This window comes from Ruegeria sp. BI7 (genome assembly GCF_056537925.1).
In genome coordinates, this window is sequence record NZ_JBQFSK010000004.1 from 224162 (window position 1) to 276766 (window position 52605).

At 57.3% G+C, this 52605-nt stretch carries 51 protein-coding genes and 1 tRNA gene (1 of these 52 running past the window's edge); 20 read left to right on the top strand and 32 right to left on the bottom strand.

The genetic code is table 11. From position 1 onward, the window contains the following. From pheT to ACR0JB_RS12575, 8 genes are all read right to left on the bottom strand, one after another. Nucleotides 1-685, bottom strand: the beginning of a protein-coding gene (gene pheT, locus ACR0JB_RS12540; protein ID WP_480789958.1) for a phenylalanine--tRNA ligase subunit beta. 1712 nt of this gene lie to the left of the window's left edge; the window shows 685 of its 2397 coding nt (coding positions 1-685); the start codon lies at nt 683-685; the stop codon falls past the left edge of the window. 88 nt (nt 686-773) lie between these two features. After that, nucleotides 774-1181, bottom strand: a complete 408-nt coding sequence (locus tag ACR0JB_RS12545) for a cupin domain-containing protein (RefSeq protein ID WP_480789959.1) — start codon at nt 1179-1181, stop codon at nt 774-776. A gap of 69 nt (nt 1182-1250) precedes the next feature. Then, on the bottom strand, nt 1251-2045 hold the full coding sequence (locus tag ACR0JB_RS12550) for a CE1 family esterase (RefSeq protein WP_480789960.1): 795 nt from the start codon (nt 2043-2045) through the stop codon (nt 1251-1253). A gap of 778 nt (nt 2046-2823) precedes the next feature. Continuing rightward, a complete protein-coding gene (gene pheS / locus ACR0JB_RS12555; protein ID WP_058281830.1) occupies nt 2824-3897 on the bottom strand; it encodes a phenylalanine--tRNA ligase subunit alpha in 1074 nt (357 codons plus the stop codon). An 82-nt stretch (nt 3898-3979) separates the two neighbouring features. Continuing rightward, nucleotides 3980-5350, bottom strand: a complete 1371-nt coding sequence (locus ACR0JB_RS12560; RefSeq protein WP_480789961.1) for a glutamate--cysteine ligase — start codon at nt 5348-5350, stop codon at nt 3980-3982. A 64-nt stretch (nt 5351-5414) separates the two neighbouring features. After that, nucleotides 5415-5942: a hypothetical protein gene (locus tag ACR0JB_RS12565; RefSeq protein WP_170397070.1), complete on the bottom strand. Its 528-nt coding sequence runs from the start codon at nt 5940-5942 to the stop codon at nt 5415-5417. Continuing rightward, nucleotides 5939-6514, bottom strand: a complete 576-nt coding sequence (locus ACR0JB_RS12570; protein ID WP_170397068.1) for a hypothetical protein — start codon at nt 6512-6514, stop codon at nt 5939-5941. Before ACR0JB_RS12570 ends, ACR0JB_RS12565 begins: the two co-directional genes overlap by 4 nt. A gap of 230 nt (nt 6515-6744) precedes the next feature. Continuing rightward, complete coding sequence (locus ACR0JB_RS12575) at nt 6745-7470, bottom strand: 16S rRNA (uracil(1498)-N(3))-methyltransferase (protein WP_170506940.1); 726 nt, start codon at nt 7468-7470, stop codon at nt 6745-6747. Between the two features lie 12 nt (nt 7471-7482). Here ACR0JB_RS12575 and ubiA point away from each other — a divergent pair, with 12 nt between their 5' ends. The 4 genes from ubiA (at nt 7483) to ACR0JB_RS12595 (ending at nt 11441) form a co-directional block, all read left to right on the top strand. After that, a complete protein-coding gene (gene ubiA, locus ACR0JB_RS12580) occupies nt 7483-8445 on the top strand; it encodes a 4-hydroxybenzoate octaprenyltransferase (RefSeq protein ID WP_170506942.1) in 963 nt (320 codons plus the stop codon). A 64-nt stretch (nt 8446-8509) separates the two neighbouring features. Next, nucleotides 8510-10426 carry an OmpA family protein gene (locus tag ACR0JB_RS12585; protein ID WP_170506945.1) on the top strand — a complete coding sequence of 639 codons (1917 nt, stop codon included), beginning with the start codon at nt 8510-8512 and terminating at the stop codon, nt 10424-10426. A 1-nt stretch (nt 10427) separates the two neighbouring features. After that, nucleotides 10428-10748: a hypothetical protein gene (locus ACR0JB_RS12590; RefSeq protein ID WP_170361262.1), complete on the top strand. Its 321-nt coding sequence runs from the start codon at nt 10428-10430 to the stop codon at nt 10746-10748. A gap of 162 nt (nt 10749-10910) precedes the next feature. Further along, on the top strand, nt 10911-11441 hold the full coding sequence (locus ACR0JB_RS12595; RefSeq protein WP_170397060.1) for a hypothetical protein: 531 nt from the start codon (nt 10911-10913) through the stop codon (nt 11439-11441). A 50-nt stretch (nt 11442-11491) separates the two neighbouring features. Here ACR0JB_RS12595 and ACR0JB_RS12600 read toward each other — a convergent pair whose 3' ends face one another. From ACR0JB_RS12600 to pgsA, 3 genes are read right to left on the bottom strand one after another with little or no spacing between them, the layout of a single operon-like run. Further along, complete coding sequence (locus tag ACR0JB_RS12600; protein WP_170397058.1) at nt 11492-11935, bottom strand: molybdenum cofactor biosynthesis protein MoaE; 444 nt, start codon at nt 11933-11935, stop codon at nt 11492-11494. Nucleotide 11936: 1 nt separating this feature from the next. Then, nucleotides 11937-12182: a molybdopterin converting factor subunit 1 gene (gene moaD / locus ACR0JB_RS12605; RefSeq protein WP_170397056.1), complete on the bottom strand. Its 246-nt coding sequence runs from the start codon at nt 12180-12182 to the stop codon at nt 11937-11939. A gap of 3 nt (nt 12183-12185) precedes the next feature. Next, nucleotides 12186-12854, bottom strand: coding sequence for a CDP-diacylglycerol--glycerol-3-phosphate 3-phosphatidyltransferase (pgsA, locus tag ACR0JB_RS12610; RefSeq protein WP_170350739.1), 669 nt, complete (start codon nt 12852-12854; stop codon nt 12186-12188). A gap of 181 nt (nt 12855-13035) precedes the next feature. On the opposite strand from pgsA, the gene ACR0JB_RS12615 reads away from it, so the two are divergent. After that, nucleotides 13036-13920, top strand: a complete 885-nt coding sequence (locus tag ACR0JB_RS12615; protein ID WP_480789962.1) for a DMT family transporter — start codon at nt 13036-13038, stop codon at nt 13918-13920. Here the strand turns inward: ACR0JB_RS12615 and uvrC are convergent. From uvrC to ACR0JB_RS12645, 6 genes are all read right to left on the bottom strand, one after another. Further along, nucleotides 13917-15791, bottom strand: coding sequence for an excinuclease ABC subunit UvrC (gene uvrC / locus ACR0JB_RS12620; protein ID WP_170397052.1), 1875 nt, complete (start codon nt 15789-15791; stop codon nt 13917-13919). The two genes, ACR0JB_RS12615 and uvrC, sit on opposite strands and share 4 nt — an antisense overlap. A gap of 290 nt (nt 15792-16081) precedes the next feature. Beyond that, the gene (locus tag ACR0JB_RS12625) at nt 16082-16861 is read right to left on the bottom strand and encodes an SDR family oxidoreductase (RefSeq protein ID WP_170397050.1); all 780 of its coding nucleotides are present in this window, start codon (nt 16859-16861) and stop codon (nt 16082-16084) included. 21 nt (nt 16862-16882) lie between these two features. Further along, nucleotides 16883-17845: a calcium/sodium antiporter gene (locus ACR0JB_RS12630; RefSeq protein ID WP_170397048.1), complete on the bottom strand. Its 963-nt coding sequence runs from the start codon at nt 17843-17845 to the stop codon at nt 16883-16885. A 168-nt stretch (nt 17846-18013) separates the two neighbouring features. Then, complete coding sequence (locus ACR0JB_RS12635) at nt 18014-18811, bottom strand: S49 family peptidase (RefSeq protein ID WP_170397046.1); 798 nt, start codon at nt 18809-18811, stop codon at nt 18014-18016. A gap of 114 nt (nt 18812-18925) precedes the next feature. Next, the gene (locus ACR0JB_RS12640) at nt 18926-19687 is read right to left on the bottom strand and encodes an ABC transporter permease (RefSeq protein WP_170377866.1); all 762 of its coding nucleotides are present in this window, start codon (nt 19685-19687) and stop codon (nt 18926-18928) included. Continuing rightward, the gene (locus tag ACR0JB_RS12645) at nt 19684-20613 is read right to left on the bottom strand and encodes an ABC transporter ATP-binding protein (protein ID WP_170350745.1); all 930 of its coding nucleotides are present in this window, start codon (nt 20611-20613) and stop codon (nt 19684-19686) included. Before ACR0JB_RS12645 ends, ACR0JB_RS12640 begins: the two co-directional genes overlap by 4 nt. A gap of 171 nt (nt 20614-20784) precedes the next feature. On the opposite strand from ACR0JB_RS12645, the gene ACR0JB_RS12650 reads away from it, so the two are divergent. Beyond that, nucleotides 20785-21894: a CaiB/BaiF CoA transferase family protein gene (locus ACR0JB_RS12650; protein WP_170397044.1), complete on the top strand. Its 1110-nt coding sequence runs from the start codon at nt 20785-20787 to the stop codon at nt 21892-21894. Between the two features lie 58 nt (nt 21895-21952). Here the strand turns inward: ACR0JB_RS12650 and hemE are convergent, their stop codons facing one another. Beyond that, nucleotides 21953-22987: a uroporphyrinogen decarboxylase gene (gene hemE, locus ACR0JB_RS12655; protein WP_170397041.1), complete on the bottom strand. Its 1035-nt coding sequence runs from the start codon at nt 22985-22987 to the stop codon at nt 21953-21955. Between the two features lie 107 nt (nt 22988-23094). Between hemE and hemC the strand changes: the two genes are divergently transcribed. Beyond that, nucleotides 23095-24054 carry a hydroxymethylbilane synthase gene (hemC, locus tag ACR0JB_RS12660; protein WP_170397039.1) on the top strand — a complete coding sequence of 320 codons (960 nt, stop codon included), beginning with the start codon at nt 23095-23097 and terminating at the stop codon, nt 24052-24054. Between the two features lie 222 nt (nt 24055-24276). Here the strand turns inward: hemC and ACR0JB_RS12665 are convergent, their stop codons facing one another. Genes ACR0JB_RS12665 through ACR0JB_RS12700 form a run of 8 tightly spaced genes read right to left on the bottom strand, consistent with a single transcriptional unit; the run spans nt 24277 to nt 33253 of the window. Continuing rightward, a complete protein-coding gene (locus ACR0JB_RS12665; protein WP_170506957.1) occupies nt 24277-25554 on the bottom strand; it encodes an aspartate aminotransferase family protein in 1278 nt (425 codons plus the stop codon). Nucleotide 25555: 1 nt separating this feature from the next. Further along, nucleotides 25556-26659, bottom strand: coding sequence for a mandelate racemase/muconate lactonizing enzyme family protein (locus ACR0JB_RS12670; protein ID WP_170506960.1), 1104 nt, complete (start codon nt 26657-26659; stop codon nt 25556-25558). Then, nucleotides 26656-27762, bottom strand: coding sequence for a mandelate racemase/muconate lactonizing enzyme family protein (locus ACR0JB_RS12675; RefSeq protein WP_170397033.1), 1107 nt, complete (start codon nt 27760-27762; stop codon nt 26656-26658). Before ACR0JB_RS12675 ends, ACR0JB_RS12670 begins: the two co-directional genes overlap by 4 nt. Then, nucleotides 27759-28043, bottom strand: a complete 285-nt coding sequence (locus tag ACR0JB_RS12680) for a cupin domain-containing protein (RefSeq protein ID WP_254437238.1) — start codon at nt 28041-28043, stop codon at nt 27759-27761. Before ACR0JB_RS12680 ends, ACR0JB_RS12675 begins: the two co-directional genes overlap by 4 nt. Continuing rightward, nucleotides 28040-29146, bottom strand: coding sequence for a mandelate racemase/muconate lactonizing enzyme family protein (locus ACR0JB_RS12685; RefSeq protein WP_170397031.1), 1107 nt, complete (start codon nt 29144-29146; stop codon nt 28040-28042). The genes ACR0JB_RS12680 and ACR0JB_RS12685 overlap by 4 nt, the downstream gene beginning before the upstream one ends. Then, nucleotides 29143-29715, bottom strand: a complete 573-nt coding sequence (locus tag ACR0JB_RS12690) for a dimethylsulfonioproprionate lyase family protein (RefSeq protein ID WP_174821468.1) — start codon at nt 29713-29715, stop codon at nt 29143-29145. The genes ACR0JB_RS12685 and ACR0JB_RS12690 overlap by 4 nt, the downstream gene beginning before the upstream one ends. 2 nt (nt 29716-29717) lie before the next feature. Then, on the bottom strand, nt 29718-30800 hold the full coding sequence (locus tag ACR0JB_RS12695; RefSeq protein WP_254437414.1) for an alcohol dehydrogenase family protein: 1083 nt from the start codon (nt 30798-30800) through the stop codon (nt 29718-29720). Then, on the bottom strand, nt 30797-33253 hold the full coding sequence (locus ACR0JB_RS12700) for an FAD-dependent oxidoreductase (protein ID WP_170397027.1): 2457 nt from the start codon (nt 33251-33253) through the stop codon (nt 30797-30799). The genes ACR0JB_RS12695 and ACR0JB_RS12700 overlap by 4 nt, the downstream gene beginning before the upstream one ends. 68 nt (nt 33254-33321) lie before the next feature. On the opposite strand from ACR0JB_RS12700, the gene ACR0JB_RS12705 reads away from it, so the two are divergent. The 8 genes from ACR0JB_RS12705 to ACR0JB_RS12740 all read left to right on the top strand — a co-directional run bounded on the left by ACR0JB_RS12705 (nt 33322) and on the right by ACR0JB_RS12740 (nt 42557). Further along, nucleotides 33322-34209 carry a MurR/RpiR family transcriptional regulator gene (locus tag ACR0JB_RS12705; RefSeq protein ID WP_170350755.1) on the top strand — a complete coding sequence of 296 codons (888 nt, stop codon included), beginning with the start codon at nt 33322-33324 and terminating at the stop codon, nt 34207-34209. Beyond that, nucleotides 34206-35294: an aromatic ring-hydroxylating oxygenase subunit alpha gene (locus ACR0JB_RS12710; protein ID WP_170350756.1), complete on the top strand. Its 1089-nt coding sequence runs from the start codon at nt 34206-34208 to the stop codon at nt 35292-35294. The genes ACR0JB_RS12705 and ACR0JB_RS12710 overlap by 4 nt, the downstream gene beginning before the upstream one ends. Before the next feature lie 19 nt (nt 35295-35313). After that, nucleotides 35314-36132 (top strand): aspartate racemase/maleate isomerase family protein, encoded by an 819-nt coding sequence (locus tag ACR0JB_RS12715; protein WP_170350757.1) that lies wholly within the window; start codon nt 35314-35316, stop codon nt 36130-36132. A gap of 20 nt (nt 36133-36152) precedes the next feature. After that, nucleotides 36153-36893 (top strand): sulfotransferase-like domain-containing protein, encoded by a 741-nt coding sequence (locus ACR0JB_RS12720; protein ID WP_480789963.1) that lies wholly within the window; start codon nt 36153-36155, stop codon nt 36891-36893. 17 nt (nt 36894-36910) lie between these two features. After that, nucleotides 36911-37294: a carboxymuconolactone decarboxylase family protein gene (locus tag ACR0JB_RS12725; protein WP_170350759.1), complete on the top strand. Its 384-nt coding sequence runs from the start codon at nt 36911-36913 to the stop codon at nt 37292-37294. Between the two features lie 424 nt (nt 37295-37718). Continuing rightward, nucleotides 37719-38189 carry an aminoacyl-tRNA deacylase gene (locus tag ACR0JB_RS12730; RefSeq protein ID WP_170361221.1) on the top strand — a complete coding sequence of 157 codons (471 nt, stop codon included), beginning with the start codon at nt 37719-37721 and terminating at the stop codon, nt 38187-38189. Nucleotides 38190-39424: 1235 nt separating this feature from the next. After that, complete coding sequence (locus ACR0JB_RS12735) at nt 39425-40564, top strand: arylsulfotransferase family protein (RefSeq protein WP_170397021.1); 1140 nt, start codon at nt 39425-39427, stop codon at nt 40562-40564. Nucleotides 40565-41153: 589 nt separating this feature from the next. Next, a complete protein-coding gene (locus ACR0JB_RS12740; protein ID WP_170397019.1) occupies nt 41154-42557 on the top strand; it encodes a mechanosensitive ion channel family protein in 1404 nt (467 codons plus the stop codon). Between the two features lie 98 nt (nt 42558-42655). Here ACR0JB_RS12740 and ACR0JB_RS12745 read toward each other — a convergent pair whose 3' ends face one another. Next, the gene (locus ACR0JB_RS12745) at nt 42656-43060 is read right to left on the bottom strand and encodes a calcium:cation antiporter (RefSeq protein WP_174821469.1); all 405 of its coding nucleotides are present in this window, start codon (nt 43058-43060) and stop codon (nt 42656-42658) included. A 182-nt stretch (nt 43061-43242) separates the two neighbouring features. Further along, nucleotides 43243-45147 carry a DUF3604 domain-containing protein gene (locus ACR0JB_RS12750; RefSeq protein ID WP_170397017.1) on the bottom strand — a complete coding sequence of 635 codons (1905 nt, stop codon included), beginning with the start codon at nt 45145-45147 and terminating at the stop codon, nt 43243-43245. 302 nt (nt 45148-45449) lie between these two features. On the opposite strand from ACR0JB_RS12750, the gene ACR0JB_RS12755 reads away from it, so the two are divergent. Next, nucleotides 45450-47030, top strand: coding sequence for a tannase/feruloyl esterase family alpha/beta hydrolase (locus ACR0JB_RS12755; RefSeq protein ID WP_170397016.1), 1581 nt, complete (start codon nt 45450-45452; stop codon nt 47028-47030). Between the two features lie 398 nt (nt 47031-47428). Here the strand turns inward: ACR0JB_RS12755 and ACR0JB_RS12760 are convergent, their stop codons facing one another. From ACR0JB_RS12760 to ACR0JB_RS12770, 3 genes are read right to left on the bottom strand one after another with little or no spacing between them, the layout of a single operon-like run. Beyond that, nucleotides 47429-47893, bottom strand: a complete 465-nt coding sequence (locus ACR0JB_RS12760) for a CoA-binding protein (protein ID WP_170350251.1) — start codon at nt 47891-47893, stop codon at nt 47429-47431. Between the two features lie 3 nt (nt 47894-47896). Further along, nucleotides 47897-48262 carry a 2Fe-2S iron-sulfur cluster-binding protein gene (locus ACR0JB_RS12765; RefSeq protein WP_170377340.1) on the bottom strand — a complete coding sequence of 122 codons (366 nt, stop codon included), beginning with the start codon at nt 48260-48262 and terminating at the stop codon, nt 47897-47899. Then, nucleotides 48259-49614, bottom strand: a complete 1356-nt coding sequence (locus ACR0JB_RS12770) for a selenium-binding family protein (RefSeq protein WP_170377337.1) — start codon at nt 49612-49614, stop codon at nt 48259-48261. Before ACR0JB_RS12770 ends, ACR0JB_RS12765 begins: the two co-directional genes overlap by 4 nt. Nucleotides 49615-49684: 70 nt before the next feature. Between ACR0JB_RS12770 and ACR0JB_RS12775 the strand changes: the two genes are divergently transcribed. The 4 genes from ACR0JB_RS12775 to ACR0JB_RS12790 all read left to right on the top strand — a co-directional run bounded on the left by ACR0JB_RS12775 (nt 49685) and on the right by ACR0JB_RS12790 (nt 52332). Next, nucleotides 49685-50446 (top strand): IclR family transcriptional regulator, encoded by a 762-nt coding sequence (locus ACR0JB_RS12775; protein ID WP_170397014.1) that lies wholly within the window; start codon nt 49685-49687, stop codon nt 50444-50446. 96 nt (nt 50447-50542) lie between these two features. Next, nucleotides 50543-50896 carry a putative quinol monooxygenase gene (locus ACR0JB_RS12780; RefSeq protein ID WP_010437910.1) on the top strand — a complete coding sequence of 118 codons (354 nt, stop codon included), beginning with the start codon at nt 50543-50545 and terminating at the stop codon, nt 50894-50896. A 589-nt stretch (nt 50897-51485) separates the two neighbouring features. After that, nucleotides 51486-51698: a helix-turn-helix domain-containing protein gene (locus ACR0JB_RS12785; RefSeq protein ID WP_170397012.1), complete on the top strand. Its 213-nt coding sequence runs from the start codon at nt 51486-51488 to the stop codon at nt 51696-51698. 271 nt (nt 51699-51969) lie between these two features. Beyond that, nucleotides 51970-52332, top strand: coding sequence for a hypothetical protein (locus ACR0JB_RS12790; RefSeq protein ID WP_170397010.1), 363 nt, complete (start codon nt 51970-51972; stop codon nt 52330-52332). A gap of 170 nt (nt 52333-52502) precedes the next feature. Here the strand turns inward: ACR0JB_RS12790 and ACR0JB_RS12795 are convergent. Next, nucleotides 52503-52579: transfer RNA gene (locus tag ACR0JB_RS12795), tRNA-Met, on the bottom strand. Nucleotides 52580-52605: the final 26 nt, after the last annotated feature.

The following is a 52605-nucleotide window of genomic DNA, read 5'->3' on the forward strand; positions in this document are numbered from 1 at the left end:
CCTTGATCAGACGTCCGGTGAAATGGGGCGCGCCGTCCAGCGTATCCTCATCAATCGTCACTTTGACTGGGCTTTCGAAATCACCCGGCACCGGAGTGTAGTCACGCTGTTTCAACTTACCAATGCCACGCGCGGCCAGATCGCGGGCAATCCCTTCGACGCCCAGCGCATCGGGGCGGTTCGGGGTGATCGCGATCTCGATCATCGGGTCGACCTTGGATGGCTCATTTTCGGCCAGCCAGTCGATGAATTTGTCACCTACCTTGCCCGAAGGCAGCTCGATGATGCCGTCATGCTCATCCGACAGCTCCAACTCGCGCTCGGATGCCATCATGCCATAGCTTTCGACGCCGCGGATCTTGCCGACACTGATGGTCAGGTCCAGACCGGGGATATACATGCCCGGTTTGCAAACCACGACGGTGATCCCTTCACGCGCGTTGGGGGCACCGCAGATGATCTGCAATTCACCCTCATCGGTGTCCACCTTACAGACGCGCAGCTTGTCAGCGTCGGGGTGTTTCTCGGCGTGTTTCACATACCCAAGGGTAAAGTCCTTCAGCCGGTCCGCCGGGTTCACGATCTCTTCGACCTCAAGGCCCAGATCAGTCAGCGCCTCAGCAATCTCATCCACCGAAGCGTTGGTGTCGAGGTGGTCTTTCAACCAGGAAAGAGTGAATTTCATCGGTCGGTTTCCGCCAGTAAATCTCGGGTCAGACCGCGTTTACCGGATAATGCGCAGAGGGGAAAGAGGGCGCGTAGAACCGCCGCGCCTACTCCGCGGTCACTGTGTTGGCAACGCTGTCCGATCCAGCAAACACCGCCAAAATCCGCGCGATCCCGTCGCCGGTATTCTCACCCGCATGGGGCGACCGGAACGCCTCAACCAGCGCATCACCTTCCTTATAGGTCCGGTTGCCCGCATCGCCGTAATCGACGGTGATCTCACCTTCGAGGATATAGGCCGCCAGCGGAGCGTCATGACGGTGCAGGCCGGTTTTCTGACCGGGCTGCATGGTGACGATGGCCATGGTGATCTGCGGGGTGCCGTCGGGATATTCCAGCGCCTCGCCGATGACCGAAGTTTCGGTCTGCAGCAGCACGTCAACCGGCGGATAGATGTCACGCGCAAAGGCGGTTGCGGCGGCAAGGATCAGGGCGAAGGGCAAAAGCAGTTTCATGCGGCAAGGAATCCCGTGTCAGATCGTTTCGCCTAACTGGAAGGGGGACGCACGGCGATGTCAAACGGTTCAGGGATAGCTTGGGGTGCGGCCCAACAATTCATCCAACTGCCGTCCGATCCAGCCGTGGGGGATGAAATGCCCGCCCGGATGCGTGTCCAACACCACCTGCCCCTGCGCGCAATCGGTCCACTCCATGCGGCTGAGCGTCAGGATCGGCACCACGCTCCAATCTCCACGCGGGGTCGCGTCGTGGCAGCCGTATTTCTGCCGCCACAGCGCCACCGGATAGGTGGTGTCGCCATCCGAGCCATAGGGGAAATCCATCACCGTATCGCTAAGGCCATGCACATGGCGCACCTCACGCGGGGCCTGCGGGCACTCCTCAGTCTGGCGGATGCTGCCCGCAACGGCCAGCAGCGCCGCCGTGTCATTCCCCGACTGGCAGACATAGCGCCACGCCATCGCGCCGCCAAAGGAATAGCCCGAGACATAGATGCGCTCCGGGTCAATCGGATACCGTCTGGCGACATCCTCTAACACCCGGTCAGCAAAAGGCACATCGCCGGTGTCCGACGTCCAAAAATCCCAGCTTTTGCCCAACCCGTTCGGGGCCACCAGCAACACACCGCGCAGCTTCGTAGCCCCTGCAATACGTTCATGGTTCACCACCACATTCCCCTGCCGCGCCCAGCCATGGAAATGCAGCAAAACGGGCAGAGGCGTTTCGCCATCCCACCCGTCCGGCTCCAGTACATGATACGAGCGGTCACCAACCTGACAGGCGGTATCGCCGTGGCAGGTATCGATAGCGATGGCTTGAGTGGCGATCAGCAGGAAGAGGCAGAGCAGTCGGCAAATCATCTGACGAACCCTAGCGAGCCTGCGCCCGCTGTCACGTCACAACCCCGTGGGCGCATGTAACAAGCCGCGCTATCGCCAGACCGCGGGATGGCGATCCACGGGGTGTGGTCGGCAATTTATGCTGACCAAGTCCGTGTAGCGTTCAAACGGAGTGCCTGCGGAGACAAATCGCCAGCCCGTGCGGGCGGTCTGGCGATGGCGCGGTGGCCTATCGGCCTTGTTCCGCGCTAAATTTTGGAAAATCGACAGCTCAAATTTCGATTTGTTCCGTAATGTACGATCCGCATGTCGGGCGCCGCTTAACTTGTCGAAAGGTCGCTAAGAATGCAGTCCCAATCTTGGTCCGAAATCGACAGCGGCGAGAACACCGTTGCACCAGTAAAGTTCATAGCAGCCGAAACAGAGTTGTAGCCATCGAAACTCATTCTATGAGCTAGGAACGACCACCTGTTTCGTGCGGTATCCTTATGCAGAGTCTTTGAAAGGTCTCCAAGAGGCTGAATACCGAATGGGATCGACCATGCCTCAGGCCAAACTTCTTGCTCTACCGAATACAATGCAGGTTCGGACGTGACGACAAAAGGCGTAGTGAAAGATTGCAAAGGATTGCAATACAGCAATCCTCGCGAGCCTAGCTCAAGATACTTTTTTGCCTTTGTCCTGCGCGCTTTCATTGACTGGTCAGATACCGTGGCCACGGCCCACTTCTTTGCCTCAATGCCCCTCCGGATGTTCTCCGCATTCCGGCACGCGAAAGTGAAAAGGTGGACCATCTTACTCAACGCGACAAACCACCATGCAGGTTCGGCATATCCAGCGCCGCAAACCCGTAGTGGCGCAGCCAGCGCAGGTCGGAATCAAAGAACGCCCGCAAATCCGGGATTCCGTATTTTAGCATCGCCAGACGGTCGATCCCGATCCCGAAGGCAAAGCCCTGATAGACCTCGGGGTCGATACCACCGGCGGCGATCACCTTGGGGTGGACCATGCCCGAACCAAGAATCTCCATCCAGTCGTCGCCCTCGCCGATCTTCAGCTGACCGTTATCCCAGGAACAGCGGATATCGACCTCGGCCGACGGCTCGGTGAATGGGAAGTGCGAGGCGCGGAAGCGCAGTTCGACATCGTCGACCTCAAAGAACGCCTTCACGAACTCTTCCAGAACCCATTTCAGGTTCGCCATCGAAATGTCCTTGTCGATGGCCAGCCCTTCGACCTGATGGAACATCGGCGTGTGGGTCTGATCATAGTCGGCGCGATAGACGCCGCCCGGACAGATGACGCGGATCGGCGCGCCCTGTTTCTCCATCGAACGGATCTGCACCGGAGATGTATGGGTGCGCAGCACGTGCGGCGGGCGGTTATCGCCCTCGGCGCGGTGCATATAGAACGTGTCCATCTCGGCCCGCGCGGGGTGGTGGCCGGGGATGTTCAGGGCGTCAAAGTTGTACCAGTCGTCTTCGATCCGCGGCCCTTCGGCCACCGAGAAGCCCAGTTCGGCAAAGATCGCGGTCAGTTCCTCGGTCGCCTGACTGATCGGGTGGATCGAACCCTGACGGCGCGCGCGGGTCGGCAGGGTGACGTCCAGCCATTCGGTGCGCAGACGCTCATCCAGTGCGGCATCAGCCAAAGCGGATTTCTTGGCGGACAGGGCCGAGTTGATCTCGTCCTTCAGAGCGTTCAGCGCGGGGCCTGCGACCTGCCGCTCCTCGGGCGTCATCTTGCCCAGCTCGCGCATCTTCAGCGCGACCTCGCCCTTTTTGCCCACGGCGGCGACGCGGATCGCCTCAAGCGCATTTTCGTCGCCTGCCTCAGCAATCTGCCCCAGATATTTTGACTTAAGATCGTCCATGACGCTTTCCGAACTGGCCCCTGAATTTGGTCCAGAACCTGCTATCGGCCAATCCCGGTGAATGCAAGCCGCACGGCGCGGATCAATAGCTGTATTCCGGGAACACCCGCGTCAGATCGCCATTCCAGTCGCCATTGTAGTGATCCAGCAACTCATCCGCCGGAACCTTGCCGGTTTCGATGCTGTCCTTCAGCGCGTTGAGGAAATGCGTCTCATCCGGGACCAGGCCACCTGCACCGGGGAAGGCACGGGATTTCAGACCGGCCTCGGAAATCGAGACCACCTCGCGCGCCAGATCGTGCATGTTGATGTTGCCGACTTGTGCCTGCAGCCCGTCTTTTGCGGCCTCGACACGCAGTGCCTCGCGAGTGTCCGCGTCCCAGCCTTTGACCAGATCCCAGGCTGCATCAAGCGCGCCCTGATCATAGGTCAGGCCAACCCAGAACGCAGGCAGCGCACACAGGCGTCGCCAGGGGCCCCCATCAGCGCCGCGCATCTCCATGAACTTCTTGATCCGCGCCTCGGGGAAGGCCGTGGTTAAGTGATCGGCCCAATCCGACAGGGTCGGCGTTTCACCCGGCAGCGCGGGCAGTTTGCCCTGCAGGAAGTCGCGGAAGGACTGTCCCAACGCGTCGATATACTGACCGTCGCGATAGACGAAATACATCGGCACATCCAATGCGTATTGGACCCAGCGTTCGAACCCGAACCCGTCCTCGAACACAAAGGGCAGCATCCCGGTACGCGCATCGTCGAGATGCTGCCAGATATAGCTGCGCCAGCTTTTTTGGCCGTTGGGTTTGCCATCGAAGAACGGAGAGTTGGCGAACAGCGCCGTTGCCACCGGCTGCAAGGCCAACGCAACGCGCAGTTTCTGCACCATGTCGGCCTCGGACCCAAAGTCGATATTGACCTGAACCGTGCAGGTCCGGCGCATCATCGACCGACCCATGGTGCCGACTTTCTCCATGTAGTCGTTCATCAGCTTGTAGCGGCCCTTGGGCATCAGGGGCATATCGTCGTGCGACCACGTTGGCGCGGCACCAAGACCGATGAAGCCGACGCCGATCTTGTCAGCAATATCCTTCACGTCGCGCAGATGCGCGTTCACTTCGTCACAGGTCTCATGGATGGTTTCCAAAGGCGCACCCGACAGTTCCAACTGTCCACCAGGTTCCAGCGAGACATTGGCGCCGTCTTTTTGCAGGCCGATCAGCTTGCCGTTTTCTTCCAGCGGCTCCCAATCGTGCAGGTCGCGTAGACCTTTCAGAACGGCCAGAATCGAGCGCTCGCCCTCATAGGGCAGCGGCTTCAGCGTGTCTTTGCAATAGCCGAACTTTTCATGCTCGGTCCCGATGCGCCAATCCTGTTTGGGCTTGCAGCCCGATTCCAGATATTCGGCCAGTTGCTCATGGCGTTCGATCGGTCCGCCGCCGGACTGGGGGATGGACATGAACCGTTCTCCGATCCTGATGTGTCTGTCGTTCGGTCTTTCGTGGTCGGAAACCGCGCCAGTGTCAATGCAGCCTGAGATGCGCCGGACGCGAGGGTGTACGTTCCCAGATCACCACCTGATGTGCCGTGCCACTGTTCAGTTCCGCCAGCATTTGTTCGGTTTTCAGCCCCGGCAGCGCCGAGAAGACATCGAACAGCGCCTCGGCCCCTTCGGCATTCACAGGAATGTGAAGCACCGGCTGACCCGGTTGTTCCAGCACCCAATGCGCAGGCGACGACGTCGGGTCCAGCGCCAGACGCTCAATTTCACGCGCAGCGACTATGCCGCCGTCCAACGGGCCCAGATAAGTGATCTGGCCTTCGTCAATGGTTACTACGCCCGGTCCACCGGCCCCGGTGCGGAAGCGGGCACGCTGAATGCCGATGACCGCAAGCGCGACTGAGACCAGAACCAGCACCCAGCCGAGCCATCCCAGCAACCCACCGGGGCCGCTGATCCAGCTGAGCCCCACCAGCAGGACAGCCCCCGCCACCAGCACTTCGCGCCAGCGCCATAGGGTCAGTTTGGCTTCGGGTCGGATGAAACTCAACGGTCTGCTCCTGTGTTTACGCCTTCGTATGGCGCTGATAGTGCTTCGAATTCCATACTCGTGAAATCGTAAAGCAATCGCCGATCTTCAAGGGTTCCGTTTCCGGAAATATGTGCCTGCCACAATGCCCCTGCCTCTGCCCATTGCACGCTGGATCCATGTCGATCCGCCCATTCCCATCCATATAGCGCCGTTTGCGACTGATCCGCTGTGGATTCCAAAGCAAACCGCGACGAAATAAGCGAGCGGTTCCCTGCTCCCAAAACAAAGGACTGATTCAGTTTCCAATTGGCGACCAGATCAAGCTGTAATTCGGCGTCATATCCGCTGCCACGCAGATGATTCCACCCGCGCTGTTCAAGCCGACGCCAAACAAGATTGCCCATGTAAAAGCCGTCTGTTGCGTGAGGAAAGGCATCCGTAGCCGCCGGGGAAAGGCCATCTGGCAAAACTTTGGGCGGCGCTGATCCATTCAGCCACAACTGCCCGTCATCCGTGAAAGCACCGCCACCATGCCAACTGTCTGATTGCGGCCAAAAGGCCAGGGCTTTGATCCAAGGTACCCGCGACACTGCTGTCCAGCAGCGCCCATTTCGGCAAGCAAAGTAAACCAGATGGCGGCCATCTGGTGATATATCGCACCTGAACTCATGGACACGGGCCTTCAGCCATTGACCAAGTTGAATCTGGTTGCTGCGTCGGTTCCACAAAAGGACGGCGACTTGATCGGATGGTCCACGTCGAAGCACAACCGCCCGGTTAGAACGCGTCGCCGTCAACACATGAAGACGTGGCGGGGGCCTCACGACCAATCGCCCAGCGCCTGTTGCCACATGGTCAGTGCAGCAACCGCCGCAGTATCGGCGCGCAGGATGCGTGGGCCCAGACTGACCACATGGGTAAAGGGCAAGCCCGTTAGCCGGGCGCGTTCTCGGTCTGAAAAACCACCCTCGGGGCCGATCAGTATGGCCCAAGGCTGTCCTTTTTTGTTTGCTGCCAATCGCAGCGCCGAGCCGACCTCGGCCTCGTTACAAAACATCAGCAGACGGCCATCGGGCCATGCATCCAGAACACGGTCAAGCCGTTGTAGATCAGCGACCTCGGGCACGAAGGTGCCTCCACATTGCTCGGCGGCCTCAACCGCGTGGGCTTGCAGGCGGTCCTGTCGGATACGTTCGGAATTGGTGAACTCGGTCTGCACGGGCAGGATCCGAGCCGCACCCATTTCCGCCGCCTTTTCAACGATGAAATCAGTGCGCGCCTTTTTGATCGGCGCGAACAGGAACCACAGATCGGGCGGCATTTGCAGCGGCTTGGTCTGTTCCACACAGGTCAGAACGCCACCGCGCTTTCCCGCTTCGGCAACATCGGCCAACCACTCTCCGTCCCGGCCATTGAACAGGGCCACGTGGCCGCCCACAGCCAGGCGCATGACACCGAACAGGTAATGGGCCTGCTCGCGCGTCAAATCAACGGATTGCCCCTGACCCAGAGGGTGCTCTACATACAGTCTGATCTTTGCACTCATGAGGCCTTACATATGCAAGGCAACGCCCCAACACCAGACGGTCAGGTCGCCGATGCCGTATCCGGCAACTGGGTCGACACCCACGCGCCTGAATTCACCCGCCCCTATCTGCGCCTCAGCCGCGCGGACCGGCCCATCGGTACGTGGTTGCTGCTGATTCCGTGCTGGTGGGGTCTGGCGCTGGCGATCCTTAGCGACGGCAATCCCAGGTGGGAGGATCTGTGGATCGCCATCGGCTGCGCCCTTGGCGCATTCCTGATGCGCGGAGCAGGCTGTACGTGGAACGACATCACCGACCGCGAGTTCGACAGGCAGGTGGAGCGCACACGCTCGCGCCCGATTCCATCCGGTCAGGTCAGTGTGCGGCAGGCGGTGATCTGGATGGGCCTACAATGCCTGCTGGCGCTGGGGATTCTGCTGACCTTCAACCAGGCCGCCATCGCCATGGGCGTGCTGTCGCTACTGCCGGTGACGATCTATCCCTTTGCCAAACGGTTCACATGGTGGCCGCAGGTGTTTCTGGGGCTTGCCTTCAACTGGGGCATCCTGTTGGCCTGGGCCGCGCATACGGGCACGGTCAGTGCGCCTGCAATCATATTGTACTTGGCAGGTATCGCATGGACGCTGTTCTATGACACGATCTATGCCCATCAGGACGCAGAAGATGATGAGCTGATTGGCATCAAATCCACCGCCCGGCTATTTGGCACCGATACAGGGCGCTGGCTGAAGTACTTTCTGGTGGCGACGGTTTTCCTGATGGGTCTAGCCATTATCGACGGGGCGCTGGCACAAGCCTCAATCATGTCTTTGGCCGTGGCCTTGGCCGGGCCATGGGCGATGGGCTGGCACATGGCTTGGCAATTGCGCGGGTTGGATCTTGAGGATAACGCGAAGCTGCTGCAATTGTTCCGCGCCAATCGGGACACCGGCCTTATTCCGCTGATCTTCCTCTGCGTCGCACTGTTGCTCTGATTGCACCTTGGCGCAGGGCTAGGTAAGAGTTCGCACATTCGCCTGAGGAGTCGTTAACCCGCACATGCGTTTGCCCTATATCTTTGCCGTAGCCTTTATCTTCCTCGTGTCGGCTGGCCTTTGCCTGTTGGCGGCCAGCTTTGCGGTGACCAAGGTCGAAGAGTCCTCTGAATTTGCCGTGCGCCGTGCGCTGGACCTGAAGGGGCACGATTGGGCCGAGGTGTATTCCGACGGATTGCGCGTTGTGCTAACGGGCACTGCCACGGATGAGGCCACCCGCTTTAACGCCCTGACCGCAGCCGGGACCGAGGTCGATACCTCGCGTGTGATCGACGAGATGAATGTGGCGCCGACCTCGCAACTGGCCGCCCCCCGGTTTTCCGCTGAGATTTTGCGCAACGACAGCGGGATTTCTGTGATCGGCCTGATCCCAGCCAGTCAGGACCGCGAGGCACTGGTGGAGCGGCTGCGTGATCTGAGCGATGGCAGCCAAGTGTCAGACCTGATGGAAACCGCCGATTACCCCAAGCCAAAAGGCTGGGACGCCGCGATCACCTATGCCGTCGAGTCGCTGACCAGCCTACCCCGCGCCAAGATCTCAGCCAGCCCGGGTCTGGTCAAGATCACCGCAATTGCCGACAGCCAGCAGGAAAAGGAACGGCTGGAACAAAGCCTTACCCGTGCCGCGCCGCCCAGCCTGCGGATCGGCCTGGCGATCTCGGCCCCGCGCCCGGTGATCACGCCTTTTACGTTGCGGTTTTTGATCGACGAAAATGGCGGCCAGTTCGACGCCTGTTCGGCGCAAGACGAAAAAGCCCGCGATGCCATCATTGCCGCAGCGAAAGAGGCCGGTCTGAGCGCCACCTACTCCTGCACCATCGGATTGGGCGTACCCTCGCCACGTTGGTCTGACGCCGCCACGCTGAGCATTCAGGCGCTGGCGGATCTGGGTGGCGGATCGGTTACGATGTCGGATGCGGATATCACGCTGGCAGCGGCGCAGGGCATCGATGCCGGGACCTTTGATCGTGTGGTGGGCGAGCTTGAAAATGCGCTGCCTCCGGTCTTTGCCCTGCACGCGATCCTACCGCCCCCGGAAACCGATGCCGTGTCCGGCCCTCCCGAATTCACTGCCACACGCAGCCCCGAGGGGTTGGTGCAGATACGCGGACGGCTAGGCGACGACACCCAGCGCGACATGGTCGACAGCTATGCCCGCGCTGCCTTTGGGTCGGAACAGGTCCACACCGCAACCCGCATTGCGCCCGAAGGGCTGCCGACGGGCTGGCCCGTGCGCATTCTGACCGGGCTTGAGGCGCTGGCCCAACTGCATAACGGTGCTTTGACGGTGACGCCGGATGATCTTGAGTTGTCCGGTGTCAGCCATGACCCCGACACAAAGGCGCAGATCGCGGGTCTGTTGTCCGAGAAGCTGGGCGATGCACAGGAATTCACCCTGTCGATCACCCATCAGGAACCCCCCGAACCCGCCGACAAACTGCCTGATCCCGAAGTTTGCGAGGAACGCATCGCCGAGGTTCAGGCGGGCACCAAGATCGCCTTTGAACCCGGCTCGGCCACTGTTGCCACCGACTCGCGCGATACGGTGAACCAGATTGCTGACATCTTGCGCGAATGCGGCCCCATCAGGCTTGAGATTCAGGGCCACACCGACAGTCAGGGCCGGGAAGAGATGAACCAACAGCTTAGCCAATCGAGGGCGCAATCGATCCTGAACGAACTGCGCGCGCGCCGGGTGCCCACCGCCAGTTTCACTGCCATGGGATACGGGGAATCACAGCCCATTGCCGATAACGACACCGAAGAAGGCCGCGAAGAAAACCGCCGGATCGAGTTCCGCCTGATCCGGCCCGAACCGATTGAGAACCCGGAAACCGGGCTGGACGCGATCGAGGCGGAAATGATCGAGGGCGAACAGACGGACAATACCGCCTCAGACGCGGATGCAGGGGACCAGTAAGTTGAACAGAATCGAATTCATCATAGCCACCGCCATTATCCTGTTCTCGGCCTTTTGCATGGGCTGGTTCGCCAACTGGCTGGCCCATCGCCTGTCACGCGTGCGCCAAAGTGACGTGGCCGATCTGGACCGCATGAGCCAAGAGCTGCACGAGGCCGAAGAAACCCGCGATCAGGCGATCACCTACCTGCAACAGCGCGAGGCTGAGCTGACCAATCAACTGACCCAGGCCGAGGCTGAACTGGCCGCCGCCATGGACGGTCTGCGGGCCGCCCGACAAGAGGCCGAGGAGATGCGCGGCCGCATCAACAACGCGGATTGATCGAAACGGTTTGGGTAACCACTTTTGATTACCCGCGTTTATCGGCGAGATTTAGCCGACGACAGCGTACAATCTTCATTTTGGCAATAAATTCAATAATATGAATTGGTGCATTTTGCCTGCACATTGAACTGTTCACGATCCAAGAAACTGGAGTGTACTATGCTTTTCAATACAACTTTGAAGACCGCCGCAATCCTTGGGGTTTTCTCCACGACCGCTGCACTTGCCTCAAGCGACGCGATCCCGTCAGAGAATGACACCTTTACCAAATGGGGCGAAGAGTCCGGCTGGACCATCTATGTAGATGAAACCCGTGGATCCTGCCTGATCGAACGCGTCGATGAGAATAGCAACGTCGTTCAAATGGGCCTGACCAAAGATCAGGAAATGGGATATCTCGGTGTCTTCACCCAAAACGACATTGGTCTGAAAGGCAAAAAGGAAGAAATCATATTGTCGTTGGATGGCAACGTGTATTCAGCCGAAGCGCGCAAGAAGACAAAGCACCTCGCGGACGGGTACACCGGGGGATATATTCTGGCGAATAATCCACAATTCGTCGAAGACGTCATGAAGAAATACGAGATGACCGTCTTCCCAGAAAAAGAAACCGGATTTACCGTAAGCCTCGACGGTACTCTCAAAGCTATTGAGGCCGCGCGGACCTGCAACACAGAACAGAGCAGCTAAACCGGCATGCCAAAGACCGGCATCCGACAGACGGATGCCGGAACCACTCACTACCAGCGGTTCAGCGCGTCTTCGTCTTCGTCCTTGGCGTCGACCCATTGCGCGCCGGAATTGGTGATTTCCTTCTTCCAGAACGGTGCGCGGGATTTCAGATAATCCATCAGGTACTCCGCCGCCTCAAACGCATCCTTACGGTGCCGCGCGGCCGTGGCGACCATCATGATCCGGTCCCCCGGTGCCAGCCGTCCGTGACGGTGGATCACCAGCACATCGCCTAAAGACCAGCGCTGCTGCGCTTCTTCGGCAATCTTGGTAAGGGCCCGTTCAGTCATGCCGGGGTAATGCTCGATCTCCATCACATCCAGATCGCCCGAGGCCAGATCGCGCACAACACCGGTGAAGGTCACAATCGCCCCGTTGGCGTCGTCACCGGCGGCAAAGACGTTGGCCTCGGCTCCCAGATCGAACTCTTCTTCCTGAACCGCAATGCGCATCTTAACCGCCTGTCATGGGCGGGAAAAACGCCACTTCGCGCACGCCGGTCAGCGAAGCGTCAAAGTCCGACAGTTCCTGATCCAGCGCCACCCGCAGCGCGGACAGGTCTGCGAAAGCTGCGGCATAGCGGTCCTCGCGCGCGCTGAGTTCGGCAACCAGATCGGAAACCGTCGCGGCTTCGGTCTCGACCCGCTCTTTCGGCAGACCGATCCGTTCGCGAACCCAGGCGAAATACAGCACGTCCATCGCTTAGCTCTCCTTCAGATGGGGCATGGCTTTACGTAGGTAGTCATAGCCGGTGATCAATGTCAGCGTCGCGGCAATCCACAACAGCCACAGCCCAACGCGGCCCGACCAGAACATCCCCTCTAGATGCCAGCGCAGGTGGTTCACGTCCTCAATCTGCCCAGTCAGAGCCTGATCAATCAATTCCGGGTTCATCCCGAAAGAGCCCATCACGAAATTATGCTCAAAGATACCCTGCGAAAACAGCACCGCAATCGCCACCATCTGTGCCGTGGTTTTCCATTTCGCCAGCTTCGTCACCTTCAGCGTTCCGGCCGTGTCGCCCAGATATTCGCGCAGGCCTGACACGAACACTTCGCGGAACAAGATCACGGTGGCGGGCAGCACCAGCCACGGCGTCCAATGTTCGGCTGAATAGCCCACAAGGATCATCAGCGCGATCACCACCATCGCCTTGTCGGCAATCGGGTCCAACATAGCCCCGATCTTGGTTTCTTGTTTCCACGCGCGGGCCAGATAGCCGTCGAACCAGTCGGTGATCGCCGCTGTTAAAAACAGGATCAGCGCGAACCAGTCCGCATAGGGTCGGGTAAAATACAGAAACATCACGGCCAGACCGGGGGCTGCAATAAGGCGTAGCACGGTCAGGATATTGGGCAGGTTCCACTTCATGGTTTGGACATTACATCGCTGGTTGCAGACATAAAAGACGGCACCGCAAAAAACGGACCCGATCACAGGCAGTTGCGGCACGGTTGGTCAAAGGGTCGCAAGCTGGAACTCTCAGCCAGATACCCCCTTGGCGCGCGATCCCTTTACGGTCAGATTGGCGCGGTTTCTACGTGGCAGAGCAATGACAACACATATTCAAACCGATCCCCGATCAAATCTGACCGGCAGCGTCTGGATGATCTCGGCCATGGCGCTGTTCGCGTTAGAGGACGCGCTGCTCAAGGGGGCCTCGGCCACGTTACCTATATGGCAGATTCTGTTGTTGTTCGGCGCGGGCGGAACAGTGGTTTTTGCGATTGTCGCGATCGTGCGCGGAACACGATTGTTTCACCCCGATGTGCTGTCGCGACCGATGAAAGTGCGCGTGCTGTTCGAAATTCTCGGGCGGCTGTTCTATGTGCTGGCGATCACTCTGACGCCGTTGTCGGCGGCCACGGTAATCTTGCAGGCCACGCCTCTGGTCGTGGTGGCAGGTGCGGCGCTGTTCTTTGGCGAAACGGTCGGCTGGCGACGGTGGAGCGCCATCCTGATTGGCCTGATCGGCGTGGTGGTGATCATCCAACCAACCGGAGACAGTTTCACGGCCCTATCCATTCTGGCCGTGCTGGGGATGCTGGGTTTTGCCGGGCGCGATCTGGCCAGCCGGGCAGCACCGGCCACACTGGGAACCGAGGTGCTGGGGTTTTACGGCTTTCTCTGCATCATCGTCGCCGGGCTGGCCTATTGGTTCTGGGAAGGCGTGCCAATGGCAGCTGTGGACCTGCACACCAGCCTGCATGTCGGCGGAGCCGTCCTGATGGGAACCGCCGCCTACGCATCGCTGATGAAAGCCATGCGGACGGGAGAGGTTTCGGCCGTCACGCCGTTCCGCTATTCCCGCCTGCTGTTCGGCGTCGGCCTGGGCGTAGTTATGTTTGGCGAAAGGCTGGATCAGACCATGTGGATCGGTAGCGGGCTGATCGTGGCCTCGGGGCTTTATATCCTGTGGCGCGGGCGGCAGATCTAGCCCTTGTCGTGGAAGAAGTCATAAACCTTCTGCGCCAACCCGGCTGAGATACCTTCCACCGCCTTGAGATCGGCCAAGTTGGCCCGGCTGACCGCCTTGGCACTGCCGAAATGAGCCAACAAAGCGCGCTTGCGTGCCGCGCCCACGCCGGGGATTTCGTCCAACGGGGTCGCCCCCACGGCTTTGGCGCGCTTTGCCCGGTGGGTGCCAATGGCGAACCTGTGGGCCTCGTCCCGCAAGCGCTGAATGAAGTACAGCACCGGATCGTTGCGTTTCAGGGCAAAGGGGTGTTCGCCGATGCGATGGAATTCTTCCTTGCCGTGATCCCGGTCGACACCTTTGGCGACACCCACCATCGGGATATCCTCGACGCCGTGGGTTTGCATAATCTCATGCACGGCACTGACCTGCCCTGCACCGCCGTCTATCAGCAGCAGATCGGGCCACAGCCCCTTTTCGCGATCCGGGTCCTCTTTTTGCAGGCGGGTGAAGCGGCGATTCAGAACCTCTTTCATCATGCCAAAATCGTCGCCGGGGGTCAGATCATCGCCGCGAATGTTGAACTTGCGATAGGCGTTTTTCATGAACCCTTCGGGGCCGGCCACGATCATGCCGCCCACAGCATTGGTGCCTTGTATGTGGCTGTTGTCATACACTTCGATCCGGCCCGGCGGGGTATCAAGATCAAACGCCTCGGCCACACCGCGCAGCAGCTTGGCCTGCGTGGCGCTTTCCGACATGCGGCGGGCCAGCGACTCACGCGCATTGCGCAGGGCACCGGCGACCAGTTCCTGCTTTTCGCCGCGTTGCGGCACCAGGATCTCCACCTTGCGCCCGGCTTTCTCAGTCAGCGCTTCTTGCATCAGATCGGCGTTTTCGATGGCATCCGACAGGATCAGCTGCCGGGGCGGTTCCTTGTTGTCGTAGAACTGACCAAGGAACGCCTCCATCACCTCGGCCGGGGACACGTCCGGCCCTACACGAGGATAGAAATCCTTGTTGCCCCAGTTCTGGTTGGCCCGGATGAAAAACACCTGAACGCAGGCTTGACCGCTGTCCATATACAGGCCGATCACATCCGCTTCGGCCACACCGCGCGGGTTGATGCCTTGAGACGTCTGCACCTGTGTCAGCGCCCGGATACGGTCACGCAGGCTGGCGGCACGCTCGAACTCCATCGCCTCGGAGGCGGTCATCATCTGCTCGGCCAGTTCCTCTTGCACCTTGGTCGACCGGCCCGACAGGAAGCGTTCCGCATCCTTGACGCTTTCGCGGTAATCCTCCTCGGAGATCAACCCGACACAAGGCCCTGAACATCGCTTGATCTGATACAACAGACAGGGTCGTGTGCGGCTATCGAACATGGAATCCGAACAATTGCGCAGCAGGAATGCCTTTTGCAGCTGGTTCAGTGTCCGGTTCACCGCCCCGGCATTTGCAAAGGGTCCGAAATAGGCGCCCTTTTCCTTCTTTGCCCCACGATGTTTCTTGATCTGCGGAAAGGAGTGGTCTTTGGCCACCAGAATATTCGGGAAACTTTTGTCGTCCCGCAGCAGCACGTTGTACTTGGGCTTGAGCTGCTTGATCAGGTTCTGTTCCAGCAGCAGCGCCTCGGTTTCGGTCCGCGTGGTCAGGAACATCATCGAGGCGGTCGCCGCGATCATCCGTTCGATCCGTCCAGAATGGCCGGGCCGCGCATAATTCGACACCCGCGCCTTCAGGTTTCGCGCCTTTCCAACATACAAAACCCGGCTGTCACCATCCAGCATCCGATACACACCGGGTGAGCTGTCCAGCGTTTTTACATAGCGCTGAATGATGGCATAGCCGGTGGGCTGAGCGTTCGATGTTGGGTCGTCTTGGATGGTCATGGGCCTGAGATATGATTCTCTGACCATGGCTGCAATCTTGTGCCCTTCAGATCAAGAGAAAACAAATCCACGGTTTCTGTGGATAACTGTGGAGATAAGTTTCCGGGCGTCGCGAATTTCCCTTGTTTCATTAAGGATTCCCTGATCTGCACAAAAATTAGGCAGCATTTTAACTTATTGTTTTTAAACGAAACTATTTCATACACATGACAAGTGTATGAAAAAAAAGACATTTTTGTAACGTGCAGGTAACAGGAACGCGAGCGGTGCAAAACTTACGGCAGAATTACTTATTCTACGCCCAGGACATCCGGTGTCTGCCAGCCCAGATGTTGTCCGCCATCCACGCATAACAGCTGTCCAGTCACCGCATGCGCGTCCAAAAAATAGCCCAGCGCGGCGGTGATATCCGACGGGTTCGCGCCCCGCTCGAGAACCGTGTTGGCGCGCTGTGCCTTGAAGTGGTCTTCGCTCTGGCGATGGCCCTGCATGGTGGGGCCCGGCCCGATGGCGTTGACGCGGATCGCTGGAGTCAACGCCTGCGCAGCGGTACGGGTCAGCGCCCACAGGCCCATCTTTGCAATGGTGTAGGACATGAACTCGGGGGTCAGCTTGCGCACGCGCATGTCGACCATGTTGACGATCAATCCGGTGGCCAAGGGCTCTCCGGCGTCGTCCGTGTCGGGCGTCAGCCCTTGCTCGGCCATCGCCTGCGTCAACACAAAAGGCGCACGCAGGTTGCTGTCCATGTGACGATCCCAGCTTTGTCGCGTGGCCGTGTGGATATTGTCGTATTCAAAGATCGAGGCATTGTTGACCAGACAGGTGATCGGTCCGCCCAGCGCCTTGGCCGCGCGGGGCAGCAGGGCGCTGACTTGTGCCTCATCCAGTAGATCGGCCTGCAAGGCGACCGCCTTGCGCCCCAGCGCCTGAACCTCAGCCACGGTCTCCAGCGCGGGTTGTTCAGAGGTGGCATAGTGTACGGCCACATCATAGCCGCGACTCGCCAGATACAGCGCCATGGCCCGGCCAAGGCGAATTCCGGCACCAGTCACTACGGCTCGGGTCATGCAGGGTCCCTCTTTGTCACGTCACGCCAACAAAACGATGACATAGACCGCGTAGAGCAGAGTCAACACAATGCCCCAGGCGCGCGTGATGTCCCGCTTGAAAAACACGAACGGGATCAGCAACAGCGACGCGCCCAACATGACCCACAAGTCAAATTCAAGGAATTCCGGGTCTACGGGAATAGGGCCAACCAACGTGGCAATCCCGACAATGGCCAGCAGGTTGAACATGTTTGACCCGATCACATTGCCCAGCGCCACATCCGCCTGACGCCGCAGCGCCGCCATCACCGTGGTGGCCAATTCCGGCAGGGATGTTCCCACGGCAACCAGTGTGAGGCCGATCACCGTTTCGCTGACCCCATAGGTGCGCGCAATGACGGTCGCGTTGTCGACAAGAAGATGCGCGCCCATGGGCAGACCGATCAGGCCCAACACCAGGTAGATCGAAACCTTCCAATAGGCCATGTTGGGATCAGCCTCTTCCAGACCTTCCAACTCATCATCGTCGGCACAAGCCTCACCACAGGCCTTGCGATGCGCATAGGCCTCGCGGAACGCATTCCACAGAACAAGAGCCAGCGCAGCCAGCAGAATGGCCCCGCTGAACATGTTGAACACGCCACAGAACGCCAGCCCGATGAACAGAACCGAAGCGAGCAGCATGAAAACATAGTTCTTGCGACTGTCGCATTCGCTGGTGTGCAACGTGGCCAGCAAAGCAGGCAGGCCCAGAACCAGCAAGATATTTGCCGTGTTCGACCCGACCACGTTGCCCAGCGCAATCCCCGGCGCGTTCTCCTTGATCGCGCTGATCGCAATCAAAAGCTCGGGCGCGGATGTGCCAAAGGCTACGATGGTCAGGCTGACGATCAATGCAGGCACACCCATGCGCAGGCTTAGGTTCACCGCACCGCGTACCAGCGCATCACCCGCCAGCAGCAAGATCAGCAATCCAAGACCGGATAACAGCCATGCCGTCATGTCCGGCCTCCTTTTTCGCAGGCGCAGGGGCCTTTGCCGATCCTGAACCGCCCGCAGCGCGGACACCTTGACGATTGCAGCCTCTTTTGCCCTGGAAAGCGCAGCTTTCCGAACATCGCCAGCACACCCATGGCGATCAGAAACAGGGTGACAATCTTGATAATCACGTCACAAACCGAAACGCGCGTAGGCTGCACGCTCCTCAAGGCCGGCAACGGCATCCTGTGCCAGCGAAGCCCCAAAGCGCGACCAGAGAGGTTTGCGCAGCCCATAGCGGCGGAACTTGACCTTTTCGCCAAAGCGTTCCTGCAACTTGGGCTTCAGATGCGCGATGCCATCAATCAGCCCCAGTTCCTGCGCGCGCCGGGCCAGCCAGACCTCGCCCGTGAACAGGTCCTGACTTTCATCCAGCTTGCCGCCGCGCCGGGTTTTGACATGGGTGATGAAATTTTCGTGAATGTCAGCCAACAGCACTTCCAGCCGGGCGACGTCTTCTTTTTTCTCGGGTGCAAACGGGTCGAGCATGGATTTCGATTTTCCTGCGGTGTGCACACGGCGTTCGATACCCTGTTTTCGCAAAAGGACATGCGCGCCGAAACCCGAAGAGATCACCCCAATCGACCCCAGAACCGAGCTGTCATCGGCGTAAATCTCATCCGCAGCCGCCGCAAGCCAATATCCGCCCGAGGCTGCCACGTCTTCGACAAAAGCAATGACAGGAACGTTCAGTTCCTCAGATAACCGTCGAATACGCGCGCCGATCAGAGAGCTTTGGACCGGCGATCCACCGGGCGAGTTGACCTCAAGCGCGACGGCGGCAGGTTTGCCCTTGCGAAAGGCTTTCTCAAATACGGGTGCCAGCGCAGTGTCGGACATCGATCCACGACCGGCCATTCCGATTGCACCGGACAGGCGCACAACGGCCACGCAGGGTTGCTTTTTAATAAACGGCAGGCTGAGTTTCATGGGTGCCGATGTAGAGTGCCCCCAACCGGTAAACAAGGGACCGATTTACCGATAGACGTGACGTGAACACATTTCCTGAGGCCAGAGGGCAAAAATGCAACGCCTCTCTGTGGCTTAGCTACGAATGCGCCAACCGGTTTTAAAGATCCACCAGATGATGCCAAGGCACAGGCCGGTAAAGGCCAGAATGGCCAACAGGCTAAGCCCGATCGGAACATCCGCCAGCCCATAAAACGACCAGCGAAACCCCGAAATCAGATAGACCACCGGGTTGAACAAGGTGACCGTCTGCCAAAGCGGCGGCAGCATCGAAATGGAATAGAACGTGCCACCCAGAAAGATCAGCGGCGTCACGACAAGCTGCGGCACCAGCGACATCTGCTCGAAATTACTGGCCCAGATACCGATGATGAACCCCAACAGAGAAAAGCTGAGGCAGGTCAGGATCAGAAATGCAGCCATCGCAATCGGGTGTTCGATGCGCAAATCCACAAAGAAAGAGGCCGTAACCAGGATGACCAACCCAACGAAAAGTGCCTTGGTCGCGGCTGCCCCGACATAGCCGATTACAATCTCGATAAAATTCACCGGCGCCGAGAGAAGTTCATATATCGTGCCCAGAAACTTGGGGAAATAGATGCCGAAAGACGCATTGGATATTGCCAGCATCACCACCGACAGCATGATCAGCCCCGGCACGATGAAGGCACCGTAGGACACGCCTTCGATCTCTTGAATACGGCTGCCGATGGCGGTGCCAAAGACCACGAAATACAGCGAAGTCGACAGGACCGGCGACAGAAAGCTTTGCGCCAGGGTGCGGAAGAACCGGGCCATTTCGAACCGGTAGATGGCGGCAATGGCGGACCAGTTCATGCGGGCTCTCCGGACACCAGATTGACAAAAATTTCCTCAAGGCTCGACTGCCGCGTCTGCACATCACGCAACACCAGCCCCGCCTGCGCCACATCATTCAACAACGTGGTGATCCCTGTACGATCAGCATGCGTGTCATAGGTATAGATCAGCGCATCACCGTTACCATTCATCGTCAGGTTATGCACCGCCAGACTGTCGGGAATGGTCTGGATCGGCTCAGTCAGCATCACCTCGATCTGCTTCTTGCCCATCTGCGCCATCAGCGTGTGTTTGTCCTGCACAAGTAACAGCTCGCCTTTGTCGATGACGCCGATACGGTCAGCAATGGCCTCGGCCTCTTCGATGTAATGCGTGGTCAGGATGATGGTGACGCCGGCCTGTTTCAGTTCGGCCACGATCTCCCACATATCCTTGCGCAGTTCGACATCAACGCCGGCGGTGGGTTCATCCAGAAACAGCACCCGCGGCTCATGCGACAGTGCCTTGGCGATCAGCACGCGACGCTTCATACCGCCGGACAGTTCTTTGATCGCGTTCTTGCGTTTGTCCCACAGGGACAGCTTGCGCAAAATTTCTTCGATCCGCGCATCATTGCGGCCTAACCCGAACAGACCACGCGACAGGCGGACCGTGTTCCAGACCTTCTCAAACGGTTCCAACGCGATCTCTTGCGGCACCAACCCGATCATCCGGCGTGCGGCACGAAAATCGGTCAGGATATCGTGACCGCCTACCGCAACCGAACCCGAGGTCGGTGTGGTGATGCCGCAAATGGTCGAAATCAGCGTCGTCTTACCCGCCCCGTTCGGGCCCAGCAGCGCCAGGATCTCCCCCTGCTCGATATCCAGCGAGACGCCCTTCAGCGCCTCAAACCCTCCGGCGTAGGATTTGCGCAGATCCTTGATCGAAAGAATGGTTGTCATGCAGGTTCCTCGTTCTGGCGGCGACCCTACCTCGCCCGCCCGACACAGAACAGGTCAATTCCGCACACCGCCCTGCGCTTTTTTGCGGTTCGGAAAGGCGCCATTGCACGTAACTCCGGCCTTGCAATTCACCGGACAAGTCGAAACCCTGCGCCGAAACGGAGAGGCGCAATGCTGAACGGTATTCGGATTATCGAGATCGAAGGGCTCGGCCCTGCCCCCTTTGCCGCCATGCTGCTGGCGGATATGGGCGCGGATGTCATCACCATCCACCGCAAGGTACGGGCGGCAACACCTGGCATGCCGGAACGCTCGGTTCTGGATCGCGGAAAACGGTCGGTTGATCTGAACCTGAAGGACGAGAGCGATCTGGAAGTTACCAAACGGCTGATCGCCTCGGCTGATGCGCTGATCGAAGGGTTTCGCCCCGGAGTGATGGAGAAACTCGGCCTTGGTCCCGAACCCTGTCACGAAATGAACCCCAAGCTGGTCTACGGCCGGATGACAGGCTGGGGTCAGGACAGCCCCTTGTCGGACACGGCCGGACATGACCTGAACTATATCGCCCTGTCCGGCGCGCTCTGGTACGGATCACCCCCCGATCAACCGCCGCAGACCCCCGCCACACTGGTCGGTGATATCGGCGGAGGAGCGATGTATCTGGTCGCTGGCCTTCTGGCCGGGCTTCTGAACGCGCAGAGCACGGGCCAAGGCACCATCGTCGACGCCGCCATTTATGATGGCTCGGCACATATGATGAACTTGCTTATGAGTCTGAACCAATCCGGCAACCTGTCTGACGCACGCGGTCAAAGCCTGCTGGACGGCCCCCATTGGAGCCGCACCTACGCCTGTGCCGACGGCGGGTTCGTGACGGTCCAATGCCTCGAACCCAAATTCTATGCGCTTTTCCTGCAAAAGATGGGCCTGTCCGACGACAAGATATTCGAGCCCCAGTTCGACCCGTCACTCTGGCCCGCGCAAACCCGCAGCCTTGCCGCCATATTCGCCGCAAAGCCACGCGACCATTGGGCAAATCTGTTCGCAGGAACAGATGCCTGTGTCGCCCCGGTTCTCAGCCCGACCGAAGCACAGGCCCATGAGATGAACACCGCCCGCAACACATGGCTGCGTATCAACGGTGATCTCCAGGCCGCCGCCGCCCCGAGATTTTCCAACCATGCGTGGGCCCCGAAACCAAGCCCGGCCCGTGGCGAACACAGTGTGGAAATTCGGGCGGAGCTCGAAACTCTTCGCCGATCCGCCTCTTCATCTGGCTAAAAATACCTCGGGGGATGAATTGGCCACAGTCCAAGAAGGGGGCTGGCCCCCTTCCCGACTACCGCCCGCGAACTGTATCGATCATCAGCTGCACATTCGCAGGGTCAGCATCCGGCGTGATCCCGTGACCCAGATTGAAAATATGTGGCCCTTTTGAGAACGCCTCGACAATCCGGCGCGTCTCATCCACCAAAGCCTGCCCTCCGGACACCATATGGGACGAGGCCAGATTGCCCTGAACACAGCCATCCACCTGCACATGCTTGGCCCCCCATTCAGGCGAAACTGAATTGTCCAGCGCGACACAGTCCACACCCGTTGCCTTGGCAAATCCGATATAGCCATCCCCGGCCTCTCGCGGGAAACCAATCACCGGGATATCGGGGTGGCGTTCCTTAATGGCCTGCGTGATCACACGACAAGGCTCAAGCGCATATTTCCGGAACGCATCCCCTTTCAGTGACCCGGCCCAGCTGTCAAAGATCTTGACCACTTCAGCCCCGGCCTCGATCTGCGCCGAGAGGTATTCGATGGTCGCCAGCGTAACACGCTCCAACAGTGCCTCGAACAGGACGGTGTTTTCCTCGCGCAGCGCATGCGCGGGCCCCTGATCCGGGGTGCCGCGCCCGGCAATCATATATGTCGCAACGGTCCAGGGCGCGCCCGCGAAACCAATCAGAGTGGTCTCGGACGGCAATTCGCGCGACAGGATGCGCACCGTCTCATAAACCGGCGACAGCGTTTCATGGATATCCTCGACCGGTTTCAGCGCATCGAATTCCGAAGCTTGCGTTATGGTCGACAGACGCGGGCCTTCTCCGGTGACAAACCACAAATCCGCGCCCAGCGCCTGCGGTACCAGCAGGATATCGGCAAACAGGATCGCTGCGTCGAACCCATAGCGGCGGATCGGCTGCAACGTCACCTCGGCCGCCAGTTCAGGGTTATAGCATAGCGACAGAAAATCCCCAGCCTGCGCGCGGGTTGCGCGATACTCGGGCAGATACCGCCCGGCCTGACGCATCATCCAGATCGGCGGTACATCCTGCACCTCACCCGCCAGTGCCCGCAGCAGTTTCTTTGTCTCGGCCATCTTTGCCCCCAATCGTCTGGTTTGTCGCAACGGGTCGGCCCTCAGTGGCAATTTGTCAAGGTGTGCCCCCATTGTCAGGGCAATGTGACGCGACTAAAGCTTGGCGCATGACACTGACCATGCCTTCCCCCGACTCACCGCTGAAGATTGGCACCCGTGGTTCGCCTCTGGCGCTGGCGCAAGCATACGAAACCCGGCAACGGCTGGGCACTGCATTTGACTTGCCGGACGAGGCGTTCGAGATCGTGGTGATCAAGACCACCGGCGACAACCGCGCCATGATCGACGCGGACCGCCCGCTGAAAGAGATCGGCAACAAGGGCCTGTTCACCAAAGAAATTGAAGAGGCGATGCTGCGCAGCGATATCGACATCGCAGTGCATTCCACCAAGGACATGCCGGTGGAACAGCCCACAGGTCTAGTGCTGGACACGTTCTTGCCGCGCGAAGATGTGCGCGACGCCTTCATCTCACCCAGCCTGACCTCGATCCACGATCTGCCGCAGGGTGCCGTGGTCGGCACCTCATCGCTCCGCCGCAGGGCGCAATTGCTGAACCGACGGCCTGATCTGAATGTGGTCGAGTTTCGCGGCAATGTGCAGACCCGCCTGAAGAAGCTGGCCGACGGCGTGGCGGACTGCACCTTTCTGGCCATGGCAGGCATCCGCCGCTTGAACATGGCCGAGGTTCCCGCCACGGCCATCGCCCCCGAGGACATGCTGCCCGCAATTGCACAGGGCACCATCGGTATCGAGCGTCGTAGCGACGATTCCCGTGCAGCGGGTATGCTCGAAGCGATCCACCATACCGAGACGGGTCAGCGCCTGGCCGCTGAACGCGCCCTGCTGGCGGCCCTAGACGGGTCCTGCGAAACCCCCATCGCGGGTCTTGCCGAAGTGCAAGGCGGACAACTGCGCCTGCGCGGCGAAGTGCTGCGCCCCGATGGGTCCGAGGCGATTGCCGAAGACCAAACGGGCACGATTTCCGACGGCCCCGAGATGGGCCGCGTCATGGCACAAACACTGTTGAAACAAGCAGGTCCGGGCTTCTTCGATTGGAGAAGTTGAGAAAAATTTGAGTAATGTGAATTACTTCACTGTAGATTGCATTCCGATCTGGCATCAAGGTGTCATACCGATGTGGTGAAGGGGCGATCTCGATAAAGTCGAAAGTTTTTTCAGTATATTCGCTTAAGTGGTATTCGAGGGGGCGAGACTGCACCAAATCACTAATCGGTTAGGGCCGCTGTCATATTTTGACAGCGGCCCATTTCATTTCAGATCAATCGTTCAGGCTGCACTGATCGCCTGTACAGCTTTTTCAACAGCCGCCCGGGTCTGTTCCAGATCGGCTTCGGTCACGGCCAATGACGGATACAGCTTGCCCGGAGATTTGAAGATCCCATTTGCGCGCAACGTATCGTTGTAGAGGGTATTTCGTTGTGGATCGTCATGTCTGGCGCTGCGGTAATCGCGACAGGCCCTATCGGTGAAATAGATATCGAACAGCGTTTCATCTCCGACGACCTGATGCGAAATACCCGACTTGGTCAGCGCGTCGACCTGCATCTGCTGCAATACCACCCCAGTTGCGCGCAGCTGGTCATAAACCCCGTCGCGCCGCAAAACCTCGAGGGTTTTCAAACCTGCAACCGAAGCCACCGGATTGCCAGACAAGGTGCCCAACTGCATCAGCCAGCCTTCTTCGCCGACCTGCGCCTTGTTGAAATGCTTCATAATCTCGGCGCTGGCACCCAGCGCGGCCAGAGGGAAGCCGCCGCCTGTAGCTTTGCCCAAAGTGCAGATATCGGGCGTCACGCCGTATTTTTCTTGCGCGCCGCCATAGGCCAGGCGGAACCCGGTGACGATCTCGTCAAAGATCAGAAGAACGTGGTGCTTGTCGCACAGATCGCGCAAGCCCTGCAGGTAACCGGGTTCAGGCGGCACGATCCGTTGCAACGGCTCAACCATGATCGCAGCGACGTCATTGTTTTCGTCCAACAGGGCGGCCACCGCCTCAAGGTCATTAAAAGGGGCAACCAACACCTGTTCGGCCACGCTGTCAGGGATACCGGCACTGTCTGGCACGGCTTGCGGAAAGTTGACCTGCCGGCTGGGCGCAAGACTCATCTGCGCCTCGGCGCTCATGCCGTGATAGCCGCCTTCGAATTTCAGAATCTTGCTGCGCCCCGTATAGGCGCGGGCCAGACGGATCGCATACATGTCCGCCTCTCCGCCCGAGGCGACAAACCGCACCTGTTCGCAACAAGGCACCGCATCGATGATCGCCTCGGCCAGCTCAATGCCTTTGGCGTTGTTGGCAAAGAAGGTCATGCCTTTGGGCAATTGCTCCAGTACGGCCTCCATCACCTCGGGGTGGCCATGACCCAACAGCATGGGCCCCGACCCGATCAGATAGTCGATATATTCATTGCCGTCCTCATCCCAGACACGGCTGCCTTCGCCGCGGGCAATGATGATGCCAGGATCGAAATTGCCAAACCCTCCGGCGGGTAGAACTGCATTGGCGCGGTCGATCCATTCGGATTGTGTGCCTATCTTCAGCATCTCAAACGATCTCCAATATCGGGGAACCAAGAACTTCCGGGTCAGGTGAAACACCTAATCCTGAACCTTCGGGCGGAGCAATCCGGCCGTTTTCACGATTTGGTGCATCCTGGCAAAGTCGAGGGGCCACATAGGTCGACAGGTCACAGGTATTCAGCAATGATCCGTGCGGCGTCGACGCCGCAAAGTGCAACGATGCGGCCGTAACAATATCCGACCCCCAGGTGCATTCGGCGCAAATTTCTGCCCCCAGATGAACGGTCAGATCCCGCGCGCGGCGCATGGCCGACAAGCCGCCAAATTTGGACAATTTCAACGCCACTGCATCCATGCACCCCAGTTCATGCGCCCGCATGAGCGAGGCCAGATCAAATGCGTTTTCGTCAATCTTCATCGGCAAGCCGGTGGCCTGTCGCACAGCGGCGCAGTCTTCCAGCGTTTTACAAGGCTGCTCCAGCATCACGTCCAGATGCGCAACGGCCCGCCCCGTGCGTGTGGCTTGCAAACGCGACGCGCCACAGTTCCAGTCGCCATAGACGAGAGGGCCCGGTCCCACGGCTTCACGCACTTTGATCAGACGTGCCGCATCGGCCTGCCAGTCGCCCTCAATCCCCAGCTTGACCTGAAACTGGCGAATGCCGGTTTGATAAGCGGTTTTGGCGATCCGCGCCATGTCGTCTGGCGCGATACAGGTGATCGAATGATAGAGCGGCATGTCCTTCCGCGTCCGCCCGCCCAGCAAAGCATAGATCGGTTGGCCCGTGGCCTGACCAAACAGGTCCCACAGGGCAATGTCGACAATGGATTTGGCATAAAGATGCCCTTGCAAGAACCCATCCAGTTTACGCATCGGAGCGTCGACGCCAAACGGGGAAACCCCTATAATCTGCGGTCCCATTTCCGCCACTGCCCCCGGCACGCCATCAGCAAAGGCTGGCAGGTAATGGGGGATCGGGCAGACCTCGCCCCAACCTTTCAGGCCGGTATCCGTTTCCAGACACAGAACATGGGTTTTAACTGTGGCACAGGTCTTACCCTCGGCCATGTGGTAGGTCTCGTGACTGGTCAGATCGACAGACCAGAGCGTTATCTTGGTGATCCTCATTGATAAACTCCAACCGGATCGCCAAGCGCCTCTTTGTCGGGATGAACACCAAGCCCCGGTGTTTCCGGAAGGTGCAGGTGACCTTCGATGTTACGCGGCCCGCGCCCGGCGGCGATATCAACCGTGATCATATCCTGACAAGCCCAGACCGCGTGGCAATTGTCGTCCGGGATGGTAGAGGCAAGATGCAGTGCCTCGGTATCGGCCAGAACCGAGCCGCCAGTGGCCATCACGAACATGTCGATCCCGTGCGCCAGAGCGATATCTCGCATCCTAGCTGCTTTGGTCAGACCGCCGACGCGATTCAGTTTGATCCCGAACACCTCGGCCAGCCCGTCACGGGCAATCCGCGCAGCGTCCTGCAAGGTGACCAGGCTTTCATCTATCGACACGGGTGAGGCATGACGGCCCGAGATCGCGGCAATATCATCCAGCGTCTCACCGGGCTGTTCAAAAATGACGTTCAGATCCTCGCAGGCGCTCATTACTTGCAGGGCCTGTTGCCGGGTCCAGCCTCGGTTGACGTCATAAAGGACGATCTCACCCGGTCGCCGAATGCTCTCCACGTCGCGCACACGAGTAATGTCACGTTCGACGTCACCGCCGATCTTTACCGAATGGGCAACGTAGCCGCGGTTGCGATACCGCTCCATGACCTCGCGGGTTTCTTCCACAGTCTTGGCCCCGACCGAGGACGCAATCGGACGGGGCGTACGCGACCCGCCGCCCATCAGGTCCGCTATCGGCAGGCCCGCCGCCTGACCGGCAATATCCCAGCACGCCATGTCGATCGGGCTTTTGGCATAGAGATGTCCGGGCAGCGCGGTATCCATTGCCCGTTCCACATCCAGCACTCGTCGCGGATCAAGGCCCAGAATGAACGGCGCCATGGTTTGAATGCCCGCGCGAATTCCCGGCCCATGTGCAGGCACATAGGTGTGACCCCAAGGAGTGCCCTCGCCCCAGCCGATCAGCCCGGCATCAGTTTCCACCTTAACCAGCGTCGCATCCAGCACGTCGAATTTCAACCGCCCACCAGACAGCCAATAGGGATGCTCTAACGGCAAATCGACGTGATAGACCGAAAGGCGGGTGATCTTCATTTCAACTCCACCTCGACAAAGGACATGGGGGTATCCCCAGCGTTGATGACGTTATGTTCCACCCCTTCGTCGCGGCGATAGGCGGTTCCAGCGGGAACTGTCACTTCGTTGGCTGTTCCATCGGGCAACTCCAACCGCATCTGGCAATCGGTGACAGCCATGATGACGTAATCCATCGCGTGACGGTGCCAGCCAGTTTCAGCGTCGGGGGCAAATTCAAAGCGCGTCACCCGCACACGTGCGTCATCAATCATTTGGGTTGCAACAGCTTGCGGTCTCATAATCTAAACTCCTCAACAGGCGCACCGAGGCTTTCGAAATCGGGCACTACACCCATTCCTGGTACATCCGAGGCGTAGAGCTTGCCATTCCGCGACATTGGTCCGCCGATTCCGGTAGAACGCGTGTTGTAGTTCATCAGGTCGGTTGTGTTTTGCAGGTAGTCGGACGGGGTCGAGGCGGCAAAATGGGCGACAGCCGATGTCGCAATTTCCCCACCCCATGTGTCTTCGCTGACCACCGGAATGCGGTTTTCGACCAGATAGTCCCGCACCCGCCGCGCCTTGCTTAGCCCACCAAGGTTCGAGATTTTGAGACAGCAGATCTCGGCCCCGCGATTCGCGACGATGCGCTGCGCCATGTGCATACCAGTCAGGCATTCATCCAGCTTCATCGGTTGCTCGGCCACGCGGCGTACCTGCTGGCATTCTTCATAGGTGCGGCAGGGCTGTTCCAGAATGTAATCCAGATCGCGCGTTGCGCGCGCCACCCGGATCGCGTTGTCAACGCGCCAGCCCTGATTGGCATCGGCCATCGCCTTTTCACCAGGTTGAAGCAAAGGCAGTGTCGTCCGGATACGGTCAATATCCGTGACCCAGTCGCTGCCGACCTTAATCTGAAACTGCCGGTACCCCTGCTCGCGGTACCGGTTCATTTCGGCGACCGTCTCATCAACCGCTTTCTGAGGCGCGACGCGATACATCGGCGCGCCGTCGGTCAGCTTACCGCCCAGCAGCATCCAAACCGGTTGATCACAAGCCTGCCCCAGAATGTCCCAGCACGCGGCATCAAACGGAGCCTTTGCGTACCCATGTCCCTGAATCAAATGATCCATATGCTGTTCGATGCGCCCCACCTGTCGCGGGTCCTCGCCCAACAGCGACGGAGCAACCAACCGGGCCAGCGCGGCGACGCCTTCGGAATGCGCAACCATATAGTTCTCACCACAAGGTGTGAATTCTCCGCACCCCTGCAGACCCGCATCTGTGTCGATGACGACGACTGACGCAGTTGCGGTTTCAATCGCGTTGCCCGCCCCCCAAACGTAGGCCCCGCCCACATAAGGCAGACCGGTCTGGAACACGCGCACACGGGTGATTTTCATGCGGCATCCATTCGTGGCAAATCGCCCATTCCCTCGCCGCGCCAAAGAACGAAGGTCAGGATCGGCTCATCTATTGTGGTCATCGCATGGCTTTGCCAACTGAGGTGATGGCGTGTCTGGTTGGGACCGATATAGGTTTCGTTCCCTTCGATGCGAAACCTTGCTCCGCCACCGACAACCAAATAGAGTTCCTCAGCCTGATGGCTGTGCCAATCATAATTCAAACCTGCCCCCCAATAGGCGACGTAGCCGCGCAATTGGGTCGAGTGGAAATGCCCAGTTGGCCCGAACAATTCATAATAGCCGAAGCGGTTTAGGAAATCGGCCCCGACCTCTTCTTCGGTATAGGTGTGCTTCCATTGCGCCAGATGTGCGGTTGCCCTGATCGCATCGGACAGGGATTGCGTGGCGTCGCCGGTCGGGAATTCAGTTTGCTGAACCAACTCCACTGCCAGGATTTGGTTTGGTTCCAAACCTGTCGCTACAAGATCGTCAGGCCAGGCACCAAAACCTGAAAGATCAGGGTGGGATTGATGCAGCTGCCGGGCGGCCTCTAGAACGTCGTCCATTGTCACGGGATCACCACGATGTTGCCTGTGTGTTGTTTGGCGATAAAGGCCGCCTGTGCCTCACGCAATTCTTCCAATGGATAAGTAGCCGCCAACGCAGGCTTGATCTCTCCGGCCTCGATGTATTTCACGAGGTTTTGCATGACTTGCGGGTCGATCACGGTCGAACCTGTGAAGGTCAAGTCGCGCAGGTAGAAAGTACGCAGATCAAACTCGACCATCGGCCCCGCGATCGCACCCGAACAAGTATAGCGCCCGCCGCGTTCCAGACTGTCGATCAGGTTCGGCCAATAGGGGCCACCGACCACATCGGCAACTACGGTAATCTTTTCTGACCCCAAAGCCGCGCGAAGGTTTTCCGGCGCACGGGGCAAAATCCTGTCGGGGCCTAATTTGGCGACGTCTGCGTGCTTGGTCTCGGACGCCATTGCGATCACACGCGCGCCGCGCCGTTTGGCCAATTGCACCAGTGCCCCACCAACGCCACCCGAGGCGCCCGGCACCAACACGGTGTCCTTGTCGGTCACGTTGGCGCGGGTCAGCATGCCTTCGGCGGTCGAATACGAGCAGGAAAACGTCGCCAGCTCCGCATCCGTGAGGTCTGATTTGATCGGCACCGCATTCACCGCAAGCGTCGTGGCGTATTCGGCAAATCCGCCGTCCCGCTCGGACCCATAGTATCCGGTTTTGTCCTTGTCGCCTGGATCGTGCGGATCACGCAGCCAGCCATCGGTGATCACGCGCTCACCAATTCGGGCGCTGTCGACACCATCGCCGACGGCCACGATCTGACCGCAGATATCGGCGCCCTGAATGCGCGGGAACGTGATTGGCGCGCCGCCCCATGTCGGGTCATCTTTGCCCACTTCTTCAAACGCGCCACCCGTTGTCGCATCCGTCACCGTTTTGGAATACCAACCCGAGCGTGTGTTCACGTCGGTATTGTTCAAACCACAGGCCGCAACTTTGATCAGCACCTCGCCCGCGGCGGGTTCCGGGCGCGGCCAGTCCTCATGCAACACCATTTGTTCAAGGCCACCATGGCCCATCGTGACCATAGCTTTCATTGTATCGGGCAGGCTCATTGTGCAGTCTCCAGCATGGCGTCGGTACGGGGCAGCAGGCTGTCGGGGTCATAGGCAGGTTCACCCAACACGCGGGCCGCGCGGGGTTTGCCGTGGATCACGACCTGCAACGCGGTGCCGGGGGTTGCGGCCTCGGGCTTGATATAGGCAAAGGCCAGAATCTTACTGACCGTATGGCCATAAGCCACCGAAGCCGTCGAGCCCACGACGCGGCCATCCAGCGTGACCGCTTCGCCGCCATGGCCGTCGATCTCTCCGTCGGGTTCAATCTCAAGATAGGCGCAGATCCAGGGCAGATCAGAATTCAGGGTCTTGTCTTTGCCCAGATACTCCTTGTCTGTGCGCGCAAAGCGCAGCACATCAGCCTCGGCCAGAGTGACCTCGTTGGTCAACTCACCCGCACCTTTGAAGCCCTTTTCCATCCGCATCACGTTCATGGCAAAGCTGCCATAGTCGGCGATGCCATGAGGTTCGCCAGCGGTCCAGAGCGCGGTATAGACGTCGAGGCAGGCGGTGTTGGGCATGTGCAGCTCCCAGCCGAGTTCCCCGGCATAGGACATGCGGAAGGCCCAGACCTTGTGCCCCGCGACGGTGATCTCCTGTGCCGACAGCCAGCGGAAACCGGCATTGCTCAAATCCGCATCAGTGCAGCGGGACAGTACGTCGCGTGACCGGGGACCGTTCAGTGACAAGGCCGACCAGTCGGCAGACAGAGCGGTGATCTGCACATCCTCATCAGCACACTGGTGTGCCAGATGATCCAGTAGGCGTTGTTCAAAGAAAGCTGCACAGACCAGATAGAAGCGGTCCTCTGCCATGCGGACAATCGTCGTCTCCAATTCGATCCGCCCGCGTCGGTTCAGCATATGCGTCAGTGTGATGGAACCGACCTTTTGCGGCATCCGGTTGGCGGTCAACCGGTCCAGCAAGGCATAGGCGTCCGGGCCAGAGACCTCGACCTTGGTGAAAGCGGTGACATCCATGATACCGACGCGTTCGCGGACCGCTTTGACCTCAGCTGCGACCATGTCGTCTGCCGGCGTGCGGCGGAAGGAATAGTGATCGCGCTGTTCGACCCCGTCCCGTGCGAACCAGCGGGGGCGCTCAAAACCATACACCTCCTCATGCACCGCGCCTTTGGAGTTCAGCAGTTCATACAGCGGCGACGGCTTGATCGGGCGGCCTTCCAGGCGATTGAAATGCGGGAAAGGGATTTCATGGCGCAGGCAGTAGTCTTCCTCAGCCTTGATCACCTGCCAGTCCTTGTTGGCATACGCCCCAAACCGGCGCGGGTCGAATTCGCGCATCGAAATATCCGCCGCCCCATGCACCATCCAGCGCGCCAGCTCGCGGGTCAGACCTGGCCCCCAGCCGATGCCGATCTGCGTTCCGCAACAACACCAATAGTTCCGAACACCCGGCGCAGGGCCGATCAACGGGTTGCCATCGGGGGGATGCGAAATCGCGCCATGTACGTCGCGCTGAATGCCCAGTTCAGCAAAGATCGGCATCCGGTTCAGGCTTTCTTCAAGCCACGGCATCACCCGGTCGTAGTCCGCATCGAACAACCAGTTTTCGTATTCCCAGGGGCAATGATCATGCCAGACCGAGTTCGGGTTCTCTTTTTCGTAAATCCCGATTAGTCCGCGCTGCTGCTCCATCCGGATATAGCCCGAGACTTTGCGGTCATCGCGGATCACCGGCAGTTCGGTGTCCAGGTTCTGGAACTCCGGCACCGGTTCGGTCACGAAGTAATGGTGGGTCATCGAAGTCATGGGCAGTTGTAGCCCCGACCATTCGCCCATCTGACGGGCATAGGTGCCGCCAGCGTTCACCACATGCTCACAAGTTATGGTGCCCTGTTTGGTCTCTATCACCCACTCCCCATTCCCAGCCTGCGTAATGTTGGTGGCGCGGCGGTTGCGGAAGATGCGCACACCCTTTTGACGCGCGCCAGTTGCCATCGCCATGGTGACATTGGTCGGGTCCACATGGCCATCGTCGGGCGTATGCAGCGCGCCCAACACGCCGTCGAGATTGTAGAACGGGTGCAGCTCCGCCACCTTTTCGGGGCCGACTAATTCGATATTGAACCCAAGCGAGCGACCAACGGACAGGGTGTGGCGCAACCAATCCATCTCATCCTCAGTATAGGCCAGTCGGAACGATCCGCAGCCATGCCATGTCACCGGCTGGCCGGTCTCTGCCTCAAGCGCACCTGAATACAAACCGATGTTGTAGTCCACACATTTGCCCAGCCCAAAGCTCGATGTTGAATGTGTGATCTGCCCTGCCGCATGCCAGGTGCTGCCGCTGGTCAGTTCAGCCTTTTCCAGCAGGACAGTATCCTCGCCCCACCCTTCATGCGCCAGATGATAGGCCAGACCGACCCCCATGACACCTCCGCCCACGATCACCACGCGGGCATGTGACGGCAGATTCTTCTCGGACATGATTTTTCCTCTTCCCGAGTCGCGTTTCTGCTCGACAGGCTAATTCCACAAATGTACCATCGTCAATCATGAATGACACAAATGTATCATCAATCGTTCTCGACCGCCTCACCGAAGAGTGGGACGCCCTGACGCCCGAGGCACAGAAAGCCGCGCGTTACGTGCTGGAAAACCCCACGGATGTTGGGGTTTCGACCGTGCGCGAGATTGCCGAGGCTGCCAATGTGAAACCCAACACCTTCGTGCGGATGGCTCGGCAGGTGGGCTTCGAAGGCTACGAGGATTTTCGCGCCCCATTTCGCGACGCGATTCGCCAAGGCACCGTGTCGTTTCCCGATCGCGCGCGCTGGTTGCAGACCATTGGCAAGTCGGGTGAGCTGGGCGGCCTTTATGCCGATATGATCGGCGCCGCGATCCGCAACATCGAAGACACCTTTGCCGGAATCGACGCCGACCGACTGAAAGCCGCCGCCGAGGATATCTGGAATTGCCGCCAGATCTTCACGCTGGGCGTTGGCGTCAATAACGCGAACGCGCGCAACTTTACCTATCTGGCCTCTACGGGCATGAAGCAATTTCACGCCATCCCTCGCCCCGGCTCGACCCCGGTCGACGATCTGGCCTGGGCCGACGAACAGGATGTGCTGATCGCCATCACCTGCCACCCCTACCGGACCGAAGTGATCGACGCAATTAAACTGGCGCGGCAGCAGGGCCTGACTGTCATCGGCCTGTCCGACAGCCCCGCCAGCCCAGTAATCCTGAACGCGCAGCATGGCTTTGTCGTCGCTGCTGACACGCCGCAATTCTTCCCGTCCTCCGTATCGACAATCGCTTTGTTGGAAACGCTGCTGTCCTTCGTGATCGCGGTTTCCAGCGATGAGATCGTCGAACGGGTGGAACGGTTTCACCAACGCAGGCACCAGCTTGGCCTTTACGCAGAGGAGCCCGAATGAACGCCCCGCTGACACGTTCGCTTGATGCGCGATACTACACCGACCCTGCGATTTTCACGCAAGAGATGCAGGGCCTTCTGGCCCGAACATGGCAATTCGCCGGACACGTGGCGCAAGTCCGCGAAACAGGGGACTACTTTGCCTTCACGATTGCCGGGCAGAACCTGTTCTGCATTCGGGGTCGCGATGGAGAAATCCGCACCTTTTACAACGTTTGTCAGCATCGAGCGCACGAGATGGTCACCGGCGCCGGAAACACCCGCGTCGTCGTCTGCCCCTACCACGCGTGGACATATGAATTGTCCGGCCAGCTGCGCGCAGGGCCCAACATCAAATCCGTCCCCGGCTTTGACCGTAGCACCATCTGCCTGACCTCTGTCCGGACCGAAGTGTTCAACGGCTTCATCTTCGTCAATCTCGACGATGACGCCGCGCCAATGGACGAATGGTACCCCGGCGTGCGCGAAGAAATCCGCGCCTTTGTGCCTCATATCGACGATCTGGAACCGCTGGAATGGGTTGAGATTCCGGAAAACTGCAACTGGAAGGTCAGTATAGAGAATTATTCGGAATGTTATCATTGCCCGACTAACCACCCGACCTTTGCCGAAGGCGTGGTCAAACCCGAGACCTATGACATTCAACCCGATCCAAGCGGCGGCTACGTGCTGCGCCACACGACGGAATGCCAGAGCCTCGACAAGATGACCTATCCCATCGACATGTCGGTGCCTCATGCAGGTGATTATCAGTCGTGGTTCCTGTGGCCGATGTTTTCATTCCAATGCTACCCGGGCAATGTGCTGAATACTTACCACTGGCGCGCGGTCGATGCCGATCACTGCACCGTCTGGCGCGGCTGGTATACCGAAGGCGGGTCGGAAAGTGCGGTGATCCGTCAATTGGCCGTGCAGGATCGTGAAACCACGGTCGAAGAAGATATCCATCTGGTCGAAAGCGTTCACCGGGGCCTGAAATCCCGTGGCTATCGCCCAGGTCCACTGGTGCTGGACCCCAGATGCGGTGTGATGTCGGAACACTCGATTGCCCGGTTACAACAATGGATGCGTGAGGCGGTGGACTGATGATCAAGGTGATCCACCCATGCTGATGCCCGAAGACTGGCGACCGGAGCACAAGCTATTTCCGCATCAGGTGGGCTTTACCTCTCCACCGTTCGACTTCGATGCGGCTCCATCCGATTTCCTGCGCATCAGCCCGGGCACCGTAGGGGTACATGGCTGGATGCTGCATGTCCCCGACTATGTGCATGGGCTGGATCAGCGAAAACAGAATTTCGGGATGCTTGAGGATTTTGCCCACTGCATGTCCCGAAACGGCGTCGATGTGTGCGGTCAGGTCGGGTCGAACTGGGTGCATGCCTGCGGGCTGGGCGTTGAAGGCGTACGACAGCATTGCGCGGATCTGTCCGACAAATACGGCACGCAGTTTCATATGGCAGGATACGCCATGATCGAAGCGCTGCGCGAGATGAATGTGGAAAAGGTGGCGTTGAACGCTGCCTATCATTGGCCGGAATGGTGGCAAGGCACAGTCGGGTTCCTTCAAGAAGCCGGGTTCGATGTTTTGTATGCCGGCAATTTCCACGATCAGGGATGGTTTACCAGCCAAGAAGATGTGAACAGCTATCGCTGGGTCTTTGAAGGCGATCTGGCGCTCAAAAGCTTCGAATACGTTGCCGAGCAAGCCCCGAATGCCGATGCGATCCTTATCAACGGCATGTGCAACTTCCGCACGGGTCCGAACGGTCTGCCACAACGCCCCCTGCATTTGGTAGACGATCTGGAGGCCGCCTTGGGTAAACCTGTAGTCGGCCACGACATCGCGCTCTATTGGCGCATCTTCAGATCCCTTGACTTGCGGCCCGCGACACCATTGGGTCGGCTTCTGAAAAGCCTGTAGATCAAAGAGGGCTGAAACCCATGCACAAAATACTCGCGCTTTGGGCGGTGCCCCGATCCACTTCAACGGCCTTTGAATGGATGATGCGCCAGCGCGGCGATCTGGATTGCCTGCACGAACCCTTCGGCGAGGCGTGGTATCAGGGAGAAGACCCACTTTGGCACCGGTTCAAACCGGGGGATGTCACAACGCCCGGTCTGACGCTTGGGAAAGTGTGGCAGAACATCAAGGCCCGCGCCGAAAATGCGCCGGTCTTCATCAAGGACTTTCCGCACTACATCAACCATATGTGGGATGCCGAATTCCTGTCCCACTTCAATCATGCCTTCCTGATCCGCGACCCGGCCAAAACGATCACCTCGATGTTCAAGCGTTGGCCAGACTTCGCAGAAGGAGAGGTTGGCTTCCCCGAACAGCGCGCCTTATTCGACTTGCTAACCGCCCTGAACGGCACCCCTCCGCCTGTGATTGACAGCGATGATCTGCTGGAAGACCCCCGTGCAATGACAGAGAAACTCTGTGACGCAGTGGGCATTCCTTTTGTCGAAGACGCCTTGACCTGGGAAGCCGGTGGCGATCCTTCGGCACATAGCTGGTGGGATGGCGGGTCGTTTCACGCCAATCTCGCGAACTCGACCGGGTTGGCGCCGCAACCTCGCAAATATGTGTCAATCGAAGAGGCGCCTGATCGGGTCAAACAGGTGCATCGCCGGATGAAACCGCACTATGATCACCTCTACAAACATCGTCTGACGCGCTAAAGAACCGGAGGCCCCAAATGGCAGACATTTTCGACGAAGACCTGTTCCTCAAAGGGTTGGAGCAACGCAAAGGCACGCTCGGGGCCGAATATGTAGAAAAGAACCTGGCGTCCGCGGATGACTTTACGCGCCCGTTTCAGGAGGCCATGACAGCCTGGTGCTGGGGCTTTGGCTGGGGCGACAGCGTGATCGACGCCAAGACCCGATCGATGATGAACCTGTCGATGATCGGCGCGCTGGGGAAGATGCACGAATGGGAAATCCACTGCAAAGGCGCGATTAACAATGGCGTCTCGAAAGAGGAAATCAGGGCCATCATCCACGTGATCGGCATCTATTGCGGTGTACCCCAGGCGCTGGAATGCTTCCGTGTGGCGCGAAAGGTGCTTGAAGCCAAATAAATGCTCAAACTAGTCAAATTTAAACAGGCATGACTGGTTCAGTATCAGGCTTCGGGCCCTAAGTTTATAAGTATATCGACAATCTCGCCGCGCCTCGTCCCGATTAAGGCGTGTCGGGCAGAGCGAGGGGCAGGCTGCAAGAATTTTTTGACACGCGTTGTCGTCTCATACGATCAGGACGCCAAGAGCCATGTGCTAGATATGCATGGCAACCTTATCACCGCAACAAACAAGGTAAGCAGAGCCCTCCCAACCTTCTTTAATACTTGAACAGCCTACATCAGGGTTGATCATTGCGACTGCACCCCCCTTGCCGGATCGACTGATTGGGCGCACAATATGAGCTCATACACAAAATTGCGCCCTGGGTGCGCACCGTGACACGCTTCGCGTCCGGGACGCCTTCTATGAAATGGAGGGCACCATGACTATTGCATCTCGTCTGAAACACCATTTGGACTCCCAGGGGCTTCCGTTTGATACTGTCCCGCATCCCTATGCCGCTACTGCAAGCGAATGTGCCGAAGCGGCACATGTTCCCGGCGACCACCTTGCCAAATCCGTCTTAATACACATGGAAGAGGGGCCCATACTTGCAGTGCTGCCCAGCAACCATCAGGTCGACCTCACAGCTCTGCAATCGATGATGGATCGGCGCCTTGGTTTAGCTCCTGAATCCGAAATGCGCGAATTGTTTGATGATTGCGCCCTTGGCGCGATACCACCTGTGGGCGATGCCTATGATCTGCCGACTGTTGTGGACAACAGTCTCACTGGCCTCGACAGGGTTTGGTTCGAAGCTGGAGACCACCAAACTTTGATTGAAATGCGCGGGAAGGATTTCGACACGATGATGAAAGACGTTAAGCACGGCGCTTTCTGCTGCATGCATTAAGCTCTGGCGTGTTTTTTCGCTGATTTACCCCGCTCCGGCGTGGTTTTTCTCAGCTACGGGATTATGATTTGCCTCACCTCTTTGTGTTATGGTTCTGACGGGTTGAGGGTGTTAAGCGATTGATCTTTTTGGATCAATTTTAGTTTGAACGGGGAGGATTGAGTTATTCCGACGCTGGTTGCGGGATTAGGATTTGAACCTACGGTCCAGCGCTTTGCGCGTTCGTCAGGTAATCGATCCACTGGATCGATTTCTGTTCTTCCTCACCCTTCAGGTTATGAGCCTGCCGAGGTTTGATCGTTAAGCAAGCAGTCCAGTGGACTGTTTGTAGATCGCGCGGGCTTTTTTTGGATTTTGGTTGCGGTGAGAGGATTTGAACCTCTGACCTTCAGGTTATGAGTTAGCAAGACCAGCGAAATGATGGTGCAAAAGTCAGCCGCCAAAACCAGGACAACCCGTCGAAGGTCCCAGGCATCATAGCCCGCTAAGCCGTAAGGGATTTGGTTTGCGGAACCCATCAGGGCCAGCGGTCAAAGCCGCGCAAACAGGCCGGACACACGACTGCTTCTGACAAATGCACGAAATCAGCTCAAAAATGTCTTGCTATGCAGGAGCCATCCACACAAGACCTTCGCCGCACTAGCAGCCACAAAGCAAGGTCGACTGGCAGGAACGCGGACAATCCGGTCGTTATTCTTTTGGTCTATTACCAATCAGATCGAACAACCAGCCGCTAGAAAATTGCATTGACTTAGACGCTTACTGTCAACATTTCGGTGCGCTCTCTTCACTACTGCTACCCTGGCAAACGGGTAACGTGAAACCCGCGTGCGGCGGCTCTTAAGTGGTTCATGAGTGCCGATCATGGCAGTACCGAATTTCCCTAAAAGGAAATTGACGATGGCACCGAGAAGCTGATGACGCGGTTCGGACCAATGGCCAAATTTTGTGACTTTTTCCCTTTATAGATTGAATTTAGGTTTACAGCTGACTTATGAGGAACCTACAGTTTGTGAATCATGTTCAGTAAATACTTATTCTTTCTAAGCCTCTCGGTTTTAGTATTTGGTGGCGCTTTTCTTTTTGGAGCTTACGCACATAGAGGTGACTATTTTCCAATTCCTCAGTTGAGAACGGTGTACCACACTTTGCACAGCGATTCTGCTATTGCCGACTTCGTTGGGGATCCACGCAGGCACCATTTGCAACCTTCACGAGGGCAAGGGTCAGGTGTTGTGACCAACAAAGCGGCGGATTCTGAAGCGCTTATTATGTTGGTCGGCTTTTTCGACGACGAGAACCAAGTCCGTGTAATTCATAGGGATGGTAGCCTGAAGTGGAAATGGTCGTTAAATTACTTCGATCACTTCCCTGTAGCGGAAACCCGCGTGTGTGACGTTGAAACGCCGCTTCGTTTAGATATTCATGGCGCGCATATTACGCCAGAAGGTGAAGTCCTCGCGAACTACGAGTACTGCGGGACAGTCAAGGTAGATCGTTGCAGTGGGTTGGTTTGGAGCATAAGTAAACCTACCCATCACTCGCTTGTGAAGGCAGAAAACGGTGGCTATTGGATTTTAGGGCGACATATATGGAAGGCAAGCGAGTTTCCTGACCGTTTTCCCCCGTTTTCAACAGCAGCAAAAAATCAAGACATTTTAGAAGACACGCTGATGCGCGTCAGCGAGGATGGAGAAATTATCGAAGAGTTCTCCATTCCACAGCTCCTCGTCGACAACGGTATGCTACCGCTACTCACTGCCAATGGCGAAAACTTCACAACTAAGGACGTCCTTCGCTCAGAAATTGTACACGCCAATCAGGCAAACGAATTGCCTGCGGCGATGGCGGATGCCTTTCCATTGTTCGAAGCCGGGGACATCGTGATTTCAATGCGCCAACTTAATTTGGTTGTCGTTCTGGACCCTGAGAACCGAATTATCAAATGGCATCAGACTGGCCCATGGCTGCGCCAACATGACGCCGAATTCCGCCCGGATGGTCGTTTGTCAATCTTCAACAATAACGTCTTCCGTACCGCTTACTCCCGCGAACGTACTCGCCTTGACACCCCATTCAAAACCAACATCATCGTCGTTGATCCCGTTACACGAACCACAGAAGTTGTTTTTGGCGAACAGCCCGATCAGAAGCTACTTTCGGTTATTAGAGGCCAACATCAAATTGTCGAAAGCGATGGTGTTCTGATCACCGAGTTCGACGCTGGACGCGTTCTTGAGATCGACCGGAACGGTCAAGTTGTTTGGGAGTATGTTAACGATTTTGACGAGAACAATGTGGGAGAGATCACGAATGCCGCCATCTTGCCCTTAGACTATTTCAAGACCGAATTGGCTCCATGCACAGACAATTAGCATTTGTGCGGGTAATCTCTGTTGCGGCTCTGCCACAGGGTTTTTCTTGCCCCGTTTGCTTCCACAGTGCTTCCACTGCAAATAGCACAATGCAAAAAGCCTCGCCTGATGCAATTTTAAGTATTTGATATTATTAGTTATTCGCTGGTTGCGGGAGGGCGCAACCGCCGTTGTCGAACGCAGTTAAAATGCGTGGTAAAAGCGTATTCTTTCTGAAAGCAGACGTTCCTCTCAAAACACTTGTATGACCGCATTGAGCCCCATGTAGACGTTCATTTGGAATATCGGCGCTGCCACGCAGCCAACGACTGCTCACCATCTTCATTGAGAACTAGCTCGATGTTTGTGTGCCGCAAATTGGGAGTTCCGGCCGCGGTTTTGACCTCAGAGTTGCACCGATTTCGCCGCAAAAAAAGGAACTCGAAAGGTTCCCAAGACTCGGGCGCGGAAGGACAGGGCAAGTCCGGCTCATGTCAAATATAATAGGTTTGATCTTCGGTCGCGAGAATGCCGCTGGTTCTCGGCACTTGAAGCAACACTGTCCAAAAGGTACTGATTGCAGCCAGCTTAGAAAATAGGGATGGTCACAGTGGAAACATTCCGCATCTTCCACCACACTCGATCAGTAGGTCGTAGAAACACACCAGCCAGATCGTTTGATGCGTCTATTGCCGTACACATTTTTGCATTGTTGCTGTCTTTGCTACTGGTCTCGATGCCGTTCTCGGTCGCATCCCAAACACAAGATCCCTCGACTCTAAGCGTGGAAGAATCGCCAGAAATTGTTAGAAATCAGACTTACATCGAGGCTGCGACCGATCCAGATGTCAGCAATGCTGATTTAAGGAAAATGTTAACGCCGCTAACGGCTGCGGAAATTTCACAGGTCACTCTAGGTTGGCAAAAAATCCTTCAGGAGAACGTACAAAGAGCCGTTGATATTCAACGTTCGCTCAAAGATTTGGACAGCAATGAAACGCAAATAGCGCGAGCACAACTCATTGAGCTGAATGACGAAAGAACCCGCATTCAAAGGAACTACTCCTCATCCTTGCAGGCCTGGACGAAGAAGGGAGGGTCAGCCGAGGAAACCAAACCGTACCGCGACTACCTTTCTGCTTTGGTGTCCGAACTCATTTACGTAACAGACAACTGGACACTAGTTGAAACCGCTTTCCGTTGGATGTTCTCGAGCAGTGGTGGCCTTGATTTCATAAAGAAGATTGGGATCGTATTGGTTTCGATTTGGGCGATCAGATTTTCTGCCCGCTTGCTGCGTCGAATGACCAAGAAAGCCTTGGATCGGCGGCGTGGGTTATCAGCGGCATTGAAAAAATCTGCTCCCCAAGCTGTTTACTGGGGAACATTTGCTGCCGGGCTGATGCTTCTTCTGTCTGGACTGGGATTTTACCTCGCACCTATTTTGACTATCTTCGGCGGTCTGTCGATTGTCGTTGCGTTTGCGATGCAGGAGACTCTGGGGAATTTGGCGGCCGGCTTGATGATCATGCTGTTCAAGCCATTTGACTTCGGGGACTTCGTTGAAGTGTCAGGAGTTTCTGGCGAAGTTTATGGTATGAGCATCATATCAACAACCATTCGAACCTTTGATAACAAGTTCATAATTGTCCCGAACTCGACGGTTTGGGGGGACGTGATAACAAATGTGAACGCGGCTGAAACACGCCGTGTAGATATGGTGTTTCGAATTGGGTACGAGGATGATGTCGATAAGGCCAAGTCTATTCTGATGGAACTCTGCGCCAACCATGAAAAAGTACTAAAGACCCCCGCGCCAGCAGTTTTCATGGCCGCAATCGACGAGTCATCCGTGAACTTGAACTGTCGACCTTGGGTGGCAACCGCCGACTATTGGTCCGTATACTGGGACCTTATCGATAAAGGAAAGAAGGCCTTTGATGCCGAAGGCGTGTCCACACCGTTACCGCAAAAACAGGTTCATATTGTCGACAAGTCGCAGCAAGCTTCATAGCAACGGACAGAAACTTTATAACCCAAAGTACAAGTGCTTTTTGGTGAGCGCTAAAATGAGCCTAGATCCTTAAGTGTCAAAGATCAGAACCACGAAAGTTATGATGGCTGCCAAGTGTACGACCCCTGCAGCGAGTTGGTACGGGTTCCCACAAAGGTGACTATGCTGATTGCCAGCGTCAGAGCGAGCAGAGCAATTTCGGCTGGTTCCAGGCCTAGTTCAATTGGAAGGCCAACCATTGTTGAAGCGACAAGGACCGCCGGCATAGTCAAGCCGATGGTCGCGACGGCTGAACCAAAGCAGATATTTACGGCGCGTTGCAACTGGTTGACCCGGGCGAAATCCAGAGCCGCCAACACGTCATGCGTCAGGATCATGGCCGCGACCAGGAACCCGCCCAGCGCCACAGGCGCACCAAGCTCCGCGATTATAAAGTCAACATATACAGCCGGCATCTTGGACAGTAACACGATCGGGAGCATTGCCAGCAGTAGGCGGGCCACATGATGGCCAACACTTTTGGCCTCCAAATTTTGAACTGACGACCCGGCCGTTGTCGGAATAGCCAGCCCCCCGACTTCCTGACGCTTTTGTCCGGTCGACAGCAAAACCAAAACTAGGAATCTGGGCCAAATATCTGCGAAGCGTTTGGGCGGAGCAACCGCTGCTAGAGAACGGCTTCATGTCAGCCTTGCGGTGAGTACCAAATAGGCGACGTATAGGCGCGCTCCTGCTGCTCCATGATTGCATCTTCCGGCAAGTTGAGACGGCCAAAGTAGGCCTCGTCGTAGGCCAGCCATGAGGGCGTCGGGATTTCCAGGACGCGCACGTAATAGTAAGCTCTCTGCGCAGGATCGAACTCGGGGTCGACCCAATGACCACCGAGGGCAGCTGAGCCAATGGTGTTTGTGTATTTCGCGCCCTCCACGGTGCTACCTACAGGAGGTAAGTTGCCCGCAGCGTCGAGTTCCCTTTCCCCGGCCCATGCCGCGTTGAAGACCTTTGTCCGTGGTTCGCCATCGATATCGACCCATCCCTTAATGATCTGGATACGATCGAGGTTAGCGCCGTCAGGATCTCGAAGTGCGCGGATCATCAGTTTCGGCGCGCCGCCTTCCGGCCCGGAGAAAAGATTGCCCCCCATCGGCACGCCCCGTGCATAACCCTCGGCGGCAAAGTTAGGGCGGTGGACCTCGTCGGATTCAAAGTCCCAACCAGCGAAGACCCGGACAGTCATGCGCGGCCCGGTTGTCGCGTAAACTTCCTTGCGGTTGAACGCGTCCCAGATCGCTTCTCGCGTGTTTTCTCTCGCCCATGCCGCGGCCAGACCGGAAGCCAGTGTCTCATAGTGGCGCACGGCGACTTCTTCGCCAAGGAAATCAGGCTGGATAAGGAACTCGTCGTAGCGGTCTTCGCCGCTGCCTGGTTCACCGGCCGCGGCTTTTCCGAAGTAATTGTCCTCGCGCGCAGTCGCAAGAGAAGTGTGGCTGTCAGTTGCCCCGATCATCCCGAACTTGAACGGATTGACGCCTATTTCTTGCTCGTACTTCAACCCTCGCGCCAAAGCCGTCCGCGCGTACTCGCGCGGCAACATCTCGGGCAATTTCAACTCTGTCCCGAAATTACCCCGATCCCAGGAGTAGTAGTCTGCGAATTCGTCATTCGGCGACAGCATCGGGTGGGTTTCTCCATCGCCTTTGATTTGGGTGACTTCATAGAGCGGCTCCCACCGCATGCGGCGCTCCGCGTATTCTGCGTCAATTGGCTCGCCATTCTCACGCACATCGTTGAACATCAGTCCGTTAGAAAGGTTGCCGTTGTGCGGAAAGGCCATGACCCGGCCGCCAGTGCGCACCTCGTAGGATTCCATCCAGTCCCAGAGATCTTCAGGATCGGAGCTATCGTAGTTGGAGAAGGGCACGATGTCAGCCACCTTGTCAGCGTTGTCGCGGAACATAACCACCCGGTGCAGATTGTTGGCATCCCGCGAGGACGTCCATTCGAAACCATGCAGAGCGGTAAAGACACCCGGTTCGTTGTAGTGCTCGGCGGTTTCGACAATCCGGTTGTAGAATGTTCGGGTCAGATCGTCGTCATCGAGCGGGTCTTTGTTGGCCATCATAGACTCACCCCATGTGACATAGGCGGCTAAGTAATCCCCGGCCTTGACCAACCGATGAACCTCCCGGCCCCAAGGGTTGGCCAGAAGCTGCGGGTTCGACTCCGAGATCATGGGTGCGAGGCCCAGATTCTCGGCATGATCCGCCACAACAAGGAAGTCCAGCGGACGTACCAGCTGGGCAAATTCACCTAGCGAGCCTCGGATCTTCTCTCCGCGCGCAAAGCGAAAAGCCTCGTCAGGGCCAAGCACGTTGCCTAGCATCCCAGCGTCAGTCGAGTAGGAAGTATGCAGATGGGTATCTCCCCAGAATACCCGATTAGGGAAGGACTGGTCGACAAAAGGCGAGAAATGCTTTTGACCCAGTTGGACATCCTCCGGATTGACGGCGACGTCGCCCACGTACGTTTGGGCGAAACCAGCGCCAGTCATCAGCGCGCTTAAACTAATGCTTGTCAGTATCGATTTCATCGTCACGTCGCTCCCACTTCACCCTCACCGAACGAACGTAACACGAAGGTTCGGCGAACGAAAACGATGGAGGTGAACGCCAGGTCGCCACATTTTTGAGCGACCCACGTGCAATAGTCCAACACCCGCTCAAAATCCTCGGTCGCTGCGTGTCAACCTAGCAGCTGGTTCGGTCTTGACCCGGTCGTTTGTGGATTTGTGTCAGGTGACTGGAGTGCGGTGTTTGGCGGCCATTCGACCGCCTTGTACAATTGGCTGGAAATTGTAACTCTCGCTGGGCCGCACTCTAGGAGATCCAGTTAATGCCCCTTACGCATATCAAAAACTTCGTGGCTAGCGCTCTGGTCGGTGGCTTTGTCGCCGTCGCATCTGCCGCCAATGCCGTCGATTGTAGCGTTGAAGCAATTCCAAATCTCCCCGATGTCAGGATTTTGAGTGCAGAGGTAGTGCCAGATCCGGCGGCACACTGCCGAGTTGTCGGTGAAATCGGTACTGAGACCGGATTTGAACTGCTGCTTCCGGACGACTGGAACGGAAAGTTCATAATGGGCGGAGGGGGCGGGTTTTCCGGCGACTTCAACAATGCGGCATTTTTGGCGGGGAACATTCTCGGTGAAGGATGGGCGACTGTCACAACGGATACAGGCCATAAGGGCAACAATGGTGACGCAAGCTGGGCGCTCAACAATCTTGAACGGCAAGTAAATTTTGGGTTTCAAGCGGTGCACCGGACGGCTGTCACCGCGAAGGCGATCATCGCCGAGTTTTACGGATCGGAAATCGAACGAAACCTGTTCTATGGGTGTTCCCGCGGCGGCGGTCAGGCCTTGATGGTGGCGCAGCGGTCGCCGGACCTGTTCGAAGGGATTTACGCCGGTGCCCCAGCCTATTCCTGGACGCAGGAACTGGGCGGTCGCTGGTTGTATGACGCCATGAACATGTTCCCCGATCCGAACCAGATTGTGACGCCGGTACTCGACGTCGATGCCCAGGCGCTGATCGGGAATGCAATCATGGACGAATGCGACGCGATAGACGGGCTTGAGGACGGGATATTGAATGACCCGCGTCAGTGCACTTTTGACGTTTCAAGCCTGCTGTGCGGGGACGGTCAGGCGAACCAGTGCCTGAGCGAGAAACAGGTCCGGGTTGCGGTGGACCTCTACCGCGAGGTGGAGTTTGGCGGCTCGTCATGGCCGGGCATGCCTATGGGTGTGGAATTGCCCGGCAACCCGCTCGGCTGGTCATTGTGGAACACCGGCGGTTACGTCGAGGGTACAGACGTCGACTTTCACCCCGGCGAAGAGAACGCGGAGGAAGTGTTCCCTGCCCCCCCTATGCCGAACGCGACGTGGGGTTTTGCCATGGGGATGTTCAGGTACTTTTTCCTCAGCGATCCGGATTGGACTTACGAGGGTTACGATTTTTCGGATTTCGCCCATCATGCCGCGCGCGTCAGCCCGACGCTCGACGCCGACGATCCGAACCTCTCCGAGTTTCGGGGCAATGGTGGAAAATTGATAATCGACAACAGCTGGATGGACGGATCGATGTCCGCATACGGCACCATAGACTACTACGAAAAGGTGCTTGAGTTTGATCCGGCTGCGCGCGAGGACGTGCGTTTGTTCGTCCGTCCTGGCGTCACCCATTGCCGGGGCGGGCCGGGACCGGACGGTACAAACTACATCGCTGCGCTGGAAGAGTGGCTGGACACAGACTTAGCGCCAGAACACCTTGATGCACCTTATGTCAATCCGGTCACACGTCAGCCTACCGGTCAAGGCGGACGGATCATCTGCGCGCACCCGACCGTTGTGACGTATGACGGCTCTGGCGATCCGAGTTCCCCAGACAGTTTCAGTTGCGAGATACCGGAGTGAGATAATTGAGCTGAACCCTTCGGGATGCCTGGGCTTCAAGTCAATGAATTAGTTGTCGTTGTTTCATAGGTCTGAATACTAGGGCGCTGAGGGTATGGATCCGAGGGAACTGTGTGGTCCGGATGTTTTGATAAAGTTGTACGACCTGTTTGAAGCAACTTCGCTGCGTCTGCGTCAGGTAGCTTCGTCTCGCAGAGCCGTCATTGGAAGTTCATCAAGTCAATGCCTACTTCGCGGACAAAGCGGCCTTTGGTTCTCCGAACAAATCGGACATTTTTGGTTTTAGACTAGGCGGTTGTGTAGAGTGACAGGATTACTTGTCTTCTCTTCCGTAAGCACAATATCTCAATTGGCACCCTCATTGGATGCTGAGAAGGCCGCTACCAATCGAATTTCCATCATATCTTTAGGTCCAGGCGCGGCTTCCAAAAAGGGCGGAAGAGTTCAATCTTGGGGCATCGGTTCATCACGACTTTAAGGCCCGCCGCTTCGGCGAGTTGCGCTGCTTGGTCGTCGTACACACCGATTTGACCCCAAAGAACTTTTGCCCCGATTGCGATAGCCTTCTCGGCAAAGCCATATAACTCTTCCTTTGGACGGAAGACGTCAACCATATCAACATGTTTGTCGATCTCTTCCAGCGAGTGGTAGACCTTGAGTCCTCTAATTTCCGAAACATTCGGGTTAGGATTCACTGGTACAATATCATAGCCTATTTCACTGAGCTGTCGCAGAACGCCATAACTGAATTTTGTTTTGTCCGCGCTAGCCCCCACCATTGCAATGGTTTTGACCGACTGCAGGATGTCGGCTAGGTACTTGGGGTCGTAATCGTAGATGCGGTCGATATCTGCTTCGGGCATCGGTTAACCTTCCTTCGGCGTCGCAATGTCAGCCTTGAGTTCGTGGGGTTTGAGAGGGTCGAGAAACGGATTGCGGTACAGCTTGTCATGGCTCTCGACCCCGATCTCAAGCGTGATGTCGGATGTCGGACGTGCAACGCAAAGGATCACATAGCCGTTCGCGATTTGCCGATTATTCAGCGCAACCTGTCGGCGCTGATCGATCGCGCCAGTCTTTAGTTTTGCCGCGCAGGTAATGCAGCCGCCATACTTGCACCCAAAAGGCAAGTCGACGCCCTGTTCTCTCAGCGTTTCCAGAAGTGGACGCCGCGCATCCACACAGTATTGCGCGCCATCTCTGTTCGCGATCGTCACGGTATACATAGTCATAGCCAGATGTCGCTTGTGCAATCACCGCCCGGATACCGGCTCTCGTGACAGCGCGATGGACCATTCGGTTCTTTGCCAAAGTCCACAATGAAATCCTCGTTGATCTTCATGCCACCGTTTTCAGGGTCGCAATCGATCATCACCATAACCCCGCCCTTTTCGCGGATCTCGGGATAGAACTGGTTATCCCAAGTCGAAAACAGCGAGGTCGTGACATAAAGCCTTCGTCCGTCGAGAGAGAGCTGGAACATTTGCGGACCACCCGCGACCTCGACCCCGTTAACGATCGGAGCTTTACCCAAAAGGCCCCCCATAAACACTTGGCCGGTCAGCTTGGGATTATGCGGGTCGGTGATGTCATACTGGCGCATATCTCCATGCAGCCAATTATTCAGGTACAAGTATTTGTCGTCCATCGAGATCAGGATCGCCGACATAACCCCCGGCAACGGGATCGGCCATTCGGGGTGCATCTCGTTTTCCACGTCGATGATCTTTTCCCACCGCCACTTTTTAGCATCGTCTTGCCACCAATGGATCACATTGGTCGAAAGAGCTGCGCCACAGAACCCATGCGTGCTGTCGGGGTCATGGTGGAACTTGACTTCCAGCGGCAACAGCCCGTCTTCACCCAAATAGAAGCTTTCGACCGGTTCGCGCTTTTCGAAATCCCAAAAATGCAGCTCCCGCCCATATTTCAGATGGCCCACTTCTTCCAGATCGAAGCCCGGCATGAAGGTATTGGGCGCAGCCCATTCGGAACTGACCATCACGTTGTGGCGCGGTTGGTACCAGAAATCGTAGCCAAACTTGATATCGCCCATCGAGGTTTCCCAGCGACCGACGATGTTGAACTCTTTGTCGAGATGCAGATAGCCTCCAGGAGCTTCACCCTTGGCATTTCCAAGGAAGGAAATGATGATTTCCGAGCCCAAACAATGCACCGTATGCGGGCCCGATAAATCTGCCTTGGCCTTGATCTCGGCTCCGTCGATGACCTTATGCAACCGCGGCGCACGCGGGTCAGTGGCTGTATCAACGATGTGAAGGTTGTTAGAGCGTACGCCTGGCAGGATCAGGTATTTGCGGGACATCGAGCCGTCGTCGTGACAGGACGAACAGGCGTTCCACCCCATGTGGTGAAGCTCGTCCCCAATCCCCGGCATTTCCAGCCTATTGATTACCTGAGAATAGGTCGGGCTGTCAGGGTCGACATCCACAGTAGCAAGGTAATCAGGTTTCTGGATCCCTGTCCCGGTGTAGATGGCGATCGTGTAGAGTAGCTTTTCTCGGGGGGCTTTGATGGCTTCTTGCGGACTCTTGAAGCCCGGTCCACAGCATTGTCCATCCATCGTGTGCTCCTCCCTTGATTCCCTAAATTGTATCGTATATCGAAAACTTAGTTATCATAAAGTGAGAAAAATGCATCTCGAACGATTAGCGCTGATTTTGGAAATCGTGGGTCAAAAAGGACGTGCGTCCGTAGCGGATATCTGTGCCCAGTCCGATATACCTAAACCGACGGCCTACAGGCTGGTTCAAGACCTTGTTTTGTCCGGCCTCCTTGAAACACCAACCCGCGGTGAGTTCGCGATTGGGATTAGGCTAAAGCGTATCACGTTGAGCGATCACTCTGATCCCGCTCTTTTGCAGGTGATTGCGCCTGTCCTCTCTGGCGCCGCGAATGACTATGGCGCTGCGTTCTTCTTGTCTCGGCTACGGGGCCATTGGGTTGAGATTATTCATGTGGAGACACCGCAGACGGGCGTGTCTTTTCTTCATCCAGGTATGGGCAAACGACCAATGCACGCGTGCTCTTGCGCCAAGGCAATCGCCGCCGTGTCGCCTGAGCTGCTGTCTCAAGACCGATTGGATGGGCAGCTTAAGCGGTACACAGATCGCACGATTACAGACCCTAAGGATCTGGCCGCGGAACTCGATGTCATTCGAGCCAAAGGGTATGCCGTATGTGTTGAAGAGCTCGAGCGCGGGATCAGTTCTGTCGCAACAACGCTGACCAAAACAGGTGTTGGTGCGACGCTTTCAATCGGCGCTACCGCGTCTCTTCGGGTGTTTACACCTTCGAAGCGAGAAAAGATTGGCCATACACTTACCACAATGTCACACGAACTTGCACGCGCGCTAGGATGGGGTGAAGCAGATAAAGAAAGGATACCCGCTTAGGTTCATGGGTATCGCAGTGCTGTAGGTTAACGCCATCCAGCAGGACTGGTGTGTTTTGCGACCTTCGCCGCTTTTAGGTCAATGAAGGAGACAAATATGGACGATGCAATGTTTGGTGGGTTCTTCGTGATCAACGTAAAACCTGAGTATCGGCAGCCCTTTTTGGACGCCAGCATCTTCCAAGCGCAAAATGTTGTCAGTGAAGAACCCGAAGTTTTCCAGTTTCATATTATGGTGGATGAAACAAACCCAAATCGTTTCTATTTCTACGAAGTGTTCAGGAACGAAGCCGCGGTCCAAGATCATTGGGAATCTGAAACCTTCAATAACTGGTTGAACACTGTCCGAAAGATGCTGGATGGTGAGATTGAACTTGTTGCCAGGATGCGCTCGCTTTTTCCGACGCCAAAAGGTTTCGAGGCGCAAAAAGCAAGCCTGCTACTATGGTAAAATTGACCGAAGTTTAAGATTTTCGTCCGTGCGAGAACATTACGGGTTTTGGTGCTGGTCCGCTTTGGGCTCCAAGCAGTCGCTCGGTGGACTGCATACGAATGGCTGCATTATTGTGAGAAGCATCCATTACGAAGACTATGAAAAATCTGCCATAGTACTTTCGATCTCACGGCAACCCAAATTTCTATAAAAAGCAAATAAAACAATAGGTTGATATAACTTAACGCGTCAGATAAACTGAAAGAACTATCAACCTACCAGCCGTGATGGCTGGGCCGCCAATATTGGGATTGGACAGGACGGCACTTCGTCCTCGACGCACTCGTTGGCAATGATCCTGATCTCGTTTGAGGTCAATGTTTTGTTGTCTGGAGTGCGCTCCGAAGCCAGAACATCGCGATCATTGTCTCGAGCGGTTCCTTTATAAGGAACGTATCGATGACGTGTTCGTCTTCTGCACCCAAGGGCAACCCGCCCAATTTTTCTATTCCTGAACCCCTGATCAACCTTGTGCGGCTGTTGGCCCGCGAGGCAGCGCGGTCGGATTTTGCGGAGCGTTGCAACAGTTGCAACGCGGAGGTGGATCATGGTTGATCTGCCGATTTCAGAGGATGCCGCTTATCTCAGCGTACGCGATGTCGCCGCGTTGTTTCGCATTAGCACCAAGACAGTTCGCCGCTGGATCAAATCCGGCAAACTGCCTGCAACTCAGTTGGGCCGTGATTGGCGCGTCGCCCGTAAAGATCTGCATGCCCTTGCCAAGCAACGCGGCAATCAGGCTGCGGCACATGTTCTCTAACATATTTACAATATTCGCCTTTTTCAGCGTTCGGGAAAACGGGGACACGAACTTTGGATATAAATTCACGCCCTTGGTTTCCCGAATGTCCGCAAGAGGGCCGCCGTGGGTCTGCATGTCCCCAAATGTCCCCTTTTGTCCCCAATTTTAAAACCGGAGAGGTTTATCATGACACATCACCAAGAGATCCAGCTACCGACAACACTGGCCGAGGTTCTGGACGTTCTGAACGTCAAATCCAGACCCCGACAAGAAACGTCAACAGTCCAAGTTGTCCGCGATCTCGCGCGTCAGCACATACGTGAACCGTCCTCCGTCGGACATTCCGACAGACATCCCGCAACTGCGCAAACTGCTGGCATCGTTGCATCCCGCCGCCTGCGGGGTGAAGCCCAACACCCTCAGCACCACCAAAAGCGATCTGGCCAGTGCCTTGCGTGCGGTTGGGGTGTTGCAGGATTTTGAAGCCAAATCTGAACTGACCCCGGAGTGGGACACGTTTCTGACGACTGTGCAGTCGACCCATCAGGTTTGGGGTTTGATGCGGTTTGCTGCATCCCGGATTGTCCGATGTGTATCGGAAACAAGTCGCCAATTTAACCACGGCATTGCGCGATCCCTCTTCGCAGGTTGAAGCGACATGCATCATTCGCGGGCTGCTGTCTGAGATAAGGCTGATCCCGGATGATGGGACGTATACGATTGAACTTGTTGGGGAACTGGCGGGATTGCTCGCGTTGGGTGCGTCCGACAATGAACAAAGCCGCCCTGAGGCGGCTCGTATGACACTGTGTTCGACTGCAATGGTTGCGGGAGTAGGATTTGAACCTACGACCTTCAGGTTATGAGCCTGACGAGCTACCGGGCTGCTCCATCCCGCGTCAGTGTCAGATTTGTATCATCGTTA

Excerpts from the sequence above, each read along its gene's own strand:
- ACR0JB_RS12545 (WP_480789959.1), bottom strand. The coding sequence starts at position 1,181 with ATGAAACTGCTTTTGCCCTTCGCCCTGATCCTTGCCGCCGCAACCGCC.
- ACR0JB_RS12550 (WP_480789960.1), bottom strand. The coding sequence starts at position 2,045 with ATGATTTGCCGACTGCTCTGCCTCTTCCTGCTGATCGCCACTCAAGCC.
- pheS (WP_058281830.1), bottom strand. The coding sequence starts at position 3,897 with ATGGACGATCTTAAGTCAAAATATCTGGGGCAGATTGCTGAGGCAGGC.
- ACR0JB_RS12560 (WP_480789961.1), bottom strand. The coding sequence starts at position 5,350 with ATGTCCATCCCCCAGTCCGGCGGCGGACCGATCGAACGCCATGAGCAA.
- ACR0JB_RS12575 (WP_170506940.1), bottom strand. The coding sequence starts at position 7,470 with ATGAGTGCAAAGATCAGACTGTATGTAGAGCACCCTCTGGGTCAGGGG.
- ubiA (WP_170506942.1), top strand. The coding sequence starts at position 7,483 with ATGCAAGGCAACGCCCCAACACCAGACGGTCAGGTCGCCGATGCCGTA.
- ACR0JB_RS12585 (WP_170506945.1), top strand. The coding sequence starts at position 8,510 with ATGCGTTTGCCCTATATCTTTGCCGTAGCCTTTATCTTCCTCGTGTCG.
- ACR0JB_RS12595 (WP_170397060.1), top strand. The coding sequence starts at position 10,911 with ATGCTTTTCAATACAACTTTGAAGACCGCCGCAATCCTTGGGGTTTTC.
- ACR0JB_RS12600 (WP_170397058.1), bottom strand. The coding sequence starts at position 11,935 with ATGCGCATTGCGGTTCAGGAAGAAGAGTTCGATCTGGGAGCCGAGGCC.
- moaD (WP_170397056.1), bottom strand. The coding sequence starts at position 12,182 with ATGGACGTGCTGTATTTCGCCTGGGTTCGCGAACGGATCGGTCTGCCG.
- pgsA (WP_170350739.1), bottom strand. The coding sequence starts at position 12,854 with ATGAAGTGGAACCTGCCCAATATCCTGACCGTGCTACGCCTTATTGCA.
- ACR0JB_RS12615 (WP_480789962.1), top strand. The coding sequence starts at position 13,036 with ATGACAACACATATTCAAACCGATCCCCGATCAAATCTGACCGGCAGC.
- uvrC (WP_170397052.1), bottom strand. The coding sequence starts at position 15,791 with ATGACCATCCAAGACGACCCAACATCGAACGCTCAGCCCACCGGCTAT.
- ACR0JB_RS12625 (WP_170397050.1), bottom strand. The coding sequence starts at position 16,861 with ATGACCCGAGCCGTAGTGACTGGTGCCGGAATTCGCCTTGGCCGGGCC.
- ACR0JB_RS12630 (WP_170397048.1), bottom strand. The coding sequence starts at position 17,845 with ATGACGGCATGGCTGTTATCCGGTCTTGGATTGCTGATCTTGCTGCTG.
- ACR0JB_RS12635 (WP_170397046.1), bottom strand. The coding sequence starts at position 18,811 with ATGAAACTCAGCCTGCCGTTTATTAAAAAGCAACCCTGCGTGGCCGTT.
- ACR0JB_RS12640 (WP_170377866.1), bottom strand. The coding sequence starts at position 19,687 with ATGAACTGGTCCGCCATTGCCGCCATCTACCGGTTCGAAATGGCCCGG.
- ACR0JB_RS12645 (WP_170350745.1), bottom strand. The coding sequence starts at position 20,613 with ATGACAACCATTCTTTCGATCAAGGATCTGCGCAAATCCTACGCCGGA.
- ACR0JB_RS12650 (WP_170397044.1), top strand. The coding sequence starts at position 20,785 with ATGCTGAACGGTATTCGGATTATCGAGATCGAAGGGCTCGGCCCTGCC.
- hemE (WP_170397041.1), bottom strand. The coding sequence starts at position 22,987 with ATGGCCGAGACAAAGAAACTGCTGCGGGCACTGGCGGGTGAGGTGCAG.
- hemC (WP_170397039.1), top strand. The coding sequence starts at position 23,095 with ATGACACTGACCATGCCTTCCCCCGACTCACCGCTGAAGATTGGCACC.
- ACR0JB_RS12665 (WP_170506957.1), bottom strand. The coding sequence starts at position 25,554 with ATGCTGAAGATAGGCACACAATCCGAATGGATCGACCGCGCCAATGCA.
- ACR0JB_RS12670 (WP_170506960.1), bottom strand. The coding sequence starts at position 26,659 with ATGAGGATCACCAAGATAACGCTCTGGTCTGTCGATCTGACCAGTCAC.
- ACR0JB_RS12675 (WP_170397033.1), bottom strand. The coding sequence starts at position 27,762 with ATGAAGATCACCCGCCTTTCGGTCTATCACGTCGATTTGCCGTTAGAG.
- ACR0JB_RS12680 (WP_254437238.1), bottom strand. The coding sequence starts at position 28,043 with ATGAGACCGCAAGCTGTTGCAACCCAAATGATTGATGACGCACGTGTG.
- ACR0JB_RS12685 (WP_170397031.1), bottom strand. The coding sequence starts at position 29,146 with ATGAAAATCACCCGTGTGCGCGTGTTCCAGACCGGTCTGCCTTATGTG.
- ACR0JB_RS12690 (WP_174821468.1), bottom strand. The coding sequence starts at position 29,715 with ATGGACGACGTTCTAGAGGCCGCCCGGCAGCTGCATCAATCCCACCCT.
- ACR0JB_RS12695 (WP_254437414.1), bottom strand. The coding sequence starts at position 30,800 with ATGAGCCTGCCCGATACAATGAAAGCTATGGTCACGATGGGCCATGGT.
- ACR0JB_RS12700 (WP_170397027.1), bottom strand. The coding sequence starts at position 33,253 with ATGTCCGAGAAGAATCTGCCGTCACATGCCCGCGTGGTGATCGTGGGC.
- ACR0JB_RS12705 (WP_170350755.1), top strand. The coding sequence starts at position 33,322 with ATGAATGACACAAATGTATCATCAATCGTTCTCGACCGCCTCACCGAA.
- ACR0JB_RS12710 (WP_170350756.1), top strand. The coding sequence starts at position 34,206 with ATGAACGCCCCGCTGACACGTTCGCTTGATGCGCGATACTACACCGAC.
- ACR0JB_RS12715 (WP_170350757.1), top strand. The coding sequence starts at position 35,314 with ATGCTGATGCCCGAAGACTGGCGACCGGAGCACAAGCTATTTCCGCAT.
- ACR0JB_RS12720 (WP_480789963.1), top strand. The coding sequence starts at position 36,153 with ATGCACAAAATACTCGCGCTTTGGGCGGTGCCCCGATCCACTTCAACG.
- ACR0JB_RS12725 (WP_170350759.1), top strand. The coding sequence starts at position 36,911 with ATGGCAGACATTTTCGACGAAGACCTGTTCCTCAAAGGGTTGGAGCAA.
- ACR0JB_RS12730 (WP_170361221.1), top strand. The coding sequence starts at position 37,719 with ATGACTATTGCATCTCGTCTGAAACACCATTTGGACTCCCAGGGGCTT.
- ACR0JB_RS12750 (WP_170397017.1), bottom strand. The coding sequence starts at position 45,147 with ATGAAATCGATACTGACAAGCATTAGTTTAAGCGCGCTGATGACTGGC.
- ACR0JB_RS12755 (WP_170397016.1), top strand. The coding sequence starts at position 45,450 with ATGCCCCTTACGCATATCAAAAACTTCGTGGCTAGCGCTCTGGTCGGT.
- ACR0JB_RS12760 (WP_170350251.1), bottom strand. The coding sequence starts at position 47,893 with ATGCCCGAAGCAGATATCGACCGCATCTACGATTACGACCCCAAGTAC.
- ACR0JB_RS12765 (WP_170377340.1), bottom strand. The coding sequence starts at position 48,262 with ATGACTATGTATACCGTGACGATCGCGAACAGAGATGGCGCGCAATAC.
- ACR0JB_RS12770 (WP_170377337.1), bottom strand. The coding sequence starts at position 49,614 with ATGGATGGACAATGCTGTGGACCGGGCTTCAAGAGTCCGCAAGAAGCC.
- ACR0JB_RS12775 (WP_170397014.1), top strand. The coding sequence starts at position 49,685 with ATGCATCTCGAACGATTAGCGCTGATTTTGGAAATCGTGGGTCAAAAA.
- ACR0JB_RS12780 (WP_010437910.1), top strand. The coding sequence starts at position 50,543 with ATGGACGATGCAATGTTTGGTGGGTTCTTCGTGATCAACGTAAAACCT.
- ACR0JB_RS12785 (WP_170397012.1), top strand. The coding sequence starts at position 51,486 with ATGGTTGATCTGCCGATTTCAGAGGATGCCGCTTATCTCAGCGTACGC.